The organism is Saccharibacillus sp. CPCC 101409 (assembly GCF_030518235.1).
GTDB lineage: Bacteria > Bacillota > Bacilli > Paenibacillales > Paenibacillaceae > Saccharibacillus.
The window spans coordinates 57,672-115,342 of record NZ_JAULSA010000014.1 but is presented as its reverse complement, the minus strand read 5'-3'; the positions used below and the strand labels follow the sequence as shown (position 1 = coordinate 115,342).

Below are 57,671 nucleotides of genomic sequence, written 5' to 3'. Positions count from 1 at the left end.
GACTCTGCCGGAAAACGGGCGCGGCACCGTGCCCGTTCGCGGGCGTATTCTTCAGCCCGGCGTGCTGGGCAAATCCGCCGATATCTCGGTTCGAACCGGCGGGCGGACGCTGCGGGTTCAAGGAGAACTGGAAGCGAGATTCCCTGGGACGGACAGCGTATTCTTCGGAGAAACCCGTTCGGAGTGGATTGCGGGCGCGGGAAGAGCGACAATCCACCTGTTCAAGAACGATAACCAGCTCCAGCTGCGCATGGCCGGACAGGACCGGGCGCCGTTCTGGCTGCCGTTTCCAAAGCTGGGTCCGCCGTTCAGCGACCGCTTCGGCGAAGTAAAACCGTCGGATGTTAGGCTGCTGCGGCGCGGCGAAGCCGCCGTGCTCGAAGCGGACTACGGGCTTCATGAGCCTTACGAAGTGCGGCTGACGCTGATCGCCGAGCTGAGCCGAGGCGGCGTGCTGAATTATCGTCATCGTATCGTCAATCTGTCCGGCGCGCCTCTGCCGGATGACCTTCGGCTCAAGCAGCTGGTGCCGGTCTCGGTCGGCGAAGCGTTGCTGCCTTACGACGGCGCGTTCCTCGATCTTCGGACGGGAGCGAACACTTTTGGCATTAAATACTGGGATACGAAGCGGCTGAGCGAAAACTGGATGTTTTTCCGCTCGCCGGAAGGCTGCAGCGGCCTGGTCTGGCCGCGCGAGCTGTACCCGGTACGCGACCGTTACCGGTACGCGTTCCTTCAGCCGGTCGGCGGGCTGGCGCCGGGCGACGCGGCGGACACGCTGCCGCTGATCTTCCAGGCAGGCACTTCGGCGGATTGGCGCAGGTTCCGCGCGTTCGCTCTGGGCCGCGAGGAGCTGTCTCCGCAGGCGGCGTTCCCTTACGCGCCGCGTATCGGAGCGGGTCCCGGCGAACCGAAGGGTGGCGACGAAGCCCGGCGGCCGGCGCTGATCGCCGACCATATGACCGGAGTGCTGAACGGCGGGAATCCGTTTCTGCCTGCCGCTTTTACCGCCGAGCTGGCCGAAGTCAAAGAATTGAATCTGAACGGCAGCCTGCGGATCGCCGCGGACCGCGGCACTGTCGTGCCGGCCCTGCTGGCGGCGGAACCGGCGCAGGAACTTCGCCGGGTGTCGGCGGAGCTGACCTTGTCGGAACGTCCCGAAGCGGATATCGTCCGCTTCGATTTCGATATGGACGCTTACGCATTCAAGCGCTCGTCGCTCGTGTTCCCGCTGGCGGACGCGGCCGACCGGCCGGTGCGCACCTTCACCGAGACCGAGCACGGCATGACCGTGCTGGCCGCCGAGAACGGCCCGCTGACGATCCGGTCCTGTCCGGAATACGGACCGTCCTTGTTCTCGCTGCGCTACCGCGGCCGCGAGTGGCTGGACTCCTCGTTCCCGCAGGCGGGACCGAGATCGTTCTGGAATCCGTGGTTCGGCGGAATCGCCGGAACGCCGGCGGGACTTACGCCGCGCACGATCGCCGAAGAAACGATCGACGGCGCATTCGCCGAGCTGCGCGACAGCCTCGGCAATCTCTGGACAGGCATCCGCGTCGGCGTGGATATCCGTCAAAACAAGAAGTTCCAAGGATTGCGCTTCCATCATTACTTCCTGCTGCTGCCGGGCGCGCCGGTGATGGCACATACGGTGCTGGTCGAACAGTCGGGCGGCCTTCCGCTGAAAGAGCCGTTCTTCTCCAGCGACGTCAGCTACTCCGCTTCGGATAGTTTGGGGGAAAGCCGTTTCGTCGTCCGCGACGCCGCCGGAGAAGCCGTGGTCTACAAAGCCGGACGCTACGATATCGGCAGTTCTTTCGAAGGGATGCTGCGGGTCGAATCGGCGGAGCGGCCGGAACGGCTGATCGTCGCTCCGGGACATCTTGGCGGAGATCGGCAGTTTGTCGAACTGGACAATGCGCTGTCGATCGTCGGATGGGTCGACCGCTTCGACGGACGCAGCGGCGCGCGCAGCTTTACCCGTCCGCATTTTCATATTCTGACCGACCTCGATCCGGACGACGCTGCGTTGGACAATCTGCGCGGAATCGTGTTCGACCCGGACCAAGCGCAGATTTAAGGTAAAGGTCTTTGAACGGCCGATTTCATCCCGAGGAGGACAATCATCCATGAAAATCATCGACGCCCATATCCACTATTCGGATATCGAAAGTTTCCGCCAGACCGCGGACGAAGTGTCGCTGCTCAGCTATACGCCCGAGGGGCTGGAAGACGAATTCCGGCGCGCGAACGTGGTGGCCGCCGTCGGCATGGGCGTAACGGAGACCGCCCCGGGCGGATTCCCGGACAACGCCGCCGCCAATCCGATGGGGCTCGACCTGAACGGAGGCACGCTGGACAGCCTGCCCGCAAACGTATTCGAGTGCGCCGGCATCAATCCGCATACGCTGCGGAAGCCGGGCCAGCTCGAAGCGCTGGAAATCTCGCTTCGGCATCCGAAAACGGTCGGCATCAAGCTGTATGCGGGCTACTACCATTTTGCGGTCAACGATCCGATCTACGATCCTGTATACGAGCTCGCGTCCACCTACAAGCTGCCGGTCGTGATCCACGGCGGCCTGACGTATTCGGACCGCGGCCTGCTGAAATACTCGCATCCGCTGTCGATGGAAGAAGCGCTGCTGGCCCACCGCGATCTTACGTTTATGATCTGCCACCTCGGCGATCCCTGGGTCATGGACACGGCCGCGATGCTGGAGAAGAATCCGAATCTGTACGCGGACCTGTCCGGCTGGATCGTCGGCGACGACAACAAGATCACCCGCCTGCTGACCGAACAGACGTATGTCGAGCATTTCAAGCGCGCGATCGTCTTCGCCGAGCGCTACGACAAACTGGTCTTCGGCACCGACTGGCCCCTGATCCCGATTGATTCGTATATCCGCTTCGTCAAACACCTGATTCCGGAGAAATACTGGCATCATGTGTTTTATCAAAACGCGCTGGATGTGTTTCCGAAGTTGAAGGACGCGATCGGGGAGCTTTGAACGGTACGGTAAGCGGATAGACCGATAAGCGGTATCGAAAAATTAAAGAACCTCCAACTCCGTTTTCTGTTCGGAGGATGGAGGTTCTTTGGCGCGTTCGAATACTTCAACTTCCAAGACAATCAGACGCCCACTTCCGCCAGCGTAATGCGCAGAACCGGAGTTCGGCCGTCCCGCGCGCTGCCCGGAATCTCTTCGACGCTTTCGACGATATCCTGGCCGACCGGAACGATCACCGGGGAGATGGTCGGATAACCGGCCGCTTTAATCGCTTCCATATCGAATTCGAGCAGCACCTGGCCTTCTTCGACGATATCGCCGGTAGCGACATGCGCTTTAAAGCCGCTGCCTTTCAGTCCGACGGTGTCGATGCCGACATGCACCAGAATCTGCACGCCCGTCGGATGTTCCAGAATGACCGCGTGCTTGCTCTTGTCGATCACATGCGCCACCGTGCCGTCGAACGGCGCGTAGACTTTGCCTTCGCTCGGTTCGATCGCGATGCCGTCGCCCATCTGCTTCTCGGCGAACGCCGGGTCCGGCACGGCGCTCAGCAGCACGGCTTCCCCTTTGATCGGCGAAGGCAGGTCGAGCACGTTGATGCCGCCGCGATGGGCCGACGCCGTTGCGGAGGATGCCGATACCGCGGCGGGACGATCCACAATGTCGTTTCCGGAAGCCGGAATCGGACTCTGCGCATTTTCCACCTTTTTCACGTCGCGGTCCGCCAGATCTTCTTCGACAGCTTCTCCGCTTGCGATCTGCTTGCGCGTCGCGATCTTGCCGTAGACAAGCGTGCCGACAAACGGAACGACCAGCGCGATCGCCATGCCGATAAAGAAGATCCCCCAGTCGCCGACGTTAATCGCCAGGAAGCCCGGCAGGCCGCCGACGCCGACGGCGAACGCTCTGACGTCGTTCATCGTCAGCAGGACACCGCCGATGGCCGAACCCAGCATGCCCATGAACAGCGGATACTTGTAACGGACATTGACGCCGAATACAGCCGGTTCGGTAACGCCGAGGAAGGCGGTTACGGAAGTCGTGGCCGACAGGCTTTTCATTTTCTGCGAGCGGATTACGAACATCATCGACAGCGCCGCGGCGCCCTGCGCGATGTTGGACAGCGCCAGCATCGGCCAGAGGAACGTGCTGTGACCGGCGGCGTCCGAGTTGATCAGCTGCAGGTCGACGGCGAGGAACGTATGGTGCATGCCCGTGATAACGAGCGGCGCGTACAATCCGCCGTACAGCAGACCGCCGAGCCACGGCACCGTCGCGAACAGCCAGACCACGCCTTCCGTCAGCCAGTTGCCCAGCGTGAACGTAACCGGTCCGATCACGATGAACGCCAGGAATCCGGTCACGAGCAGCGCGATCGGAGCGACCAGCAGCAGCTTGAGCGAATCCGGTACTTTCCGGTTCAGCCACTTCTCGATCACGACCAGCACATACGCCGCGACGAGCATCGGCAGCACCTGTCCCTGATAGCCGACCGCGTTGATATGCAGACCGAACAGGTTCCAGGTCGGCACCGTTCCTTCGTTCAGCGCGTTGGCGTATTCGTAAGCGCTCATCAGGCCCGGATTGACGAGAATCAAGCCGAGCACAACGCCGAGCAGCGGACTGCCGCCGAATCTCGTTGCCGCCGACCAGCCGACCAGCGCAGGCAGGAAGGTGAACGCGGTGCTGGCGATCGTGTTGACGATGGCCGCGAAATCCGCCCACTGCGGATACGCTTCGACAAGCGAGCGTTCGGCGAAGAAGATTCCGCCCCCGGTCAGCAGATTGTTGATGCCGAGCAGCAGGCCGGCCGTAACGAGCGCCGGCAGCAGCGGGATAAAGATATCGGACAGTGTTTTGATAAACTGCTGCACCGGACTCTTATGCTTGATTGCCGCCGCTTTCACATCTTCCTTGGACGCCCGCTGGCCTCCGGTAATCGCTATCATTTCCTCATAAGCCTTGTCGACGATTCCCGGGCCGATAATGACCTGGAACTGCCCCTGTGTGGAAAAATAGCCTTTAGCCAGTTCATTGTCGTCCAGCGCCTGCTTATCGACCCTGCTTTCGTCCACGAGCGAGAAACGAAGCCGCGTTACGCAGTGAGTCGCGACTTCGATATTGTCTTTGCCGCCTATGGCTTCGACAATTTTCTCGACGTCCTCTCTTTTTACCGACATCTGTTCATCTCCGTTCTTTTTCTGTAAAATACCGGGGCAAACCCTGTATAGACAAACATCCAATCCCTCCTATACATACCACAACAAAAAACTTAGCAAACATTTTATCCTTACTTTTCCCCGTTTGTTTCTGCGTCAAAAAAGCGAAAAGCCGGATCTCCTCGATGCTTCGAGAAAACCGGCCTTCCGCTTTTTCGTGTTGGATATTTATTCATTCGCTTACAAGCCGCCCTCAGGCGTGGAACTGCCGCCCATCGCGCACGGCTTCCACATAGCCCGAGCGCACCGTGAAATCGCCGAAATGTTCGCCGTCCAAACGTTCTTTGGCGTAGCGGCCGATAATCGGTTTCAGCGAGTTCAGAATTTCTTCTTCGCCGATATTTTCCCGGTACAGCTTGTTCAATCTTGCTCCGTCGTGCGCGCCACCCAGATACATATTGTACTTGCCAGGTCCTTTGCCGATAAACGCCAGTTCCGCCAGCATCGGGCGCGCGCAGCCGTTCGGGCAGCCGGTCATGCGGATCACGATTTCTTTCTCGCGCAGCCCCGCTTCCTCCAGGATCGGCTCGATCTTGTCGATCAGGCCCGGCAGGTAGCGTTCGGACTCCGCCATCGCCAGCCCGCAGGTCGGCAGCGCCACGCAGGCCATCGAGCTGCGGCGCAGCGCCGAATAGTGCGCCCCGTCGGTCAGGTTGTACTGCTTGATCAGGCGGTCGATTCTGCGCTTCTTCTGTCCACTCACGTTGCCGATCACCAGGTTCTGGTTGGCCGTCAGCCGGAAGTCGCCGTCGTGCTCCTTCGCGATCTCGCGCAGGCCCGTCATCAGCGGATAACCGTCGAAGTCGGCGATGCGGCCGTTCTGGATAAACAGCGTATGGTGCCATTTGCCGTTACTGCCTTTGATCCAGCCGTAGCGGTCGCCGTTATGCTCGAACGAGAACTGCCGCGCCGGCGCAAGTTCCCAGCCGAGACGCTCGCGCAGCTCGCCGAGCAGCCAGTCGAGGCCGCGGTCGTCGATCGTATACTTGAAGCGGGCGTGCTTGCGCACCGCGCGGTCGCCGTAATCGCGCTGGATCGTCACGATTTTTTCCGCCAGATCGATCACCTGCTCCGGGGTTACAAAACCGATCAGCTTGCCGAGCTGCGGATACGTTTTGTTATCGCCGTGCGACATGCCCATGCCGCCGCCGACCGTCACGTTGAATCCGGCCAGCGCGCCGTTTTCCAAGATCGCGATCAAGCCCAGATCCTGCGAGAACACGTCGATATCGTTGGACGGAGGCACCGCGATCCCGATCTTGAATTTGCGCGGCAGATACACCGGCCCGTAGATCGGTTCCTGTTCGGTATCCAGGTCGCGGCTGTCCACTACTTTTTCTTCGTCCAGCCAGATTTCGTGGTAAGCGCGCGTTCTCGGGTCCAGATGGCGGCTGAGACGGTCTGCCCACTCGTACACCTGGCCGTGCACCTCGGACTGGTACGGATTCGGGTTGCACATGACGTTGCGGTTCACGTCTCCGCAGGCCGCCAGCGTGCTGAGCAGCGCTTCGTTGACTTCTTTGATCGTATTTTTGAGATTCCATTTGAGCACGCCGTGCAGTTGAAAAGACTGGCGCGTCGTCAGCCGGATCGTGTCGTTGCCGTATTTGTGCGAAATGCGGTCCATCATCAGCCACTGCTCGGGCGTCACCACGCCGCCGGCGGCGCGGACGCGCAGCATGAACTGGTACGCCGGCTCCAGCTTCGATTTGCTGCGCTCGCCCCGCAGATCGCGGTCGTCCTGCATATAGCTGCCGTGATGCTTCATCAGCCGGTTGTCGTCTTCCGGAATCGAGCCGGTCAGCGGGTCTTTGAGCGTCTCGACCAGGCTGCCGCGCAGGTAGCCGCTGTTTCGTTTGATATCCTCCACATCGCTGTGGGGACGGTCGTGCGGCGGATACTTTTTCCACTCTGTTTCTTGCGTCATACTCAAGCGTCCCCTTCCCCGATTGGCCTTAGTATACGTCGCGCTGGTAGCGCTTCTCGCGCTGCAGATTCAGTACATACTCGGAAGCGTCTTCCGGGCTGAGCCCGCCTTCCTGCGCCAGAATCGTTTCCAGCGCAAGATGTACATCGTGCGCCATATTTTTCTCGTCGCCGCAGACGTACAGCGCGGCTCCGTTTGCGATCCATTCGTACAGTTCTTTGCTTTTCTCCAGCATCCGGTGCTGGACATACACTTTCTCTTCGGTATCGCGCGAGAATGCCACGTCCATCTTCGTCAGCACGCCGTCCTTGATCCAGCGCTGCCATTCCGTCTGGTACAGGAAGTCGGTCGAGAAATGCTGATCCCCGAAAAAGAGCCAGCTTTTCCCTTCCGCCCCGGTTTCTTCGCGCTCGGCGAGGAACGAGCGGAACGGCGCGACGCCGGTGCCCGGCCCGATCATAATGATCGGCGTATCCGGATTCTCCGGCAGTTTGAAGTTCGGGTTGTGCTGCACGAAGACCGGCAGGCTGTCGCCCGGCTCCAGCCGTTCGGCCATCTGCACCGAGCAGACGCCGTAGCGGTCGCGTCCGCCGCAGGCGTAGCGCACGGTGCGCACCGTCAGGTGCACTTCGTCCGGCGTCGCCTGCGGACTGCTTGCGATCGAATACAAACGCGGCGGCAGCTTGCGCAGGATGCCGGTCACTTCGATCGCGCTTCTGCCTTTGAATCCGTAGTCTCTCAGCAGGTCGAGCAGATCGTGATCGCCGAGATAAGCCCGCAGCTTCTCCGCGCTGTCCGGCGCTGTGAGCGCGGCGAGTTCTTCGCTGCCGACGAGCTTCGCCGCATGTTCGAGCAGCGGCTTCGTCAGTACGGTGATCTCGTAGTAATAGTGCAGCGCTTCGCGCAGCGCAGCCGAATCGTACTTGCCGGTCGGCACGATTTCGTCCGGATTCCAGTCCATCTCCGCGATAATCTCGTCCACCAGACGCGGATGGTTCTCCGGGTATACGCCCAGGCTGTCGCCCGGTTCGTACGTCAGCCCCGAACCTTCGAGCGACAGTTCGAGATGCCGCGTCTCGCGGGCCGAACCCCGGCCGTTCAGGTTCAGATTCTCCAGCACTTCCGCCCGGAAAGGATTGCTGCGCGAGTAGTCCGATACCGGGTCCGCGCTCAGCGGAGCCGAGTCTTCGGACGCCGGCTGCGAAGCGCCGGCCGAACCGCTCAGCGCTTCGGTCACCGCCGCCATCCATTCGCCGGCCGTTTCGTCGAAATCGACGTCGCAGTCGGCGCGATCCGCAAACCGAGAAGCACCCAGTTCTTCAAGCCGCTTGTCGAAGTCTTTGCCCGTCTGGCAGAAAAACTCGTACGACGTATCGCCGAGCGCCAGCACGGAATAGCGCAGGCCGTCGAGCTTGGGCGCGCGTTTGCCGTGCAGGAACTCGTGAAACGCAATCGCGTTGTCCGGCGGATCGCCTTCTCCGTGCGTGCTGACCACGATCAGCAGATTTTGCAGCTTCTTCAGATTGTTCGGCTTGAAATCGGCCATCGACAGCACATCGGCTTTGACATTGAGATCTTCGAGCCGCTTGGCCAGCTTCTTCGCCAGCCCGCTGCCGTTGCCGGTCTGCGAGCCGAACAGCACGGTGGCTTCTCTCGGCGCTTCGGATTGGACCGCCGCGGCGGCGGAAGCGCCGGGTACGGAAGCAGGCGCGGGTTCGGCGGCCGGAGCGCTTCCCGCGCTTGCCGAAATTCCGCTCCCCTGCGCCGTTTCGGACGCCGGAAGAGCCGACAGATAACCGCTCAGCCAAACGCGCTGATAACCGTTCAAACCGGGCAGAAGCCGGTTGAGCAGTTCGGTTTGTTGTTCGTTAAAAGGACTGTTCGTTGCATTCAATTCCAAAATTCCCACCTCGCACGGCATTAGGTCGACGTCAAACGTCGTCGTTGGTCGTTTGCTTGTTTATTGATTTCTTATTAATTCCCAGTTCAACGATCAGAATTATTTTTTGCTCTCTTGACCGTATCATACCCCCTAAAAGGGGTCAATTCGATTCCTTTTATGAAATCTATCAGGAATTCTGATAATTGGTTAACAAAAAAATATTTACAAACATACGTTCCCGTTATTATAATAAAGATGACCCACCATTTCAGGCCGAGAAGATTGAGTTCTTCGACGCGAAAAGGAGAAGATTGCAGATGACCACGCAGTGGCTGCCTTATCTTGTCATGGACGGAAATGCGGAGGAAGCGATCGACTTTTATGCAAACGCGCTTCAAGGAAAAGTATTTGCAAAGATGACGTTCGGCGAAATCCCCGATGGACCGGACGGGCCTTTTCCCGAGGAAGTCGGCTCGCTTATCTCTTATGCGCTCGTGGTGTCCGGCAAATGCGAGCTGATACTGGCGGACCGTTATCCCGGCAGCCCGTACCGGACCGGCAACAATGTTACCGTATGCGTCTCGACGGACGATATCGATCATGCGCGCAGCGTGTTCGCCGCGCTGTCCGAAGGCGGCGCCGTCGTTATGCCTCTTACTCCGACTTTCTTCAGCCCGGCTTTCGGCCAGTTGACCGACCGGTTCGGCGTTACGTTCCAGATCAGCACGACCCCGCCGGAAGCCTGAGGCGTTTCGCCGAGGCCGACTTGTATTTTTGCGGAGCCTTTGTCCGTTTACGGATACAAGGCTCTTTGTTTATTTCTATTCCTTTCCTTAAGCTTCATACGACTTGAAAATCTGCAAGAGAATTGACAGTTTGTGTCGAAAAAAATCGTCGAAATACGTCAAAACTATTCATTTAGCAGGCGTTTTTCTCGATAATAAAGTGAAGAAAATGAGCTGCATATCCAGGGAGGGGCTTCAAACTTCGAAGGAAGCAAATTTGAAGACATCCTCTAACAGCGGAGGAAATTATGATCAAGATACGGACCTTTCTCGCTCTGATCTTCGTATCGTTCGTTGTCCTGCTCAGCGCATCGCTGGGTTCGCTCATGAGCAGCCGCTCGACAAAGGCGATCGAAAAAGAAATCGGGGTATCGCTCGCCGGAACCGCCTATCAGATGTCGGACAAACTGGACAACTTTATGTGGTCCCGTTCCGGCGAAATCAAATTGTTGAGCGAATTGGGGCCGCTGAAGCGCGCGGACGACCCGGCCAAGATCCAGAATCTGCTGAACCAGACGAAAGCGGGATTCCCTTCGTTCTCCTGGATCGGGTTTACGAACATGCGCGGCGATGTAATCGCCGGCACGGACGGCATTCTGGTCGGCAAAAATATCGCGGAACGGCCGGTATTCAAAGAAGGCGTACAGGGGAACTTCGTCGGCGACGTGCACGAAGCGCTCCTGCTCGCCAAGCTGCTGCCCAATCCGAGCGGGGAACCGCTGCAGTTCGTCGACTTCGGCGTGGCCGTCGAAAACGACAACGGGCAAAAAGTCGGCGTATTGGCCGCCCACCTCAGCTGGGAATGGGCGAAGGAAGTCGAGCGCACCCTGCTCCAGCCGCAGATCGACCACAACCAGAACTTCGAGCTGTTTATCGTCAGCCGGAAAGACAATACCGTACTGCTCGGTCGGGGCGGCTTTGCCGGCAAGAAGCTCGACCTGGGCAGCATCGCCAGCGCGCAAAGCGGCGAGAATTCCTGGAAGCTCGAAACATGGCCCGACGGCAAACGCTATCTGACCGGCTACGCTTACGGAGACGGTTATATGGACTATCCCGGCCTGGGCTGGACCGTGCTGGTCCGCCAGCCCGAATCCGTCGCGTTCGCTCCGGTCAAAGATATCCAAAAAGACATCGTATGGGCCGGACTGTTGGCTTCGATCGTGTTTGCCGTGATCGGCCTGCTGAGCGCGCAGCTGATCTCGCATCCGATCCGCAAGCTGACCGCCGCCGCCGACCGGATTCGCCGGGGCGCAGCGCCCGAGATTCCGCAGCACCGCGTTTTCAAAGACATCTCCAGCCTGACCCGCTCGCTCGGCAGCCTGCTCGATTCGCTGCTGCGAACGGAGAATGCGCTGGGGGACATGCGCACCGCCGCCCACTGCGACCAGCTTACCGGCCTGCCGAATCGGCTGGCGCTCGAACAGTATCTGGAACAGACGATCGAAGGCATGGACCCGTGCCTGGAAACGCTCAGCTTTATGTATCTCGATCTGGACGGCTTCAAGAAAGTCAACGATACGCTGGGGCATCACGTCGGGGACGTTCTGCTGCAAAAAGCGGCCCGGCGGCTGCAATCTGTCACGCGTCCGGGCGGCATCACGGTGCGGCTCGGCGGCGACGAATTCCTGCTGATCGCGCGCTCGCCGCTGAACCGCGCTCTTACGGACGCGCAAAGTCTGGCCGCCGATGTACTGAAGCAGCTCAACAGTCCGTTTGTGGTCGGCATGAACCAGCTGTCGCTCGGATGCAGCATCGGCGTCGCGTTCTATTCGGAGCACAGCAGCAGCATTACCGAAGTGATTCAGACCGCCGACGAATGCTTATATCTGTCCAAGCAGGCGGGCAAGAACCGGGTCACGTTTCATAAACACGATAAGCCGGCGGGCTGATCCCCCGGTTATCTTCGCAGAAAGCCCCGGAGCGTCCATAGGAACGCGCCGGGGCTTTTTCATGACTTTTAAAGTCCGTCCTGCTTTACTCCGCCCGCGCGTTCCTGCCAGCAGACGGAATATCCGCCTCGCCGCGAAAATGCCGCCGGACCGTATCGTAAGCCGCTTTCGGCCGCCGGTAACCGTCCACCAGCCCTTTGCTGTTGCGGGTGCAGCCGCGGCTGAGCAGCCATCCGTTGTCTTCCGAAACCCTACAATCGCCGAACTGCCAGACCAGCACGCCGGACAGCGATTCGTCGGCCAGATAGGCGCTCAGATTGTCGTCCAGAATATCGCACTGGCGCTCTTCGGAACCTTTGACCCGCTCCCGGCTGCGAAAGCCGTAATAGCCGTCCGCGCCGAACTCGCTGATGATCATCGGCCTGCCCGCTCCTCCGAGCCGGTCCGCCCAGCCTCTCGCCCGCCGCATCAGCTCGCCGGGATCTTCGTCGGTGTACCAGCCCGGATACAAGTTGAACGATACGATATCCGCGAGATCGAGACAGAGGTCGCGCTCGCGGTTGTGCGTGGCAAACGTTCTCGGACGCGACGGATCGAGGCTGCGGATCAGCTCCAGTTCTTCTTTGTAAATCTCTCTGCCGTACTCCGTATCGCTGGCGCATTCGTTCAGAACCGCCCAGATCACGATCGACGGACGGTTGCCGTGCTGCTCCACCATTTCCCGCGTCACGTCTTCGCTTTGCTTTCTGAAGTTCGGATTGCGCATCTGCTCTTCCGACAGTCCGCGCGCGTGATTCTCTTCCCAGACCAGTAACCCGAACTCGTCGCACAGATCCAGAAAGCGCTCGTCGTTGGGATAATGGCTGGTGCGAACGGTGTTGCAGCCCAGATCGCGGATCAGTTCGATATCGTGCAGCATTTCGGAAAAAGACAGCGCCGCTCCCGAACGGGCGTGGTCTTCGTGCCGGTTGACGCCTTTGAACACGACTCTGCGTCCGTTCAGACGAATCTCCTCGCCCGCCGTCTCGATGCGCCGAAAGCCGATACGGTCGATCCAATCGTCGCCCGCTCTTTCCTGTTCGCGAATCAGTTCGGCCCGGATCGTATACAGCGCCGGCCGCTCGGGACTCCACTCTTCGGCGGTATCGTAAATCTCCGTCCGCTCCACAACCGAGCTTTGTCCCGGCTCGATCCGGCATTCTTCGCGCGCCGTATGCAGACCGTCCAGACCGAGCCGCAGTCCGACCGCCGCGGCATGTTCCCCGATATTGCGCACGACCGCGCGCCAGCGGCCGCTCCAGGTTCCGTTTGCCCATTCCGGGCGGAAAGAAACCCGTTCGATAAACACGTCTTCGATTTCTTCGAGCACGACCGGACGGATCGGACCGCCGTACGTGTAATAGTCGTTCGGAATATGCAGCGCCGAGTGCTCGCCGAACGAGTTGTCCGCATACAGCGCAATCTCGTGTTCGCCCGGCTCCACATCCCGGATCACCGCCTCGAATGCCGTATACGCGTTATAGTGATGCGCGATGGGCCGCCCGTCGAAATAAACGTCCGCCGTATGGCTGACGCCTTTGAACTCCAGCCGGAGATTCGTACGACGGTTTACGTTGATCGTTCGCCGGTACAGACCGGTTCCGCGGTACGTGCCGAGATCCGGATGCGTTTCCCAGCAGCCCGGCACCGGCAGACGGTATTCGAATTGTTGCGGCATTTCGCCTGCCCGGCCGACGGGCTGAAAATCCCACAACCCGTCCAGTTCCCGGACCGGCCGGATCGCGTGCGTGTCGAATAAACGAATCATCGAATTTGTCCCTCCATTATTCATCTGGCATGTCTGTTTCGGTTTGGCCTATTTTATTCGCTTGTGCTCGATTGTCCCTACAGCCTTTACTTTATAAGCTTTCCGGCGCAGGTTCCATGGCGGTTCCCGTTCATTCCATGTCAAAAAAGATCCGCAGACAACTTGGTTTTCGTCTTTGCCGCCTTTATACTGATCGATAGAAAAGCTGATCCAAAAAAGGAGGCGATCCCATGAACCGGCTGCACGATCTGGCGGTCAAGATTCGCTGGGCTTCGGACAAACAGGCTCCCGCCGACTGGTCGGATATCCGGCGCACGACGACGGTGCACAGCCTGTACTGGGTTCGCGAAGGCGGCGGAAGTTTCGAATCGAAGCACGGGCGCTATTCTGTCGAGCCCGGCCGGTTGTTTTATCTGGAGCCGGGGCTGGATATGAATATGCGCGCGGAACATGAAGCGGGGATGGACATGGCGATGATCCTGTTCGACTGCGTGCAGATCTCCGGCGCGGCCGGCTGCTGGAACGAACCGGAAACGGTCGTCCGGCTGGAGCTGCCTCATCTGTTTCCGTTGGGCGGAGAATCTTCCGTGATGCTAGACGCCGGCCTGAGCCGCGTCGTCGAACTCTGGTCGCAGGGAACGCCGGGGCGCGAAGCGGAAGCCAACGCCGAGCTGCTCGGCCTGATCGCGCGGCTGCATATCTATCTTGCGGCCGAAGAGAACGGCGGACCGCGCGCGGTATTCGAGCAGGCCCTGAGCTTGATCGGGCGCCGCTTTGCCGAACCGCTGACCGCCGAGAAGCTGGCCGGCGAGCTCCATGTATCGGTCTCGTATCTGCGCAAGATCTTTGTGCGCTACGCCGGGCTAACGCCGAAGCTGTTTCTGTCGCGGCTCCGCCTCCGGCACGCCGAGCGTTATTTGCTGTATACGGATCTGACGCTCAGGGCGATCGCTTCCTCCTGCGGATACGGCGACGAATTCCATTTCAGCCGGACGTTCAAGAAAGCGACGGGCGTCCCGCCTTCGGAATTTCGCCGGCGCGGCCGGGAGCCGATGCGCTGAGCGGCCCGGCATGCGAGGCGACCGGAAAGCTTACGGAAAAATATCGGCAAACGCAAAAAAAACAGCCGGACTTCATACGCATTCGCGTAAAAAGTTCGGCTGTCCGTTTTGCAAACGGCTTTACTTCAAGGCCGAATCCGGAACGGGGAACCAGAAATATTCGCTCTGCCCGCCGCCGGTGCTTGCGCAGCCGTCCAGACGATAGAGTTTACCCGGACCTCCCCGCTTCTGCGGAAGCGGTTCGACCGCTATCCGCTCGCAGGTATCGATCTGTTTGTCCGGCCGGCCGTAAGCGTCCAGGCTGTTATCGTGTACATAACGGATTTCTTTCCCGTCGTAATTGAGATTGTCGAAGATCGGATCTCCTTCTATCGTGTACCCTACCCGCTGAACGGAATCGGGCTGTCCGGTTTCGATATGCTGAACAAAGTCCTGCCAGGTATCCAGATTGGCGACGGTTCCCCGCAGACTGCTGACAATGTCCCCGTTCTGCTCGGCCTGCTCCGAATCGTAGACGATGCCTCCGATCTTTTCCCGTAAAGCCCGATTCGATTCCGCGTTCACGGTATAGCCGGTACTCATATCGGACGTTTCCATCAGCATGCCCGGGCCGTTCTCGTAGTCGATCCACGCATATAATTCTTTGACTTCGCCGTCCAGCGGGAATCGGACCCGGTAATCCGGCGACGATACTTCCAGTTCGCCCGACAACCGGTCCGCGGTTCGGAAAGCGTCGCGGAACGCTTCCAGATCCTCCGGCTGCTTCAGCACGCCCAAAGCCCGCGGTTCCTCGAACGGAATCCAGCGCTCGACGACCACTTCGTCTCCGACCCGGTCCGCCGGTTCGACAGGCTGCGTACCCGGGCCCGGCTCCGATACGTTCTGCGTGTTCGATTCGCGCTGCGGTTCGACCGCGGAAAGCGGTGCTGCGGTATCCGGCTGCGAATTCGGTTGGGACGAGCAGGCCGTCAGCGTCAAGCCGAGCAGCAAAGCGCAGCCGGCGGCGATCTTTTTACTCATTACGCATTCCCCCTTTATTACCTGGTCCATGCCAAAGGTAAGGTACGATTTCCAGACGTTTCCGCCTGCTAAAGGGTTGCAATGAATATGAAAAATCCGGCTTTATCTGAAAAAGTGTCCCGCTTTGCGGTACAACGTCTGCTGCCAGAGCGGACTGGATTGGATCATTTCGTGCATATTTTCAATATCGACCGTTCGTCCCGCGGCGTTGCGCAGCAGGATCGTCCGTCCGCGGTATTCCGCGTGATAGCCGAACCAGGAGCGGACCAGAGGAACGATCTCGTCGCGATACGGGCGCATGGTCAGCAGCTGCACAAAAGTATGATAAGTCAGCGAACAGCCGGTGTCTTCGGCGCGCCGAACGTATTTGGGTTTGATCGCCTGCTCGCATTCCGGGCATCTCTGGTGCATACCCAGCCGGTAATTCGGCGTCTCGAACCGGACCGCGCACTGCGGGCACGAGACGAGCGCCAGATCGCGCCGGGCGTTATCGGGAATATTTACATTCATAAGCTTCTCTTCGCTCCTTTTCTCTATGCTGCGCGCAAGCGGCGCGGGACGCCGCTTCCTGGTTCCCTATTGTACTCTTATTGACGATGCAAAAAAAGCCCCGGCTTCGGCCGGGACTTTGCGTGCGATAATCTTAACCCCAGACTTCGTTCGCGATTTCTTTGATAAAGCGCAGCTTCGCCCACTGCTGTTCTTCGGTGAGGATATTGCCTTCCTCGGTCGAAGCGAATCCGCACTGCGGGCTCAGGCAAAGCTGGTTGATGTCGACGATCTTCGCCGCTTCCGCGATGCGGTCCAGGATCTGCTGCTTGTCTTCCAGCTCGCCGAACTTGGAGCTGACCAGACCTAGCACAACCTGCTGGTTCTTGACGTATTTGAGCGGTTCGAAGCTGCCCGCGCGCTCGCTGTCGTACTCCAGGTAGAATGCGGATACGTCGGAACCGCCGAACAGCACTTCCGCGATCGGATCGTAGCCGCCGCCTTCGCCGGCATACGTCGATTTGAAATTGCCGCGGCAGACGTTCGTCGTAACGGCGAGATCCGCAGGCAGGTTCTCGATCGCCAGGTTATTGACGTACAGGAAACTTTTCGCCATCTCGTCGATATCGACGCCGGCTTCCGCCTGCATAGCGCGGAACTGGCGGTCGCTCATGGCGCCCCAGGTGCAGTCGTCGAGCTGGATATTGCGGCAGCCCGCTTCGTAGAACGCCAGGATCGCGTCGCGGTAAGCGTTGGCCACGTCCGTATACAGCTCCTGCTGATTCGGGTAGAACTCCTGCACCGTCTTGATATTGTCGCCGCGGAACAGTTCGAACAGCAGCTGCGCCGGGGCCGGAATCGTTTGACGGGCCACGACGTCGCCGCCGGCCGCTTCCTTGAGGAACTTGAAGTCTTCAACCATCGGGTGCTTCGCGCCTTCGCCGACTTTGCCGGTCAGCAGCGCCGTTTCCGCGCGGGATTCCACGCCGTGGAACAAATAGCCGCTGTCGGAAGATTTCTTGCTTACGCCGCCGAGTCCCCAGAAGAAATCGAGATGCCACCACGAACGGCGGAATTCGCCGTCGGTCACGCCTTTGAGGCCGACTTCTTTTTGCTTCCGAACGAGCTTGACGATCTCTTCGTCCTCGATCTTGCGCAGCTGCGCCGCGTCGATCTCGCCGGCGGCGAATTTGACGCGCGCGTCCTTGATCGCCTGCGGCCGCAGGAAGCTGCCTACGATATCGTGACGGAACGGAACCGTATCCCGTTGAACGGCTTGTTCAAAAACTGTGCTCATAAATGAAATCCCCCTCGGTTATATTGAAAACTATCATAACGACCCGTTAACGTTCACTCGGGACGTGTACGCTGCCAAACTGCTTGCGCAAACAACTTGTGAAATACTATATCATGCGTATTCCGCGCTTTTGTAACGCCTAAAAGCTATGGCCCGTTATACGTTCAGACTATAGCTGCATCCATCTGCTGTCTATATCGGCGTCCAAACCGGCTTTTACGGCAAAAAAGCGGCGGGCCGATTGCCGCCGCTCCAAATGCCGAGAAATCATTTCGGTAAAATCGAAATCCACAGCCCGAAAATGTGAAAATGTAGCGTTCAATATAGAAGCGTATAAGCAGCTATTTCCGACAAACATTCGTTTTTAAAACAAATAGCGACGCCTATACACTTATTTTGCGACTTTTCCTTCTGTGCAAGGATTTCCCCGCTCAATAATTGTACCTGCGCAGTTATTTCGTCAAATCCTGCATTTCGCTTCGAAATAACTGCATCTGCATCGCTATTTACGATTCCGAGTAAATTTCTGCTTTTGGAACAACCGGAGCGGCGGGCCGATCGCGGCCGCTGCGCCGCTTTTCCGGACCTGCTCAAGTCTCGCCGGCTCCCGAGCGGACTTTCCGACTTATCGACTTATCGACTTCCCGACTTTACGACTTTTCGACTTCCTGACTTTTCGACCTATCAACTTCCCGACTTCCCGCGTCCCCGCGCCGTTTATTTCCGGCGCGGCCAAACTTCGGCCGCCGTCTCGGCGACCAAACGGATCTTGTCCCACTGCTCTTCTTCCGTCAGCAGATTGCCTTCTTCCGACGAAGCGAAGCCGCACTGGGTGCTCAGACACAGCCGGTCGAGCGGAACGAAAGCCGCGGCTTCGGCGATCCGCGCCTTGAGCACGTCTTTGCTCTCCAGCCCGCCGTGCTTGGTCGTCACCAGACCCAGCACGACGAACTGGTCCTGCACGAAGCGAAGCGGCTCGAAGCCGCCCGCCCGCTCGTTGTCGTATTCCAGGAAGAAAGCGTCGACCCGGCAGCCGCCGAACAGCGCCTCGGCCACCGGTTCGTAGCCGCCGGAAGCGAACCAGGTCGAATGGAAATTGCCGCGGCACACATGCAGCGCGATCGTCATATCGCCCGGCCGGCCTTCGATCGATTCGTTGATCAGCCGGACATAGTCGGCCGCGAGCTTGTCGGGGTCGGTGCCCTGACTGCGCATCTGCGTGCGGTGCAGCAGGCTGCACAGCGTGCCCCAGGACGTGTCGTCGAGCTGGAGATAGCGGCAGCCCGCGTCATAGAAAGCTTGAATCGCGTCCCGGTACACCGCTATAATATCGGCGTACAATTCTTCTTCGTCGGCGTATACGCCGCCGCCGTTATAACGCTGCACGAAGTGGAACAGCGAAGGCGACGGAATCGTCATCTTCGGCACGGCTTCCGGCGCCGACTCGGCGGCCAGCCGCTTGAGCGAGCGGAAATGTTCCAGCATCGGATGATCGCCGAACACGATCCGGTCCGCGATACGGAACGTCTCCGCGCGCTGCTTGGCATCGGCGCGTCCGGCGAGCGCGTTCAGGTCGATCTTCTCCGTGCCCTCGACGCCGAGAAAGAAGTCGAGATGCCACCACGAGCGGCGGAATTCGCCGTCGGTCACGACGCGAAGCCCCGCTTGTTTTTGTTTCTCCACGAGCCCGGCGATCTCCGCCGTCTCGATCTCGTAGAGTCCCCCGTCCGTCAGCTGCCGGGCGCGATGCAGCCGCCGCGCCTCGATCAGTTCCGGAGGACGCAGAAAGCTGCCCACGATATCGCAGCGAAATGGCGGGGCGTCTCTGTTGGTGCCGGTCACTGGACTTTGCATGCGTTCCTCCCGATTTCCTTAGAAAATTTGGACTGCGTTCGCCGCCCGTCAGAACAAAAACTGGTTTGCGTCGAAATACGTTCTTGCGACCAAGTCGTTCAGCAGTTCGATATAAGCCGACGCGATGGGACTCGGCCGGCGGTCTTTGTGCGCGATCCAGCCGATCGTAAACAGCTCGCCCGTCTCGACCGGCACCGACGTCAGCCGGCCGCCGCCAAGCCCGGAAGCGAGAATGCCCGTGCCGACCGTGTAGCCGTTCGTGCCGGCGAGCAGGTTGAGCAGCGTCGCCCGGTCGTTGACTTTCACATTGCGGTTCATCTCCGACAGATTCAGCATCTCTTCGGAGAAGTGCAGCGAGCTGTTCTCGCCCTGGTCGAACGTCATGTACGGATAAGCCGGCAGGTCGTCCACCCTGACGATCTCCCGGCCCGCGAGCGGATGCGAAGCGCCGATAAAGATATGCGGCTGCGTATTGAACAGCGGCGTAAACTTGAGGCTGCCGTCGCTGAACAGTTTGTTCATGACGCGCGCGTTGCGGTCGCACAGATACAGGATGCCCAGATCGCTGCGCATCGTGCGCACGTCCTCGATAATATCGAAGGTTTGCGTTTCCCGCAGCGAAAAAGTATAGGCGTCCTGATCGCTTTGCTCCATCAGCGCCGCGAACGCTTCCGAAGCGAACGCATAGTGCTGGGTGGACACGGAAAAATGCACCGTGCTGCGCGTCTTGTTCTTGTAGCGGCTTTCCAGCAGTTCCGCCTGTTCGACGATCTGCCGGGCGTAGGCCATAAACTCCACGCCGTCCGCCGACAGGGTAATGCCCCGGTTGGTCCGGTCGAAAATGGTAATGCCCAGCTCGTGTTCGAGATCCTTGATCGCGTTGGACAGGCTCGGCTGCGAGATAAACAGGCGTTTGGCCGCCTCGTTGATCGAGCCGCAGCCGGCCACTTCGATCGCGTACCTGAGCTGCTGTAAAGTCAATGCCTTTTCCCCGCTTTCCCGGGCGAGGGCTGCCGGCTCGAAGCCGGTTTGCCGGCCGCCTTCAGCTTACGCCGTATTTTTTGTCCCACGATCCCTGCTGTTTGCGTATAAACACGATCTGTCCGATATGATAAGCGTTGTGGATCGTCAGATGCGTCAGATCGCCGGTCCATTTCTCCAAACGCGCGTCGTCGGCCTGCTCCAGCGCTTCGATCCAGGCGGCCATCGTGTCGTCGTACGTGGTGAGCGCCGCGCTCCAGATGGCATTTTCCCCTTCGCCGATATCGAAGGTGTCGTCGTTGCTGCCTTCGAATGAAGAAACTTTTTCATTGTTGAACTGCTTTAAATATCGTTCATTGTAAAAATTCAAGTGCCGGACGATCTCGTGCACGCTGTTCATTTCTTCGTTGCTTTTCCAATCGGCCTGTTTCTGCGTCAGTCCTTTGACCGAAGCCGCAAGCGACGTGAACCAGCCGCTTTCGTTCCGGCACGCTTGCAGCTGCTTGAGCAAAATTTCTTTATTCGTCATGAAGATTCCCCCGTTCGTTCGGCCAGCTCCAGATGGTAATCGCCGACCGCGCCTTTTTCGTAGAGATTGTCCAGCGACGTCGAATAATTGTGGATATCGGCCTGCGCGTCGAAGCCCGCTTCGGGAATTCGGACGCGAAACGTCCCCCGGTACAGGAGCGTCGCCACATCGTGATAGTCCTCGTGCGTAACTTTGAAATCGAAAGCGAACGCGCGCCTCGGCTGTCCGCCCGGAGCCGGCGCTTCGAATTCGCGAAAGTCCGAAACGTCGAATTTGCGTCCGTCGATCCATACTTCGGTGTTCATGGGCTCGCCTCTTTTCGATCGGTTCAAATATGTAGAAAGCAGTTTTACTATAAAGGATTTGCGCCAAGGATGCCAGAACTTTAATGGAGAAGAGCATCCGGCGAAAGGAGAAACGAAATGAATTTGAAAACCGAAACGATCACAAAAAACTCTCCCTCGCTCCCTGCGATCCGTTCCCTGTACGAAAGCGCGTTTCCGCCGAACGAAAAAGCGCCGCTGGCGATTCTTCTGCATAAAGCGCGCAAAGATTTCGTCGATTTCCTCGCTTTTTACGATGGAGACGTCCAGGCGGGATTCGCTTATCTGGTCGCGGAGCGCGATCTGGTATTTCTGATGTATCTCGCCGTCGAGCCGTCCCTGCGCTCGAAAGGCTACGGCAGCCGGATTCTGCGCGAGCTGCGGCAGCTCTATCCGGGCAGCCGGATCGTGCTGAATATCGAGGCGCAGGAACCGGGAGCTTCCAACGCCGCCGAACGCCGCCGGAGAAAAGCGTTCTACGTGCGCAACGGCTATTCGGGCAGCGGCCTGCTGGTCAAAGAGTTCGGCGTGCTGTACGAAGCGCTGGTGCAGGGCGGAAGCGTGGGACGCGAAGAATTTCTGCGCCTGTACGACCGTTTTATGGGTTTCCCGTTCTCGCTGTTGACGCGGCCCAAAATCTATCCTTACACGGATCAATAACGGCCGACAACCGGATAACGACCAAAAAACCTTCGGCCGATTGGATCGGACCGAAGGTTTTTCCGTACGCGATGACGCTTGTGTTTACTATACCGCGTTTATTCTTCGACAAGCGCCGGACGGACTCCGCTCGACTGGCGGATCAGGAACAAGAACATCCCGCTCAGTACCAGGACGCCGCCGACAAGCTGGATCCAGGTCAGATGCTCGCCGAGCAGCCACACGGCCAGCAGCGAAGCGCCGACCGGCTCGCCGAGAATGCTCATCGAAATGGTCGTGGCGTTAATGTAATTCAGCAGCCAGTTGTTGATGATATGCGACATCGTCGGCACCACCGCCAGCAGCGCGAACACGCCCCATTCCCTGGCCGGATAAGCGAAGAATTCCTGGGCGGTCGCAATATTGAAGATCGTCAGGAATACCGCGGCGGACAGGAATACGCAGAAACTGTAGATCCAGTGCGAAACTTTCTTGACCGCGTTTTGTCCGATAAACAAATACCCGACGACCGCGATCACGCACAGAAACGAAAGAATATCGCCGCGGATCGCCTGCGCGCTGAGACCGAAGTCTCCCCAGCCGATCATCATCACGCCGAAGGTCGCGACGGCCAGCGCGAAGATCGCTGCACGCGTCGTGCGCTCCCGGAAGAAGACAAAGCCGCCGAGCAGCGAAACGAGCGGCTGGAGCGCCAGGATAATCGTCGAGCTGGCTACCGTGGTCAGCTTGAGCGATTCGAACCAGAGCGCAAAGTGCAGCGCCAGGAACAATCCCGAGAAGATGAGCAGCCGCGCTTCTTTGCGCCCGATCCGCTTGAACTCCGCGCGTTTGACCCAGACGATCGGCAGCATGCAGACGCAGGCGAACCACATCCGGTACATGCTCAGCACCGAAGCCGGCGCGTTCGACCATTTGACGAAAATGGCCGAGAAAGAAATCGCCACGATCGAGATCGCAAGCGGAATGGCAATGGACTTTTTCATTTCGAAGCGCTGCGCTTCTCCTGCTCGCGCAGTTCGATCCGGCGGATCTTGCCCGAAGCGGTCTTCGGCAGATCGGACACGAACTCGATCTTGCGCGGATACTTGTACGGAGCGGTCCACTCCTTGACGCGGGTTTGCAGTTCCTTGATCAGCTCCGGCGTGCCTTCCGCGTCTTCGCGCAGCACGATAAACGCTTTGACGATGCTGCCGCGGATCTCGTCCGGACTTGCGACGGCGGCGCATTCCTTAACGGCCGGATGCTTCATCAGCGCTTCTTCGACTTCGAACGGCCCGATCGTGTAGCCCGAGCTGATAATGATATCGTCGCCGCGGCCTTCGAACCAGAAGTAGCCGTCTTCGTCGAGGCTTGCGCGGTCGCCGGTGATGAAGTATTCGCCGCGCATCGACTGTACTTTGCGCTCCGGATCTTTGAAGTATTCGCGGAACAGCGCCGGCAGCTCTTCGTGCACGGCGATATTGCCCACTTCCCCGGCCGGAACCGGCGCGCCTTCGTCGTCGACGACGAGCGCCAGGCCGTCGGCCATCGACTTGCCCATCGCGCCGAGACGGATCTCCGAGCCGACCAGGTTGCCGATCAGCAACGTACTCTCCGTTTGGCCGTAGCCGTCGCGGATCGTCAGGTTGTGATGCTTGCGGAATTCGTTGATGACTTCCTGATTGAGCGGTTCGCCGGCCGAAACCGCGCTGCGCAGATTGGAGAGGTCGTATTCGTCCAGCCCGTGCGACTTCGCCATCAGACGGTATTCGGTCGGGGTACAGCAGAGCACGCCGACTTTGTAGTCCTGAAGCAGGTGCAGATACCGCTTCGGTTCGAACGCTCCGCTGTAGAAAAAGCCGGTCGCTCCGCTGCCCAGCACGGACAGGAACGGGCTCCAGATCCATTTCTGCCAGCCCGGAGCCGCCGTCGCCCAGACCGTATCGTTCTCGCGGATATCCAGCCACGAAGACGTAATGCGCAGATGCGCGAAGCCCCAGCCGTGCGTATGCACGACGCCTTTCGGGTTGCCGGTCGTGCCCGACGTATAAGCCAGGATCGCCATATCGTCGCGGAACGTTTTCACCGTTTCGAACGTGTCCGGCTGCCCTTCCATCAGCGCGTTCAGGTTCGTCCAGCCTTCGGCCGACGACAGATCGCCGGCTTCTTTGGCGACGATGCGGTGGGCCAGCGCGGGCAGTTCGTCTTCGATCCGGTCCACTTCGCCCGTCACGGACGGCCAGGAGATGACCGCGCGCGCTTCCGAGTGGCGCAGACGATACGACAGGTCTTTGGCCCGCAGCATTTCCGAAGACGGAATAATCACCAGCCCGAGCTTCAGGCAGGCCAGGTAAATCACATAAGCGATAATGCGGCGCGGCACCGTAACCAGCACTTTGTCGCCTTTTTCCAGACCCTGCTTCGCCAGTCCGCCCGCCAGGCGGTTCGCCTGCTTCAGCAGTTCGCCGTACGAGATCTCCGCCCGCTCGTCTTCTTCCCCGAGCCATTTGAGCGCGATCTTGTCCGGCGCGTGACGCTCCATTTCTTCCGTCAGGTTATAGCGTTCGGGCGCCACCCATTCGCTGTATTTCATCCGATTCTTCTCCTTTTGATAAACATAGTCGTGAAACGAACACTGATAAGCGGCGATCCGCTCTTAGGAGTGAGTGGCTATTATTATAGCATGTGTTAGGACCTGGTGTTAAGTGACGGGTGTCATGTACGCCGATCGAGAACGATTACATTTCAAATTAAAACGTTTGCAATTTTTGCTATACTTTGTGACATCGTTCACAACATTAAATTTCAAATCTGTTTTAATAGAGGGGTAAACCAATTCCGATGGAGGCGAACAACATGAGTTTTGACGGCGCGGTAATCGAACGGCAGGGCGCAACGTTTGCGGTGGTGGCGGTGAAGCTGCATGTGCTCGGATTCTCCGGCACCTGCGAAGAAGCGGCGGCCAAGTACGAGCCCTGCTTCCCGGATATGCCGATCGTTCTGATGTCGCAGGACGCGGACGGCGTACCGAAATACTGCGGCGATTCGGATTGCGTAGCTTATCTTTCCGAACTCGGCGCGGCATCCATTCCCTGGCAGACGTATACTTCCGTTCCTCAAAAGGAACTCGCGCTCCGGTAAATACCGGGCGCTTTTTTTATTTCCCGCCGGATCAAGCGCAAACAGCCCGGCCGCGTCCATGGGGCGCGCCGGGCTGCTGCTGCGAAGCCGCTATTGCGAAGCGGGCAGGGTAACCGTGACTTTGGTCCACTCTCCCGGCCGACCGGTTATCGAGATGCCGTACGGTTCCCCGTACTGAATCCGAATCCGCTCCTGGACGTTGCGCAGGCCGTAGCCTTTGGACTGCTTGACCAGGATTTCTTCTTCCATGCCGGGCTCGATGCCCGGGCCGTTGTCTTCGACCGTGAACGCAAGCACGCCGCGCGCGCTGTCGATATGTCCCCCGATCTTCAGCCGTCCCCGTCCGCTTCTTTTCTGGTCGATGCCGTGTTCGATCGCATTCTCGACGATCGGCTGGAGCACCAGCTTGATCATCTCCATCTCCCGGATTTCGTCGTCGATCTCGTATTCCGCGTCGAAATTGTAGTCGTGCATAATCAGCTGCATCTCCAGATAGGACTCGGTGTTCAGCAGTTCGTCCTTGACCGGGATCCGGTCGCGGCCGCGGTTCAGCGTCGTGCGGTAGAACGAAGACAGGATGCCGGCTACCCGGCTGATCTCTTCTTCGCCCGCTTCGACCGCTTTCCAGTTGATAACCGACAACGAGTTATACAAGAAATGCGGATTGATCTGCGCCTGGAGCGCCCGCAGTTCCGCTTCGCGCTGCGTAATCGTGCTTTTGTACCCTTCTTCGATCAGCCGGTTGAGACTGGCGAGCATCTTGACGAAGCGGTATTCCAGTTCCCCGATCTCGTCGCCGGCCCGCACTTTCAAATCGACGGCAAGCATTCCTTCTTCGACCAGCTTCATTTTGCGGTTCAACCGCTGAATCCTTCTGACGAAGATGCGGCTGAACAGCGAAATAATCAGCAGCAGCACGGCCAGGCCGATCCCTTCGATAACGAGCGTCGTGCGCACGATCCGCCACGGACTGACGGTCAGCGCGTCGGCCGGCACGATCAGCGAAAGGGTCCAGTCCGCTTCCCGCATCCCGCGGTTCAACCGGACGTCGGCGGGCCGTTCGCGCAGTACGGACAGATCCGCTCCGTTTGCGCGCTTCGGCTTCTCCGCCCGGTACACCACGTTGTCCTGCCGGTCGGTAATCGCGATCTCCGCTCCGTCGATTCCCTCCAGATTTAGCGAATCCGGCAGGAAACCCGGCACCAGTTCCACAACCACCAGATTCCTTTTGTCCACATGCAGGTCCCCGAATATGCGCCGCACGCCGAATACCCGGCCGTTTTCGATATGCCATTCGGTATCCAGCGTCTCCATTGCTTCGCGGTACCAGTCTTCGTTCTCCACCAGGGAGATCGGACGGATCGAATTCACGCGCTCGGTCAGATTGTTCTCGGTATAGATGACGATCCGCTCGATGTCGCTGTTCAGGAATGAAGCCGTGTTGAGCAGCGGGTCCACCGTTTCTTTCAAATCGGCGTACATGGCGTAATAACTTTCGTAATCCTCGTTGAAAATATGCGAAAAGTTCGGGTTGTAGCTAATCAGCTCGATCGCGGAGTTGAAGCGCTGGAGCTTGTAGCTTAAACTGTCGTCGATCTTGTTCAGGTTGTCCTGCAGCACCGCTTCGGCCTGCCGGAGCTGGAGCTTCTCGGACTGCTGATAGGAGTAGACGCCGAGGATCGCAAACGGAACCAGCACGACCGCGAGGTACGAAATAAACAGTTTGTGCCGCAGCTTCATCGAACCGATCCTGCTTTTAAGCAGCTGTATTCCCGGCATTCCTTTGCGGACACCGCGGCTTTTCGCATGCAGCGTCATCGGCGCACCTCTCTCCTATTCCTTCACCGCCCCGAGCACGATCCCGCTGACGAAATACTTTTGCAGAAACGGATAAATCAGCAGAATCGGCACCATGGATACCATGACCTTGGCGGAGTTGAGCAGCTGGCTGGACATATTGGTCAACCGCCGGATTTCTTCGGGGTCGGTCGTATTCATAATCGAGTTTACACTGATAATCAGCTGTTGGATATACGTTTGCAGCGGCCAGTTTTCTTTGTGCTGCATCAGGATCATTCCGTCGAAGAACGCGTTCCAGTGTCCCACGATCGAGAACAGCGTGACGGTCGCAAGCGACGGCAGCGAGATGGGCAGGAATACGACGAACAGCGTTTTCCAAGGTCCCGCTCCGTCGATATTGGCCGCTTCCTCCAGTTCTTTGGGAATGCCGCGGAAAAAGTTCATCAGCAGGATGACGTTGAAGATCGGCACGGCCGTCGGCAGCACCAGCGCCCAGATCGTATCCAGCATGCCGAGCGAATAGATGGTCATATACCACGGAATCAGGCCGCCGCTGAACAGCATGCAGAAGATCACGAACCACATGTACACGCTGCGCCCCGGAAACAGCCTGGACGGTTTGGACAGCGGATAAGCCATCAGCACGGTAATAATAAAGTTGATTGCCCCGCCGAGCAGCACCCGTTTGATCGACACGCCGAAAGAAACAAAGAAGTCGCGGTCGCTGAGGATGGACTCGTAGGCGCTCAGATTGAATTCGACGGGCCAGAAAAAGACCTGTCCGGACATCGCCGGTATCTTGCCGCTGAACGAGATTGCCAGCGTATTGATAATCGGCGCGATCGAAACAAAAGCGACCAGGCTCAAAATCGCGTAAATCGTCCAATCGACAAACCGGTTCGTTCCGCGGATCATACGAATTCACTTCCTTTAAAAGATTCGATAATTGGCGAAACGGGCGGCAAGCGAGTACGAAACGGCGATCAGCAGGAAGCTGACCACGGATTTGAGCAGGCCCACGGCTGTCGCTAGACCGTATTGAACTTCCTGGAGGCCGGCGCGGTACACATACGTATCGATAATATCGCCCGACTGGTACACGATCGGATTGTACAAATTGAGAATCTGCTCGAAGCCGGCGTTGAGCACGTTGCCCAGGCTCAGCGTCGCCAGCAGGATAATCGTCGGCAGCAGTCCCGGAATCGTGATATAGATCAGCCGCTGGAACCGGTTCGCCCCGTCGATCGCCGCCGCTTCGTACAGATGCGGATTGATCCCGGTCAGGGCGGCGATATAAATGATGGTGTTAAATCCGAATTCTTTCCATACGTCGCTTGCGACCAGCACGCCCCGGAACCAGGAATTGCTTTGCAGGAAGAGGATCGGCTCTCCGCCCAGCAGTTGCACGATCTGGTTGACGATTCCTTCCAGGCTGAGCATATTGATCAGGATGCCCGACAGAATGACCCACGACATAAAATGCGGCAGATACACGACCGTCTGGACGATCCGCTTGAATTTGAGATGGATGACTTCGTGCAGCAGCAGGGCGAATACAAACGGGACCACCATGCCGAACACGATTTTGAGCGAAGCGATAATCATCGTATTGACGAAGATAAGCCGGCTGTCCGGCAGCGCGAACATATACTCGAAGTTTTCCCAGCCCACCCATTGCGAGCGGAAAATCCCGAGCGTCGGCTGAAAGTCCTGGAATGCAATCACGATCCCGAACATCGGGACGACGCTGAACAAAAGCAGCAGGACAATGCCGGGAAGCAGCATCAGATGATAATGACGGATAAAAGCCCAGTTTCTCATTGCATCTACCGGTTCTTCACGGCTTCGGCGACTTCTTTGGAAACCGCGTCGCCGCCGATCGATTTCCAGGTGGTCACGAACTTGTCGAACTCGTCCAGCGGCGAAGTGCCGGTGATAATCTTCAGGAACGTTTCGTTCTCCAGCTTGTCCAGGTTCGAGCCGCGTTTGAGCATCGTGTCGGTGTTGCCGTAGAAGACCGGTTCGACTTTGTTCAGCTCTTTGGCTCCGGTTACGGCCGCGGCGGTATAATAAGCCAGCGAATCCGCGTAAGCGGCGGCATCCTGCTTCGGATTCTCTGCGTTCTTCAGCACCGATTCCACACGCGGCAGAATCCGTTCCGGCAGGCCGCTCGTATCTTTGTCTTTCAGTACTTTTTCGTAGATCGGAATGTCTCTCGCCAGGGAATCCTGGTAATCCAATTGAAGATTCAGCGGATAGTTCAGCCAGCCTACGCCCAGGCCTTTGTACAATTCCTGCGCGGCCGGATCGAGCAGGCGGATGCCTTCGTATTCCGTATTCAGGATTTTGATCACGGCTTCCGGATTCTTCATCTCTTTGTTGACCACAAGGAACGAACCGGACGGCACGGACGGCACGATGTTGCGTTTGCCCGCATCGTCGAGCGGCACGGCCAGCGGCACCCAATCGGCGTTCGGATCGGTCTTGACCGCGTCGGACATCGCCCAGCCGGCGAACCAGGGCGCGAACAGGATGCCCGCGCGTCCGCTCGATACCAGGCCGGCGTTGTCTTCCCATTTGCGGGTCAGGAATTCTTTGTCGATCAGGCCGGCCGCGTACATGTCGCGCAGCACGCCGAGCGCCTGCTTGGTTTCCGGCGTGGTGGACCCGTATACGATATTGCCGCTCTCATCCTGGAACCAGCTTTTCGGATACGAGTGATACGCGTTGAACACCGGGTCGAAAGTGAAAAATCCGCCGTCGCCGACCACCGTCGTATCCCCGAGCAGGCCGAGCGTATCGGCTTTTCCGTTGCCGTCCGGGTCCTGCTCGACGAAAGCCTGCACGACGCTTTTGACGTCGTCCATCGTTTTCGGCGTTTCGAGTTTCAACTTGTCAAGCCAGTCTTTGCGAATCCACAGCAGCTGGTAGTTGCCGTCGATATTCGTGTTGGGGAGCGCGTACAATTTCCCGTCGATCCGGCCGGTGTTGAGCACGCGGTCGTCGGTATAAGAAGCGTAATATTCTTTAATCAGCGGGGAAGCGTACTTGTCGTAAACGTCCGTCAGGTCGGCGAGCATATTCGCTTTGGCCAGACGCTGGAACTGCTGCTCGTCCACGACCATTACATCGGGAATCTTGTTGCTGACGATCGCCAGCGTGACTTTCTGGTTGTAGGCGTCCAGATCCTCGATCGAGAAATCGTAGTTGATATCCACATTGAGCCGGTCTTCCACATATTTCAGGTATTGATTGTTTTCCAGCGTATCGCCGCCGGGCAGATTGTTGCCGGATACGCCCTGCCGTCCGAGCGTAAGCGACACGGTGTCCTCGTACTTCGCGAACGGACCGTCGTCCGCCGGCGCGTTCGCCGGAGTGGTCTGCGCGGAATCGGTTCCTTCTTTGTCGGTGCCGGCCGCCGGGCTTCCGCCGCCGCTGCATGCCGCTGTGCCGAGCAGCACTCCCGAACAAAGCAAAGCCAGCCATTTCTTTCTGTTCATGCTGTACCCTCCCCTTATCGATTAGGTTGCATAACGATCATAACAGCCGAATGTAAGCGCTCTCCATCCCAAATATTTAGGATTCGAATCGAAATTTTACGAACTTATTTCCCGGTACTTCGCAGGCGTGACCCCGTAATACTGACGGAACGACTGAATAAAATAATTCGCGCTCCGGTAGCCCATTTTCCCGCCGATATCGACCACTTTCATATGGGTATGCTTGAGCAGCTCGGCCGCTTTCTCCAGCCGGGTCTGCGTAATATAGCGAATCAGGCTTTGACCGGTTTCTTTTTTGAACAAATAGCTCAAATAACTCGGCGACAAATACACCTGCTCGGCGATTCCTTCGAGAGACAGGTCCTGGTCGTAATGTTCCTGCACCAGCTGCCGGATGCGCTCGATGGTCCGGTGCGCGGAGTCGGGTTTGGCGGGGGAGCTGCCGTAATCGGCCGAATCGGCAGGCTCGGCGGGTTCCATGTTTGCCATCGTATCGAACAATTCAAACATCAGGGTTTTGAGGTCGTTAAGAGAAGAAGAGCGGGAGATCCGTTCCAGATAATCGCGGATAACGGGCAGCGCGTTTTTGCGTTCGCGGGACAGCATTTTATTCATGATATCCGAGCACAGAAATTTGATGTACAGGCTGGAAGTGCGCTCTTTCGTTTTCAGGGAGGCAAACAGCAGTTCAAGCCCGTATTTGGCGCCGCGAATATCGCGGTAGTTCAAATACTGGTCAATCTTCTCGAGGATCACATCCAGTTCGACTTCGCCGACGGACGTTTCGGTAAAATGTTCTTCGGCAAACAAGACGCCGTGATCGTCGAGAAAAAACTTGAATTCGAGCAGACGCTCCAGGTCGGCGTAAACCTCGTGCACATGCTCCCACCCTTCCGAGGGAGCGCCCACGATCACGCTCGCTTCCCGACCGAATCGCTCCAACAGACTCGAACGAAGGCTTTCGGCCAGCGTTCTCAGCGCGGCTTTCGGCAGCGGAGCGGACTGGCGGACAAACAGCAGGCTTTGATTCTCGTTCAGATTCAAATAATCGAACGGAAGATCAAGCCTGTCGCGCAGCATGGAGAAGACTTCGTCGTTGTGGAGATCGAAGAACGGCCCTGCGCAGTCCGCCAGCAGCAGATGGACAAACTCCGCGCCGGAAGCAAAAGCCCGCGCCACGCGCGAAGATTCGCGGCCGGGCGGCCCGGTCCCGTTGACGGCGTCCAGCAGCATTTTCTCGCGTTCGTACGCCATCCCCCGCCGATAGCCTTCCAGCAGTTCCCGTTCCCGCTCGCGATCGGCTTCTTTCTTCTCGCACGTCTGCACCGCCTGCCGCACCGCGGCCAGAAATTCCGGCACCTGGATCGGCTTCAGCAGATAGTTGGACACGTTGGTGCGGATCGCTCTTCGGGCATATTCGAATTCGTTAAACGCGCTGTACAGGATCAGTTCGATCTCCGGCTTCTCGCGCTTGAGCGCTTCGGCCAGCTCCAGACCGTCCATAAAAGGCATCTTGATATCCGTAATCACGATATCCACCCGCCGGTTCCGTACGATAGCCAGAGCGGCTTCGCCGTTTTCGGCGGTCAAAGTTTCCAGTTCCAGCTCGCTTCTGCGGATCAGGTTCCGCATGCCTTCGCGTTCGATGCGCTCGTCGTCGACGATCAGGATACAATGCATGGAAGGTCTCCTTTCCGACCCGCAAAAGCGCAAAAAGGGCTTCGCCTTCTCCCCGGGGAGAACCCGCCCTTCCTGCGCCCTGCCGATCTGTCGTTTGTTCGTTAGACGCCTAACCGCTTATAAGCTGCGGAATGCGACGGTGCCCGTATTTACGCTGCGGTTGGCGCGAAACGCGGATTCCGCCTCGCCGAACTCTTCGCCCCACTGGAGCGTATACCTGAACTCGTAGAATCCGCCCAGCGTCGCTTTGAAATTCGTTTCCCAGTAGTTCGTCAGCGCCCAGGCGTACAGCGAAGGACGCTCTTCTTCGGTCTGCTGGCCGTGGACCTTACGCTGTCCGAATTCCAGCGGCCCGGTCTGGATCAGCGGCGTATCCGGCGTGGCAAGGGCCAATCCGCCGCCTTCGCCGACCAGCGCCAGCCCGTCCTGGATACAATAGAAGTCCGTCAGCGTGCCCGGAATCTGGTCGATGCCCGGACGTACTCCCGCTCCCGCTTTGTCGAGCCAGAGCCGGCCGCCGTCACCGGCTGCGAACGGCAGGGAAATATACACATTCTCCGGTTCCCAAACGCTGTTCTTGTGCATGCGCACGGCTGCGTCGACGCGCGGCTGTCCGCCGAATACTTTTAGAAACAAGGAATAGTGGCTCATGCCTTCGGTCAGGTATGTCAATTCCACCACCGCGTACAAAGAACCGTTCGCGATTTCTTTGACCCCGACCAGCGTTCCCGCGGAGCGGCGCACGTTCATGCCTTTGCGGTTGCGGCCCATGATTCGGCGGACCGTCATCTGGTCGCCGTGCTCGGGCTGCGTCACTTCGTACACCGGCGTGAACGCTCCGTGCTCCTGCCCGAAATCGATCATTTCCCTGGACGTCCGCTTGTCGATCCAGGACACGATGCCTTCTCCCCGCCGCCAGGCGATGCGCACATGTTCGGACTCGATGCCGTTTGCCGTAACGAAGATTCCGTTTCCGCTCTCGTCTTCAACGGGCGCAATCAGGTCCCGGATATCGTGCACGCGGTCGGCGCCGATCAAGCAGGTACTGCTGGTCGTGCGGCCGGCCGCCGGTTTCGAAGCGCCGCGGATCGTATAACTTTTCTCTTCGCCCGCTTCAAGTTCCGCGACGATCGCGATCTGGTAGCCCCGGCTGACCCGCTCCTGCTGATGCGGCACGATCTGTCCGGTCCGTTCTTCCACGACTTCCAGGCCGCCGCGGAAATAATCCGCTTCCCACTGCTCTTCCAGATAGAAAAAAGCCAGGTCTTTCACCGGGTAATCGAACGAATTCAGCACTTTGTAAGTGAAATCCCGTCCGGCCCGCAGCAGAGCGTCGCCGCGTCCTTCCAGCACTTTGTCGAGCGCCCGGTACGCCAGGCGGCTCGCGCCGGCGGCATACGCTTCTTTGCGGACCGCCAGTTCCTGCACCATCGGGTGCCACGGCTCGGAGATCGAAGAATGATAGCCCCAGGTATGCTCGGCGTACATCATCAGCTGCTGCTCCGCTTCCTTGATTTCTTCGGGCGCGATACTGCCCCGATCCGCATCGAGCCGCTTGACTAGCGACAGGGTGCGCTGCGCGCCCCGGAAGATCTGCGTGTGCATGGCGGTGGAGGCCACGCCGTCCGACCACCAGTCCGGCCAATCGCCTTTGTAAACCGGGATCTCGACGTCCTGCTGCCGCAGCATATCGAAGTAGCGGTTCAGCGTCGTCATCTCGATCTCGACCGTATCGCCGTGCTTGGCGTTCCATTCCTTGATAAAGCTCATCACGCGCCCGTTCGGCGCCGCGTTGTCACGCAGCAGCCCCATTACGTTGACCAGCACGAAATCGTACGGATAGCCTTCCTTGTCGAGCTGTTCCAGATAGCGCGCGATCCGCGTCTCCGCCATCGTCCAGTGGTCTTCGGCGATGCCCCAGACGTAGTTCTCGTCCCGGATGGTATAAGACAGCATCCCGTCGAGATTGATGCCCAGGTCGTTGCCCATCATGTAATGCTCGCCGCTCCAGACCAGCAGCCGGCTGCCGCCGGGCGTTTCCCAGTAAAACGGAAACTGCTTGCGCCCGATCGCATACATCCCGTGATGCGTATGGATACTGCTCAGCAGATTCTCGATCCCCGCGTCGGCCAGCGCCTGCGAATAGCCCCAGCTGTAGCCGTTGACGTCCGCCGTCATCGCCGAGCGCACTTTGAGCCCGAGCAGTTCGGCGAATTTCCCGGCTCTGGACGCCATTTCCCGCAGCAGCTCGTATCCGGCCAGCTCCGTCATGTTCAAGTACGTGCCCGACAGCTCGATATCGCCCCGCCGCAGCGCGTCCTCGAAGCGTTTCTTTTCTGCGTCGGTCGCGCCTTTCAGAAACTGCTCGACGGCCCAGAACGTTTCGCACGTCCATTTGAAGCCTTCCCATTCGGGATGTTCTTCGGTGCGCGACGCTTCGCAAATCGCTACAGCCTGCCTGATAAAGTCGACGTGATACTGCTCGATCTTCTCCTGCCGTTCCGTATACCCGATATCGGTGTGAGAATGATGGATCACATAAATCTTCCACTTGCTTCTTCCGGTTTGCATCGCGACTTTCCTCCAATTCAATGGATAGGATGATTGGTTATCGGCCGTACGTGTCGTTCACCCGGCTATAGATGCCCCGCAGCGTGCCGAGCAGCGTATCGGAGCTGACTTCGATATTGGCGGCAAGCCCCGCGGCCGCCGCTTCCGCTTCGAAAGCAGGCGCAAACAAATGCGCGCTTTTGGAGATCTGGCCGCCCAGTACGACGACTTCGGGCCGGAATTTCAGCAGCGAAGGCGTCAGGATAAGCGCCATTCGCCGGCCGAACCGTTCGAACAACAGCCGCGCTTTTTCCTCGCCCGACTCCGCAAGGCCGGCGAGTTCCCGTACATCGAGACGCCGCGCGTCCAGACCGAGTTCTTCGGCCAACGCCAGAACGCCTCTGCGGGATATGTAATCGTCGGCGATGCCGTTTTCATACGGAACGGTGTACAGCCAGCCTTCGTCCGGCGCATCTTCCCGATGCTTGACCAGCCGACCCTGTTCCAGAAAGCAGGAGCCCAGGCCGGTCCCGATCGTCAGGCAGACCGCTCTGCGCGCGCTTTCCGCCGCTCCGCCGGCAGCGGATTCCCCAAGGCCGAACAGCGCCGCGTCGTTCTCGAACACGATGCGAAAGCGCGGCGCAAGCCGGGCTTTCGTCCGCTCGTTCGCGCGCAGCTCCCGCTCCAGCAGTTCTCCTACCGCAAGCCCGTACAGGGCGTCGAACTTGCCCAGCCCGCGGATGCGGCTGACGCCCGCTTCATAGTCGAACGGTCCGGGAAAAGCGAGGCCGAGGCCGTCGGCGGCGGCATCGGGCCCGGCTTTGTCCAGCGTGTCGACGAAGATCCCGGCGAAGCGTGCGATGATATCGTCCGCCGCCAGATCGGCCCGGGATTCGTAATACCCGATCGTATCTTCGCGAACCGCTCCGCCGACAACCGCGGCCGCTTTGATCTGCGTTCCTCCGACATCGAAAGCGACAATCAATGACGATGACATCTGCGGCGCCTCCTTTTTGCATGGGACCGATTTGAATAAAACCCAAAGTTACGCGCGAACATAAGCTTTGATCGTGCCCACCGCTTTGCCTTCGCTCGGACCGCTCGGACGAACGGTATAGGACGCGACGGAAGCCGGCACGATAAACGTCTCGGCGTACCGGACGACAAACGGCTCGAACGCGCTGTCCGGACTTTCCACGGTGATTTCTTCGCCTTCGATCAGATTGAGCATGTGAACGCTTCCATTCTGTTCGTGCATCGTGGCTTCGGAGAACCAGTGCCGCCGCGTCTCGATAAACTCAAGCGCGTGCAGTCCCGTTTTTTCTTCCGACCAGCCTTCGCCTTCCGCCACGGGTTCGATGACGTTTACGCATTCCTCCCGCACTTTCTCCGTCGTCCGGTCCCAGCGAATCACGTTGGCTCCGTGCTCCACATGCACCGGGCGCGGCCTGCCATCCAGCCCCAGGCGGTCCCAATCCCACAGTTTGAAAGTGAAAATATAAGGCGTCGCGCTGATCTCCAGCACCATGCAGCCGGCCGAAGAACAGTGCACCGTACCGGCGGGAATCAGGAAATGGTCGTGTTTGTTCGCCGGGTAAGCCTCGATATACCGTTCCGCCGGGAACGTGTAACCGCCTTCCTGCGCCCTGCGCAGATCGTCCAGCATGTCTTCGGGAACGGTTTCTTCGCGAAGCCCCAGATAGACTTTCGCTTCGGGATCGGCTTCCAGGATGTAATAGCTCTCGTCCTGGGTATACGTCATGCCGAAGCGGTCGCGCATATATTCGGTCGTCGGATGGACCTGCAAACTCAGATTCTGGCCGCCGATCGTGTCCAGGAAGTCGAAGCGGATCGGAAACTCGGCGCCGAACCGCGCATAGACTTTCTCGCCGAGCAGCGGGATCGACCGGAAAAACACCAGGTTGATCGCCGGCAGCTCCAATCGGACTTCCCCGTAGCGGAAATACAGGCTGTTCTCCTCCGGCACGCCGTCGAATCCCCACGCATACGGATGCTCCCGCTTCGGCAGCCCGATATGTTCTTCCAGCCAGCGGCCTCCCCATACACCGGGATCGAAGTAAGGCACCAGGCGAAACGGCCGCTTGGAAGTCTGGGTCATGCCGTCAAGCAGCGCCCGGCCGGTGACCATGTTCGGCGAGTCGGCAGCGACCGTATCCAGATAGTAATCAACCTTGTCCAGCAGTCTTTTTTTCAACCGGTCCGCCATGCGCCATTCGAAAAAGAAGCCCCGTTTGTACAGCCGCAGGATATCGCTTTCCGGATGCTGCGCGCGCCAACTGCCGATTTCTCCGCTGCGGTAGCGCTGCTGGATCTCCCATCTCGTCAGGTCGGCGTATACGAGTATGTCGCCCTGCGCGATCAGCGAAGCCCCGAACCCTACTACAAACACAACGCCTTCCTTTACCTCCTGTACGTTTTGACGCAGAGCTTCAAGTTTCTCCGGTTCGTAAAATTCCGCGATATCGAAAGCGGACATATACCCGAATACGCGGTCGTCCGTCAGATAACGTCCGATTTTCCGATCCGTCTGTTCGGGAGTCAGCGCGGCGTCCTCGGCCTGCACGATCGTGATCGATCCTGCAGGCTCGAACGCGCGCCGCAGTCCGGCGACGATCTCGCTCTGCCGGACTCCCGGGTAACATTCCAGCACCACAACGGTTGCGTTTCGCTGCAACCGACCGACGGACAAAGACAGTTCCCGGCTTATTTGTTCGTATCCCGTCCAGGCTTCGTCATCTCGTCCCCGAATGGCGATAAAAGGTTCTTTATCGTAGCCTGGTGACATTGAATTCAACAGCTCCTTTACGTTGGTTTATCACAATATAACACAAATTAACACAAACGAACATATAAATGCGCAGATAGACAAAAAAATTAGGGCGCGCCTTAAAACTCCGAGAAGGAAGTTTTGAGGCGTACCCTAAACGATATGGAGTTCCACTCCGCTTTCTTCGATGACCGCGCGATTCTCGCGGCTTAGCCCCTGGTCGGTAACCAGCATGTTTATATCCTGCAGGGAAGCCACCGGCGACAGGAAACGCTGGCCGAACTTCGAGGAATCGAGCAGCATCACGACTTTGCGGGCGGAGCGGATCATCATTTTCTTCACCTGGGTATCCAGCAGATTGGGATCGGTGAATCCCGCTTCCGGCGTGAAACCGAGCGCGGACAGAAACAGCGTATCGGCATGGTAGCGGGCAAAAAAGTTCTCGGCTTCCGGACCGACGAGCGTGCCCGACTTCTCCCGCAGGATGCCCCCGCTGCTGATCAGGGTACGCCTGGCATTGGCATAAGGACGAAACAGGTTGAAGGTATCCATGCCGTTGGTCAGCAGCGTCAGTTCTTCGACATGATCCAGATGCTCGGCCATGCGCGAGACGGTCGTCCCGTTCTCCAGCGCGACGGTGTCTCCGCTGCGGACGAAATGCCGGGCGGCGTAAGCGGCCAGACGGCCTTTGATCGCCCGGTTGCTCGCTTCTTTGTCCGGGATTGCCGGTTCTTTGCGTTCGATCTGCGTTTGTTCGCCCTGATAAACGGCTCCGCCGTGGGAACGCCGGATTACGTTCTCGCGCTGAAGCATATTCAGGTCGCGGCGGATGGTCATCTCGGACACGCCGAAGCGCAGGCTAAGTTCTTTGAGTGTAGCGGCTCCTTTATCGGCCAGATAGGCGATAAGTTCTTGTTTTCGTTGCAGCGGCAGCATGTACGGGCACCTCGCTTTTTTCTTATTCTAACATAAACGAACAGAAAAAAGCGGTCTTGTTGGACCGCTTCTGGAGTGTTGGGTAAGTCCTGTTCGTTAAACAGCCTATAAAGGCTGCGAGAGAAATTCGTTCCGGTCGCGTGTTGAAATTGGGAAGAGGGATTAGATTTATGCGGAATCTTCCCAATTTCAAAGGCGAACACTCTCGTTCCTTCACTGAATTTCTCTCTCCGCTTATTGGCTTTTTATTAAACCGAACTTTCTTGACACCCAAGCAGCCTGTCAATTCCGCTTTTTTCTCAAAGGCGGCGGGAAGACTGCTTTCGCTTACTCACTTTGCTCCAGCTTCAAGGACTGCAAACTCAACCTCAACGGCTGCTGTTTCAATGACTAAAGATTGAGCGGTTACAGCTCAAGCAAATACTGAATATCGCTCGCTTCGGTCGGGTAGGCGAACAGGGTGTCGCTCAATTGTTCGGCTTTGAGGCCGTGGCGCATGGCGATGGTGAAGTAATTGATCAGGTGTTCGGCTTCGCCGTTCAGCACGTGCGCGCCGAGGATGGTGCCGTCGGATGCGTCCAGGATCACTTTTGCCATACTTGGACGGTCGTTAGAACGTTTATAGGTGTACCAGTCCGACATGTCGGAGAAATTGACTTTGATGTTCTTTCCGCTCTCCCGCGCCTGCTGTTCGGTCATGCCGACGGAGGCGAGCATGGGATACGTGAATACGATCGAAGGCGTCGCGGTATAGTTGGGCGTCGCGCTTCCTTCTTTGAGCAGATTGGCGGCTACGGCTTTGGCTTCCAGACCGGCGATCGGGGTCAGCGGAAGGCCGGGGGAACCGGAGACGTCGCCCGCGGCGTAAACGTCGGGGTTGCTGAGACTGCGCAGATGGTCGTCGACTTTGATACCTTTTTTATCCGCGTCCACGCCGCCTTTTTGCAAATCCAGTTCGTCGATATTCGGAACCCGTCCCGCGCCGTGCACGGCGGCTCCGCATTCGATCCGCAGCGGACGGCCGTTTTCTTCGACTTCCAGCACATAGCCGTTTCCGGTCCGGGCGATACTTTTCGTTTCCGTGTTCAGATGAAAAATAACGCCGGTCTCCTTCAAAGCTTCCGTCAGCGCCTCGACCAGATCGGGATCGAAGTTCTTGAGCGGTTTGTCGTTGTTATGGACCAGATGCACTTCGGAGCCGGCTTCGGCCGCGATATGCGCGAACTCGTACGAGATATAGCCTCCGCCGATCAATACGATCTTCTCCGGCAGAATCTCCAGGTCCAGAAAGTCGTCGCTGCGCAGCAGCAGTTCTTCGCCCTGAATCGACAGCGGAGCCGGTTTGGCGCCGGTCGCGATCAGGACTTTGCCGCCGGTCAGGGTATGCTCGCCCACTTGAATGCTTTGTCTGCCCGCGAACGAAGCCGTTCCGTGAAAATAGCGGATGTCTTCTTTCTCGAACTTCTCCTCCGTCGATTCCGGAATGCCGCGTGTAAACGTATTCTTAAAAGCCATCAGTTCGGCCCAATCGATTGCATTCTCGCTTTTGATTCCTTTGCCTTTGAGGTTCCGGCTGCGCGCGATGATCTCGGCCGCTCCGGCCAGCACGCGCTTGGGGTCGCAGCCGCGCTGCGAACAGGTACCGCCGAACGGACGCGGGTCGACGATCGCCACGCTCCAGCCTTCTTTGCGGCAGGCGCTGGCGACGCTTTGTCCCGCGCTGCCGGTCCCGAGTACGATCAGATCGAAATTCAAGTCGGTATTGTTGGATGTCATCTGGGATTCCCCGCTCTCTTATGCAGTATATAGAAGCACGCAGAACGTTCCGTTTGCCGGGCCGCCTGCTTACGTGTTCTATTACCCGCTTCGGCGGGCTGCTAATAAGCGGCTTATGTAACCTGAATCCCACACGGACGAAACTCAAATTCAAGTCCAGGTTCAGGTCAAATCCAGTCTAATGCAAAAATCCACTTCGTTTTATAGACAGAGACGATAAATCGAAAACAAAGCGCGAAAATCCATCTTATTCCCGGTTCGAAGGCCGAAAAAGCGCCGAAAACAAAAATATAGTGGATATTGGCACCAGATCGCTATTTTTAGGGAGCAGAGCGGAGAACGAAGTGGATATTTGCAGTTTATTTGGTTTAGAGCGGTTGGAGATGCGTTTCGGCAAATTTGAAGACGCATTCCGTAGTACGGTTTCAACGAGTTCGCTCTGCGTAATAGGGTTTCAATCGATTTTATCTGTGTAACAGGGTTTCACTGGATTTCGCTTCGCTATTTTTCGGTTATTTTTTGATTTTATTATTGTGAATTTTTCATGTGTTGAATTTATTTTTTTTAGAAAGATAAGCTTGTAAAAAAAGCCCTGTCCGCTGCCGCGGGCAAGGCTTCTCCATTCCCAACTTCAATCACCGATTGGCTCAAAGCGAAATCTTGGTCAGCGTAAAGCTTCCGTCTTTCGAGAAATCGCGGTACGGGCTCGGCACGATCTCGTCCACCGCGCGCAGTTCTTCGTCCGTCAGCTCGATATCCAGCGCTTTCAGATTGTCTTCGAGCTGCCGCTCGTTGCGGATGCCGACGATCGGGATCATGTCGCCTCTGCGCATCAGCCAGGCCAGCGAGAATTGGCTCAGCGCCACTCCCCTGGCTTCCGCCAACTGCGCGAGCCGTTCCACCGTTTCCAGTCTGGCCCGGTTCGCCGGCTTGTCCAGATCGAGCGCTTCTCCGCGCGAGTTCTGCGGCAGCGGCTGTCCCTGGCGGTATTTGCCGGACAGCCAGCCGCCGGCGAGCGGCGAGTACGCCAGCGTCGCGATGCCGTGGCGTTCGGCGGCCGGGATAATCTCCTGCTCGCTGTATCGCTCCAACAAACTGTAGTTGAGCTGGTTGGTGACGAACCGTTCCAGATTCATCTTCTCGCTTGTCCAGAGCGATTCGATCATGCGCCACGCTTCGAAGTTCGAGCAGCCGATGTAGCGGACTTTGCCCTGCCGGACCAGATCGTCGAGCGCCCGCAGCGTTTCGTCGATCGGCGTATTCGGATCGGGACGATGCACCTGATACAGATCGATATAATCGGTGCCGAGGTGCTTGAGACTGGCTTCGACCTGGCGCATGATACGGTGCCGGCTCGCCCCTTCCCCATTAGGTCCTTCCGCCGTGCGGACTTTGAACTTGGTGGCGAGAACGACCTGTTCGCGCTTGTGTTTCACGGCTTTGCCGATGATTTCTTCGCTCGTCCCTTTGCCGTATGTATCCGCCGTATCGAGGAAAGTAATGCCCGCGTCCAGAATCCGATCCAGAATCGCAAGCGAGCTTTTCTCGTCCATATCCCAATCGCCGTACGTCATCGTGCCGAGACATAAACGCGAGACTTGAAGTCCGGCTCTGCCAAGATAAACGTGTTCCATGCCGCTATCACTCTCCCGAAGTCGTTTTATGAAGCCGCTTTATCTATTCAATCCTACCGCTTCCCGCACATGCTGCCAACCTTCGCTGTCGCGAATTTCCGTTTCCGCGCCGTCCCCGTTAATCCAAACGATCCGTTCGGGCGCTTTATCGAGGCTTTTTCCGCTGACGACCAGCTTGTGCCCGCCACCGAGTTCGTATTGACGAATATAGAGTCCGGAGCCAATGTCTTCAAAAGGATAGTCGCGGAACGTGTCCCAGCTTAACGCGGCGCCGGACGATGCAACCGCTTTCGTTGTTACCGCCGAAGAAAGGGTCGACTCCGTTTCCGGCGGCGCGTCTGATTCTTCTTGGTCGCAGGCGGACAAAACGAGTACCGTTCCGAGCAGCAGCCCGGCGAACGGGATAGATTTGCAATTGGCTCTGCGGCCGGTCCGGGACTCCGTACGAATCATCTTCATTGCCATCCGCTCCTTTTCCATCATCGTTTTCTGCCGGTCGTTAACGCTTCAGTATAAAACGCGGCGGCGCTCCCGCCGACTGTTCCGCTTCGAAGTAAGCCAGGCTGCTGCCGCAGACGATGATCGACGGCATGCCGGCTCCATATACAAGGCGAACGGCTTCATCCAATCCCAGCGAGCGCCCGTCGATCCCTTCCAAATAAGACAAACAGTAGACGGACTCCGCCGCTCCGAGTTTCTTCAACTGCCCGATAATCCATGTCGCATGTACGTCGTGCTTGTTTAATTCGTTCCTATATTCTTCGATCAGGATGTCGGCATAGTTATGGGAAAAGCGGCTCATCGCCGCTTTGCGTTTATTGGGAGAACCCAGTTCGAACAGCAGACGCTCCCGTATTCTTTTGCGGCAAAATTGCCGGACAAACCGTTCTTCGATTGCGGTGTCCACTATTTTCGCCGTCCGATATACAGCAAGTGCGACGACGTTCCCAGAATATACGGGCTTTCCGATACCTGGATCACCCGCCGCATCACGGCTGCAAACTCTTCTTCGCCGCGGCCGCGCCAGTAGTCCCACTGCTCGGCGTCCATCGAACCGGCCAAGCTGGCGGAGGCGATCAGTTTGACGCTTTCGAAGCCCTGCTCTTCCATAAACGGCCGGATATCGTCGATATCGAAATAATAAGCGCCGGTAAAACGTCCTTCGTCTTCATGCTCGAACGCGCCGGTATCCAGCATTTTATCCAATCCGGCGGCGGTATGATTCGGTTTCCAGTTCAGCGGCCGCTCCAGCGACGTGCGCAGAAAAGCCGTTCTCGGCATAAAAGCGACGAATACGATTCCGCCCGGCTTCGTTACCCGATGCAGCTCGCCCACCGCCTGACGGCGATCGCGCTCCTCCTGCAAATGATACAGCGGACCGAGCATCAGCGCGGCGTCGAAATTCTCGTCCGGCAGACCGCTCAAGTCCCGCGCGTCCAGCGCATGGAAACCGTCGAATCGCTCCCGCACGCCTTCTTCTTCCGCTTTGCGCTCCGCCGTTTCCACCAGGCGGGGCGTGAGGTCGGCCAGCGTAACCCGGTAGCCGGCCTTCGCCAGCTCGACGGAATACTTGCCGGGTCCCGCGCCGTTATCGAGGATTCGTCCGCTTTCCGGCAGATTGCCGCGAATATGGTGCATGTTCACGAGATATTCCAGCGGTTCGCGGTCGAGCCGGCCCCATTCGTCGTATGCGCTGTAGTAGTCGATTAACTGCTTCATCTGCTCGTCCTCCTCCGCCTGAAACAGCTGCTATTGCATGATTATAAACCGATTATATCCTAAAAGCTGGAGAGTGGATAGTTTAGTACACAAACCGCCGCTGCGCCCAGAAGCTGAACACGAAGATCGAAGCCTCGGTCAGGAGTTTGGCGATCACGAGCGGGATAATCAAGGTTTCGTTATAAAAGTAAAGCAGGCCGTAATTCATCATCAGCACCAACGCGACGAGCGAAAAATACTTGGGCAGCGAGCGCCGGATTTTGGAGGACTCTGTGCCGCCGAAGACGTATTTGCGGTTGACCGAGTAGTTGAACACGGAGCTGCACAGCCGGGCGAGCACAACCGACAGGAACAGATTGTTCGTCAAAGCCTGGAACACAAACAGCAGGGTAAAATCGATCAGCGCCGAAGCGGCGGAAGAAGCGCCAAAAGTCAGAATCGGCAGGTAAATCCGGAACGAATCGATCAGCGGGCGGAAGTGCGACGACTTGTTTTCTTCCAGATACACCGTCTCGATAAACACTTCGCTGATCGGATACCCTTCCCTGCGCGCCGTCAGCAGCATATTCATCTCGTACTCGAACCGGTCGCCGGGAATACTGCACAGCCAGTCCAGCATGGAATACGAGAAGCCGCGCAGCCCGGTCTGGGTATCGTGCACTTTGCTGCCGGTCGCGACGGCGAACACGCCGCGGGTGACACTGTTGCCGAAGCGGCTGCGCAGCGGCACTTTTCCGCTGAATTTGCGGCTGCCGAGCACGATTCCGGCTTCCTGCCGGTTGCGGATCGCCAGCACGACCCGCTGGATATCGCGCGGCAGATGCTGGCCGTCGCTGTCCGCGCAGACGATCGGTTCGAATACGCCGGACTGCTTGATATGGCGGAAGCCCGTTTTGAGCGCGCGGCCTTTGCCCAGATTGACTTCGTGCGTCAGCACGGTGCATCCGTACGCTTCGGCCGTTTCGAACAAGCCCCGGTAAGCCGGTCCGCTGCCGTCGTCCACGACGACGATCGGTCCGAGGCCGTATTTTTGCAGCTCGACGATCAGGTTCAGCAGACGCACGTCGGGTTCGTAGGAAGGAATCAGAATAGTCATGGCTTAATCCCCCTCGCCGACGTACAGAATATCGCTGACGCCGCGTTCTTTGTTTTCGCCCTGCGGATTGTTGACGACCCGGCCCATAAAATACATCGTCGAGGAGCCGCCGCCGTCGAGATTGTACGCTTCGGTCGCACCGAGGTCTTTCATCACGTTCGCGAGTTCGGTCAGCGTCATGCCGCGGCTGTCGCTCGAACGGCCGTCGACGACGACGAATACGTAATGATTGGCGGAGATCATCCCGATCGCCGTTCGCGGATTGGCGTCCTGGATCGAACGGTTGCCGAAGTTTTTGTTGATGCTCACGCTGCTGAAGTCGCCGGCGATCTCGCCGCCCTGCACCAGGATCGGGCCGAAAGACAGCGTATTGAGCGCGCCGTCGGCCAGCAGCTCGGAAGAGGAAACTTCCGTTTCATCGTAGGTCTTCATCGTGCCGTCGCTCATCAGCGCCATGGCGTCGCGGGTCGGCTCGTCGCGGTACAGCGTACCGTTGCGAATAATGACGCCGTCGTCGCGGAAGCCGTAGTAATCGCCGTTGATTGCGAGAATCGCGCCCGCGTTCGAAGCGATATCCGACGTGGTGTCGGTAATGTTGGTACCGAAGCTGTTATTCGCCAGCGCCGACTTCAAATCGGTCGCGTTCTGGAGCACGACATCGGCGACGTAGTACGTGACCTGGTCCGAACCGGAGCCGGTCACGACCTGTTTGATATTAATATCCACATCGTCGCTGCTGTAGCTCCAATCGTCGGACGTGGCGTTCGCTTCGGCCGCGGCGGTTTGCACGTCCACGGTGCTTGTCGTCGCGCTGTCCGCCACCGCTACCTGCACATGCGGGATCAGGTAGCGGTTCGCCAGGCTGTACAGGATCGACCCGACCGCCAGCAGCACGACCAGAACGATAATCAGCCACCTGCGCTTGAATGTATGTTTGCGTTTAATCGGTTCGTCGGCTCTCATCATGGAAGCTCACCTCTTCGTGTTCGTTAGTTTGGGTTGAGTTGGTTTCGATGAGCTTATGATAAGAGCGGCGGCTTAAATGAATCTGAAATGAAAAAATTGGTGAAGATCGGCAGGGACTGCGGTTTTCTATGATATAATTTTTTTATTCACATAAAAGCGAGCGACGAAGAACGTCCTCTCCGGCAAATTGTCGGGAGGACGTTTTTTGCGTTCATTTTTAAAGGAGGAGTCTTGATGAACAATCGCAATTCCGCCCAGCCAGTCGAATTCGAAGCGGCGCATGCTCTTTATTTGCGTCGGCATCTGGAAGCGCGCTCCGGCGAGCGGCGGGGAAGACTGGAGCGCGGACACCGGTATGCGGAGAAACTTTTTTTGGAAAAGGTCTGGTGGCCGCTGCTCGGCAGTCTCGACCATCTGCATCCGGAGTATGAGATCCACGATTGGAACCGCCGCTCGCAGTTTCTCGACTTCGCTTTCCTGCCGGAGAACGGCGGAAAGATCGGCATCGAATGCGACGGCTTCCAGAGTCATATCAAAGACATGGATCGCGAGCGCTTTTCTTACGCGCTTAACCGCGATTCGTTCTTAACCGGAATAGGTTGGAAAATGCTGCACTTCGCGTTCGACGATATCGAGCGGCGCCCCGAAGTATGCCGGATGCTGCTGCAGTTAAGTTTGGGTCCGTTCGCTGCGGGGCCGTTCAGCCGGCCGGATCATCCGGAACTTTCTCCGGAGGAGAAAGACGTGCTGCTTACCGCCTGGCATCTGGGACGGGCCATCCGGCCAATCGATCTTCGGCAGAAGTACGGATTCTGCCATCGCAAATCCCGCAAAATACTGACGACTCTCGCTGAGCAGAGACTTCTTCGTGCGGTCCCGGGCGGCAAGGGCTCTTATGTATGCAAATATGAGACTGTCGGAAGCTTTCCTGAATTCCTTCTGCGCTAGGGCGTGTTTTCAAACTTCGAAGGGAGCAGATTTGGCTGGATTTTCGTTCGATACAAGGAACTTTTCTGAAGGCGTGCCGGGGCACGTCAAGGGAAAGTGACGCGGCGTTGAATGAAACGCACACGCTTTAAGTGCGATTCCAAAAATGTGAGCAAAAAGTCAACATTCCACGGCAAAGTCGCTCGACTTCCCAAAAATGCTGACGTTTGATCAACAATTCTTCCCGTGCCGGCGCATCATCGGCTTTGAGGAAAAGATTTGTTGACTTTACGTCAGCATTTGAAGGGAAACCCGTATTTTGTTTGTAAAATGTGAGCATGAAGTCAGCATTTTATAGAGTAGTCGCTCCCGGCAAGACGATCGCTGCGAATATTTATTCCGTCAGCGGGAAATTGTGCGCTAATTCTCCAGCCACTTCCCCATAAACCGCAGCAGTCTCCGTTCCCCTTCTTCATCCCCGTTCTCCCGGCAGTAATCGAGGAACGATCCCGCGAACAGCGCGGCGTAAACATCGACGATCCGGCGCTGCTCGGCGTCGAGTCCCATCGCCCGGCACAGCTCGTCCGCGTAGAACAGCCGATGCTCGCCGATATCGCACACAATCGCCGTCTGCGTCAGCGCGATCGCATACAGCGAATCGCCGTAGCACACAACGTCGAAGTCGATCACGCCGCGCAGTTCGCCTTTTTCCACAATCACGTTCTTGATCGTCAGATCGTCCAGAAAACAAACAGGTTCGATCGTATCGAAGTAAGAGGTCAAAGCTTCAAGCCTTCGATCCAGACGTTCCAATACGTCCGTACCCGCCACTTCGCCGCTTTGCTGGAAATTCGTTTCCCTGTCGCTGCGGATCAGCTCCGACCAGGAATGGAACGGCCCTTTGTCTCCGATCGGCACCCAGCCGTAACCCATACCGCGCGGAAGCCGGGAAGCTTTGCGCTGGAACGAAGCGATCCGCTCGGCGACCGCCGTCATCTGCTCCTGCGTCATATCGGGCAGCTCGTCGCGCAGATCGCGGCCCGGAATCTCTTCCAGAATCATATAGGCAAAAGGATAATCCCCGCCGTCGAAGTCGAACGCCAGAATCCGCGGAACCGGAATGCCCAGCTCGCGCAGGTCCGTCATATTGTCGCCCGTTCCGCGCATAACTTTCAGGTCGGCATTGGTGCGGACGATGATCGAACGCCCGGCAGACGAAGCTCGGTACACGACATTTCGATGACCGAAAGTCATACGCTCGAACACGGACGGATCGCTGCCGAGCGTTTGGGCTGCCAGACTGCGGATTATGCGTTCGTGTTCTTGATTCGTTGAATTGGATTCGCTCATTTTGAGTTGGCTTCTCCTTTTCCGCCTATCGGATATCCGATCTCCTCCAGGTCTTCTTCAAGTTCTGCCAGGCTCAGCTCGTCGGTGAACAATCCCAGCAGCTCGGACGTCAACGGCTCCAAAGCAAAAATTCTCGCTACCGCCCGCGGATCGAGCTCGGTCTCGTAATACTCGGCGGCCCATTGACAATAATAAGCCGCTTCCCCCGTCAGCACGCGCAGCAGCCGGCAGTCCTGCTCCGTGTAAAGCTTATCGGCCGACCAGCCCGGCGATTCCGGCAGATTCCAGAGGCAGAACGTCGTTTCATCTCCCATAAAAGCGGGCTCCCGCAAAAATTCGCTTACCTCGGCGGGAACGGCATCCACCCCGATCGCGGAGCTGCCTAACTCTGCACGCTCGCGGTCGAAACCTTTGATCGTCAAACGGTCCTGCGCAAACTGCGCAAAATAATGACTGCCTTCCCCGTCGCGCAGCGATGCCATTTCTTCCTCCTCATACCATTTGGCATTATAGGAGTAGTACCGGTAATCCCACTCGGGCGACAGCATCGCATCCAGCATAGCGGCCGCCCGGAAAATTCGGCTGCATTCCTGCGCGGAAGGAAGATTCTTCATGCATTCCGCAGCGTGTCCCGTCATACAGAGTTCCTCCTTATCACAGCAAAATGCGTTCCGCTTCCTCCACAACCCGCCGCACGATGGCTCCGGCCGGATGGCCGTCCGTAAGCATTCTCGTTCCCTGCCCCGCCCAAAGCGCCATATGCTCGGCGTCGTTTTGCCGGGCGGCGGCATTGCGAATTTCTCTGGTCAGCGTGTTTTGCGTCGGGAAAGGCAGCGGATCGAGGCCGGTGTCGGTCCAGCGCCGGATAAATGCGTTGGCGATCCCTCTGGCCGGACGTCCCGAAAACGCATCGGTGAGCACCGTGCTTTCTTCCGTGCTGCCGAGCAGCGCCTGTTTGTACGCCGGGTGCGCGCCGGATTCCAGCGAAGTCAGGAAGCGGGTGCCCATCTGGACGCCCGACGCGCCCAGCGCCAGCGACGCGGCAAGTCCTCTTCCGTCCATGATGCCGCCCGCCGCGATAACCGGGATGCCTACGGCGTCGACGATCTGCGGAACGAGCGCCATTGTGCCGACGTTTGCGCCCATGCGCCGGTTCGCCGTATCGAATGTGCCGCGGTGCCCGCCCGCTTCGCTGCCCTGCGCGGCGATAGCGTCGCAGCCCGCTCGTTCCGCCAGAATCGCTTCGTTTACCGTCGTCGCCGTCGCAATGATTTTCATGCCCGCCTTTTTCGCCCGCTGCATATAAGGTTCGGCCAGCAGACCGAAGGTCAGGCTGAGGATCGGGACCTTCTCTTCCAGGAGCACAGCGAACTGTTCTTCGAACAGATCGGGCGTAGCAATGTCGCTTCGCTCGGGATGCGGAATCTCCAACGAATCGCATACGCCGCTTAGCGCTTCGTTCACCACCTCGAAACGGGTAAGGTCGTCCGGTCCCGCGCGCGCAAAGAGATTGACGGCAAAAGGCGCTTCGGTACTCTCCCGGATCTCCCGCACGGCGCTGCGTATTTCTTCGGGCTTGAGGTAAGCGGCGCCCAGCGTGCCCAATCCCCCCGCCGCGGAAACGGCCGATACGAGCGGCGCCATATCGGGAATGCCCGCCATAGGCGCAAGGACGATCGGGTGACGAATACCGATAAGATCGCAAAGCGCGGTGTGGATTGAAATAGACACTGACAGCCCTCCTCTGCGTTACTTCCTATCCTTCCTAATTCCCATATTGATTTTGTTTTTCCAAGTCCGGTCTGAGCATTTCCGCTTCCCATCCCATTTCCTCCAGCACACCGATGCCGTCCGTGAATTCCACACGTTTCTCCCCGTCCCATCCATGCCGAAGCGCATACAGAACGAACAGCCGAATCTGTCCCGGAAAATGCAGATTCCAGCGAGCGGTTTGTCCGTTCTTCCTATCGGGCAGATCGATTCCCGTCATCAGCGGAGAACCTCCGATTACATCGTCCCAGGTATAGAAATGGAACACGCAGGCGTCGTTTCTTCGATCCGGCAGCGAAATTTTCAGGGAAACCCGGCTGGTGCCGGAATCGTATTTCTGCGCCAGGGTATAAATAAACTTCCGGTCGTCGACTACGATTTTCCGGTTTTTTTTGTGCATGGCATTCTCCTTTTTGGATCAATAGGACCCGGAAGGTTAGCTACCGGAATGTCTTAACAAGCCTTCAAGTCTTTGAAGTCATCGATATAATAACCGTCGCTATCCGCATAATCTTCGAATTCTTGATAAATTTCCCGAAGCGTCGGACTGGGCTCGCCGCAGTTGTCAAGCAGCCACTGACGCATTGCGCAAAGATCCCTAGCATCTTCATCCCATACAAAATCGATAACCCCCGACTCTTTTGCGGCACTGTCCGGCACATAGATTGCCCACTCGGAGTGCACATAATGTGCGAAGCCGTATGTACATGCCCGAAGCAGCCGCTGCAAATCGTCTTCCACTAAAAAGTTTCTCCACCGGATATAATGATGAAAATAACAAACGGTTTTTGACAGCCTTAAACTGATGCCACACGGTCCTTCAATTTCCCAAACTCCGCTAAAAGAGCTGAATTCCACTGTCCATAATCTGCCCCGATCTTCAGGGTTATAAGGAAGCAAATACTCAATAAAAGCTTTGACATCCGGCGGCGTTCCGGCGTTCAATGTCTGGATAAACCGATAGATTTCATTCTCTTCCAATTTGTGTGCAAACAAAGCGGAAAAATCTCTCCCCATACCCGCCAACCTTTCACGTTAAAGATTGAGAAGCGTCGTAATCCGTTCGATACATCCCGCTTCAACTGCCCGCTTGCAGTTCAATCCCGCACTCCGCGGCGATTCGCTCTACAACATCGTCCGGCGTCATCTCGTCCGTGTGCAGGTGCATCCCGAACGCTTCGGCGGACAAAGCCTCCAAACAGCGGTCGATCTGCTGCGCGGGCCAGGAATCGCTTCCGTCTCCCCGGCCTTTCAGACGCTGCAGCAGCGTTTCACGCCGGGCCAGCAGCGCGAAGTGGCGCACTTCCACGCCTTCCGCCCGCAGCGCGCCGACAATTTCGCGAAAATACTGCGGTTTTACCAGCGTCATCGGCACGATCACAACGCCCGGATGTTCCCGCTCAATCATGCCAAGCATCGACAGGTTCGTTTCGCGCCACAGCGGATAATCCTGAAAATCGCTTTTGTGCACACTGACGGGGCTGTTCTTGCGAATAAAGTACCCGACTTCTTCGGGATCGTAAACGAACGACCCCGGAATCCGCCGGTGCAGCTCGTAAGCCGTGGTCGTTTTGCCCGTGCCGAATGCTCCGTTAATCCATACGATCATTGCGGCGGCCCGGCTAACCTGCGGCCGCCGATCCCAATCTCGCTGCGCGTTTTACGCTTGACCATTCTCTAATACCTCCTGAATAAACCGGCTTTTCGCGCGCGTACAAGCTTCTCGGTCATCGCGGAACCGCTCCGCAAGCTCCCGCATTAGATGCAGATGGCATCGGCGGCGGTCGTTCTCGACTTTGACGAAGAAGCGCCGCCAGTCGTGGCTGTCCAATTCGGAGGGAACGTAGTGCCGGCTTTCACCGCTCAGGCGCGCGGCCACCGTTTCCTTCGCCCATACCGGCCAAGCGGAATGTTCGCCGGTTGTCATGCGCGCTTGCTCCTTCGCCGTCCATTATTTTAAAAGCTTCTGCTCCAGCTGCTGCTGAATATCGAAGTCTTCGATTGAAATCAGCGGCTTTTTGCCCTGGTTGCCCTTCTTCTCGCGCACCTGTCCTTCGCTGTCCGTGCGCTTGCTCGTATAGTCTCCGGTAAGCAGATTGAAGTCGTCTTCGTCGGCTTCCTCAGGCAGCTCGTTTCCTGTAAAGTATACGCCCCGGGTGATGCCGATCAATACCCAATCTTCGTTCTGGTAGCGGAAGCGGAACGTATTGTACCAACGGTCGGCGCTGCCGCCGTAGTGCCGGATCACGACGGCTCCCCGCTCGATTGCGACGCTGCGAAACGGATCGCCCCATACGCCGCCTTCGTCCGCGCTCAGCACGACGCGTTCGGCAATCTCGGACAGGCGATAAGCGCCCTTGCCGTCGCCGAACGCCAGCAGCAGCGAACGCGGCAGCGGCTCTCCGTCTTCGCCGTCCTGCTCGATGACCAGCGCAAGGTCGGGAATCCCGTCCTTGTTCAAGTCCCCTTCGGTCCGCGCCAATCCGCCGTTCGGCTGCAGCAGCGCATGCCAGCCCGCCGGAATCAGCCGGGCTTCGGCGACCGCTTTCGGCCTGGCGGACGCAGAGGCGGCCTGAGGCGGAGCAGCCGAGGAAGCGGATGCCGTCGCGAGAGCGGAATTTTCTCCGCAGGCGGTAATCAGGCCCGCAAGCAGCAGGCTGGATACGCACAACTTTGTTCGATTCATCTCGTTCATTCCTCCCATTCTTTTTACTTGCCTAAAATATCTCTCAGTTTGTTGGCCGCTTCGATCTCGATCTCATAGCCCACGGACGTATTCGGCACCTTGAGCAGCAGCCCTTTCATCTCGCGGTCCGAACCCAGCGACAGCTCGTAAGACTGTTCCCGCGTCGAGAAATCCATCCGGTACTCCGCGGTATAATTCATATCGCCTTTTAACTCTACTGCGCCGGCGGCCGCCTGTTCAAAAGCCTCGACCACCTCGGCGTCCGCGGACGAGAAATCTTCGCAGGGCGACTGATCCGCCAGCTCGGTCAAACAGTTTAGCGTTACCGTTTTGGATTCTTTCGCCTGTTTCTGCCCGGCTCCGCAGCCGGACAGGAGTACGGCGAGCAGGATCGGGATGATCCATCGTTTTCGCATCGTCGGCCTCCTTTGAGAAATTTCGTTATTTTTCAACATTTACCCTTCGACCATTCCGTAAAAACGGATCTCGTCTTCCGGCGTATCGGCGATTAGCACATCCGAACGCTCCGCCGCCTCATACAGGATCGTGCCTTTTTCCAACTTGTTAGCCATTCCGTTCTCAAATCCCTCACCGTTTGCGCTCTGCCGGAGCACTTCCGCCGCCGGTTCGCCGCGCGTCAGTTCGAGTTCATCGACCCAATCCACACCGGCCATATAAACGGTCCCCTGATACATAAACAAACTTGCGCCGGGATTCGATTCAAGAAGATCGGAAGCGGTGGGATTGCTCGTCGATACCGATTGAGTCTGGCGTTCCTGCGCGGGCGCGCAGGCAGTCGTCAGCATACAAAGCATCAATCCGACCGCGAGAAAAATTCGTTTGACCGGCATAGAGTCGGCACTCCTTTCGTATCGCCCGATTTGTTTACTCTATAAACGCGCAGTCGAGCGAAAAAGTTCGTCCGTTTTTAGGCCGTGTACGCAAACTCAGCGACGTGCATCTTTATCTGCTTCCTTCGGAGTTTGCGTACACGCCCTATTCCCGCCAGTACAGGCTAATCCCGTTCAGACCTTTTTCCCGTCCCAGTAATCGATCAGCTGCCGCCAGCTGCTTCGGGACACCGGTCCCAGAAAAGGCACGAAGTCTTCCAGTTGTACACTGCCGCTGCTTAGAATTACATTCTGCAAATCTTCCAGAAAACCGACGATCGCCAGTTCTTTCGTTTCCTGATCGCCTTCCGTTTGGAGAGTTTCCACCGTTTCGAAGATCGCTTCGAATTCCTCGGTTCGCTCCTGGCTGTACAGATCGAATACATGTTTCGCGAAATCCGCCAGTTCGATATACGGCAGCCGCTTATCTTCGGGCTCGTAATTGTCTTCGATATAACGCTCCAGTCTTTTTCGATAGGAAGGACAGGCTTCGAGAAACAGATCCATCACCTGATGGCTGCGGATCATGAATTCACCTCTTTTTCATAAAAAACCAGCGGCGTAAAAGAGCGGACCTGCATTTCGTGAATCAGCGGCGCGTCTTCGGGACCGGCCAACTGCAAAGTCACAGACATTCTCCAATCCCCTCCTGCGCTATCGTTATAGGTTTATTCCAGCGTCAGCATCAGCACCGTTTCCGGACCGACTTCCCGCAGATTGCGATGCAGCACCCGAGTCGCTTCCAGCATCGGGCCGCCCATATCGGTACTTTGCGTATCGTTAAAATCGTTGTAGAAACAGCCCAGCTCAACCGGGTCGAAGTTGTCGGGATTCAGCATCTCCAGATACTCGCGCTTATGTTCTTCCGTCAGCAGCAGACAGAGCGAATACCGCCAGCCGGACAATCGGGCTGCCAGTTCGCCGAATGCCGATTCCTCCAGATCGATCTGCTGCTCGAACAAGTATTCCAGCAGCGTCGAATAGACATAACCCGAGCCGTCGTAGTCGGATAATCTCCTGGAATGGCTTTCAACAAAAGCGCCGAACTCCGCAAATCCCTCGGCCTCGACGTCCGCGTGTCGTTCAAGCTCATCCAGCCGGTCAACCGGCAGCAGTCTAAACTCGGCAAACAAAGACATTCCGATCACCCTTCCTTTTCGATAGATTGCGGCGGCTCCGCCGGGCGATAGGCCTGCTGCTCGATCCAGGCGCCGAAGCTCAGTACGTACTGGCGCGAACCCGTCAGCACGACGCGCGCATACTGCGGCGACAGAACTTCGTAGTAGAATCTTCGGTCCGGTCCCGAGTAGACGTTATTGTATTGGTCGACAAGACGATCGCGCAACGGGTCCAGCCCGCCTTCGCCGGGAATCGGGATATTGAACGCGATCAGGGTTTCTTCGAAGCTGTCCGGCTGTATCGAATGTTCGGAAAAAGCGGTGATCGGATTCCGGAAGCCGACCAGATGACGCACGTCGTCCGGCGTAAAGCGCCATTGACCGCCTACTTTGGAGCCCGACAGCTCACCGGATTTCAGGTAGTTGCGGATCGTCCGGGTCGTGACCCGAAGCTGCTTGGCCAGATCCTCGATCGTCCAGTATGTATTCATTGAAATTCCCCGTCTCTATGCAAATAGTGTGAGTCGCGTACTTTGCCGCATCGCGGCTGTGGGACGTATAGATTACGAGCTTGCCTCCGGCCGCTTCGAGCAGGGTCCGGAAGATATCGTCGGCCGAAGCCTGATCGATACTGCTCGTGCATTCGTCCAGCAGATACACGTCCGCGCCCTGGAGCAGCATGCGGGCGACGGCAACCCGCTGCTTCTCGCCGCCCGACAGATTCGCCCCGTTTTCTGTCAGCGGAGCGTCCCAGCTTCTGGACCGCAGAATCGGCGCAAGCACCGCGGATTTTTCCAGCTTTTCTTTTTCCCCGTTCGTCAGCGCCCGGCCCCATCCGATATTTTCTTCCAGGCTTTTGGATAAAATAGTCATCTGCTGCGAAGCGTAGGCGATTCGGGACCGAAGAGAACGTTTGGCGATCTTGTCGATTGGAATATCGTTAATGCGTATTCCCCGCCCGTTCCGGAAACCGAGCAGCAGCTTCAACAAAGACGACTTGCCAGAGCCCGACGGGCCTTGTAAATGAACAACCTGTCCGGCGCAAAGCCGGGCGTTGATCCGATAGGACATCGTTTTCCCATCCAGCTCGAACATCGGATTTTCCAGCGTAATCTCGCCGATCCGCCCGACTTCAATCGCCCCGTCCGCTTCACGCTGCGCGTCCAGTTCGCTCGCGACGAAGTCCAGACTGGTTTCCAGCGTTTTGAGATTGAGGTTGATCCGCGTCAGACCGCCCAGCGCGTCGAAAAAAAGCGGCAGGATCAGGCCCACGATCACGATGCTGCCGATCGGCAGCCACTGGCGCGCAATCGCATACGTAATCGTCAGGTACAGCATATTTTGAAACAGCCGGTTGATAAAGTCGACGATCGAGCTCGTTCCCTGCGCAAACCGGTTCGTTCCCGCCAGCGTCCGGTACATCTTTCCGATTCCCGGTACCAGCAGACGCTCCAGCACCTCGTACTGCGGCAGCTGTTTGACCGCATCGGCATTCGACAGAGTCGATACCAGGTCTTTGTTGGCGGTGGCACTTTGTTCCTGCATCGACTCCATTTTACTCTTCAATCGGCGGTTAATAAACCGGAAGCCGAAGAAGTTGACCGGAATCAGCAGCAGCAAAGCCAGAAAAACCAGGACGTGCACGGAAAAAGCCAGCACCAGCACAACCGACAGGACCAGCAGCGCCCGGATCAGCTCCCCTAAGCCGGAAACCAGAAACAGATACAGATTGTCGACAGCCCCGAACATCCGGTTGATGAGATAGGTCGGCTCCCTCTTGATATAGGAATCGTACGTCATCCCGTGCATCCTGCGCAGAAGCGAGGATAAATGCTGCGTGTTGAACCGGGCCGCGTAGTTTTCCCGATAAACCAGCAGCGCGAACTGCATAACGAACGACAGCGTCATGGCACCGATCACGATGCCGAATGCGGATACGCTCATCCCCTCCGCCGTGTTCGACAGCAGTTGGACGAGCACCGGCGTGATCGTGGCGGTAATCGAAGTGAGCGTGACCAGGACAAGCGTGATCGCGACAAACTTTTTATTGTTCAGCAGCAGATTTTTCAGAAACGAATTTTTCATGCATAGCCGCCTCCTTTTAATTGAAAGTAGCTTATTTTTCATAATAACTCAACTTTAATATGAAAATAGATGAAATTTCGAGGTATTTTTGTGAATAAAAAAGAAAATAAAAGAAGCCCAATCCAGAGATTGAGCTTCTTTCTTATTCGATATCGCATCGCCAGTACGCTGCCGGTCATCTTCCTGTCTTGATCGCGGGACCGGACAGTTCGAGCAGCAGCTCGTTCATGCCGTTCATGATATACGGAAGCGTCGTCTCCACAAGCGGCCCGGTTGAGTCGTCGTCCCCGATCGTCAACCATTCGTAAGCGGCGCTGTAGATCGCAGCTCCCGTTATAGCCGCAGCCATCTTGGCGCGCCGCCGATTGGCCGGAGCGATATCTTCCGTTCGCAGTAGAATGGTCTCGATGGTTTCCTGAAGCATGCTTTTCATCTTCCGGTCCACCAGCGTCGCGATCGACTTGGAGTCCATCCGGCACGTCCGATAAAAATCGACGGTGTATCGGTAAGTCGCCAGAATCAACAGTTCGCACACTTCGTCCGTAAACTGCCGCGCTTCTCTCGCTTGTTCGGGCATCGTTTCGAGAAAAGCCTGCTCCGTGATCTCGTCCAGCAGCGCATATTTGTCTTCGTAATGGGAATAAAACGTAGCGCGATTGATGACTGCCTGCCGCGCGATGTCTTTGATGGTGATCGATTCAAAGCCTTTGCTCCGCAGCAGCGTTCTGAACGATTCCCGGATCAGCCGGCGGGTTCGCAGCACTCTCGGATCTTCCCGATTCATCTTCTTGGCTCCTTTTCTAAACCTCAAATCCCGGAATGTGTCGTTTATCCGACTTATCCGTTACTTTGTCGATTGCTCTCGTCATCGCTAACGTACTATGATTTTATCGAACAAATGTCGTTTAGGCAATTGTAAATGGCTGCATCCATGCAGATCAACGAAAGGAAAGATCGCCTCATGAACAAGAAAACTCACCGGCTGTTGATTGTCGGAGCGGGGGTTATTGGAAGTGTTTACGCGCTTCGACTGCTCCAATCCGGAGCGGATATCACCCTGCTTGCGCGCGGGGAACGGCTGAACGATCTTCGGCGGCACGGGCTTCGGTATAACGAAAATGGAGACGTCAAGCAGGTCCCGGTCCAAACGATCGGGAAACTGGAACCAAGCGACAGGTACGATTATATTCTGGTCCCGGTGCGATACGATCAGGCCGAGTCCGCGCTTGCCGATCTTAGGCGCAACGACAGTCCGACGATCGTGACCCTGACCAATACCGTTGGCTACGACGCCTGGACGCAAATCGTCGGCGACCGGCTGCTTCCGGGCTTCCCGGGCGCCGGGGGCGATATCAAGAACGGCGTGCTGCATGCCCGATTCGGTTCCGATCCGCAGCAGGGAACCTATATCGGGGAAATCAGCGGACAGATCACCGAACGAGTGCGGGAACTTGCCGGAATCTTCGAAACGGCGGGCCTGCACGTCAATATCGAGACCGATATCCTGGCATTTCACGTCTCGCATACCGCGCTGGCCGCCGTAAAC

Annotated in this window: 53 protein-coding genes (2 of these 53 cut by a window edge); 9 read left to right on the top strand and 44 right to left on the bottom strand. The window is 57.6% G+C overall.

Translation table 11 applies throughout. From position 1 onward, the window contains the following. Together QWJ34_RS22455 and QWJ34_RS22450 are read left to right on the top strand one after the other, a co-directional pair. Positions 1–2,080: the 3' portion of a GNAT family N-acetyltransferase gene (locus QWJ34_RS22455; protein ID WP_302731336.1), read on the top strand. It extends 1,148 nt beyond the left edge of the window; the window shows 2,080 of its 3,228 coding nt (coding positions 1,149–3,228); its start codon lies off the left edge, out of view; the stop codon is at positions 2,078–2,080. A gap of 49 nt (positions 2,081–2,129) precedes the next feature. After that, positions 2,130–3,008, top strand: coding sequence for an amidohydrolase family protein (locus tag QWJ34_RS22450; RefSeq protein ID WP_302731335.1), 879 nt, complete (start codon positions 2,130–2,132; stop codon positions 3,006–3,008). A gap of 122 nt (positions 3,009–3,130) precedes the next feature. Here the strand turns inward: QWJ34_RS22450 and treP are convergent, their stop codons facing one another. From treP to QWJ34_RS22435, 3 genes are all read right to left on the bottom strand, one after another. After that, on the bottom strand, positions 3,131–5,191 hold the full coding sequence (gene treP / locus QWJ34_RS22445; protein WP_302731334.1) for a PTS system trehalose-specific EIIBC component: 2,061 nt from the start codon (positions 5,189–5,191) through the stop codon (positions 3,131–3,133). Positions 5,192–5,423: 232 nt separating this feature from the next. Next, positions 5,424–7,157, bottom strand: coding sequence for an assimilatory sulfite reductase (NADPH) hemoprotein subunit (gene cysI / locus QWJ34_RS22440; RefSeq protein WP_302731333.1), 1,734 nt, complete (start codon positions 7,155–7,157; stop codon positions 5,424–5,426). 28 nt (positions 7,158–7,185) lie between these two features. After that, the gene (locus QWJ34_RS22435; RefSeq protein ID WP_302731332.1) at positions 7,186–9,057 is read right to left on the bottom strand and encodes an assimilatory sulfite reductase (NADPH) flavoprotein subunit; all 1,872 of its coding nucleotides are present in this window, start codon (positions 9,055–9,057) and stop codon (positions 7,186–7,188) included. Positions 9,058–9,356: 299 nt separating this feature from the next. Here QWJ34_RS22435 and QWJ34_RS22430 point away from each other — a divergent pair, with 299 nt between their 5' ends. Beyond that, on the top strand, positions 9,357–9,785 hold the full coding sequence (locus tag QWJ34_RS22430; protein ID WP_302731331.1) for a VOC family protein: 429 nt from the start codon (positions 9,357–9,359) through the stop codon (positions 9,783–9,785). A gap of 287 nt (positions 9,786–10,072) precedes the next feature. Further along, positions 10,073–11,713 (top strand): sensor domain-containing diguanylate cyclase, encoded by a 1,641-nt coding sequence (locus tag QWJ34_RS22425; RefSeq protein WP_302731330.1) that lies wholly within the window; start codon positions 10,073–10,075, stop codon positions 11,711–11,713. Positions 11,714–11,798: 85 nt separating this feature from the next. Here QWJ34_RS22425 and QWJ34_RS22420 read toward each other — a convergent pair whose 3' ends face one another. After that, the gene (locus QWJ34_RS22420; RefSeq protein WP_302731329.1) at positions 11,799–13,520 is read right to left on the bottom strand and encodes a glycoside hydrolase family 2 protein; all 1,722 of its coding nucleotides are present in this window, start codon (positions 13,518–13,520) and stop codon (positions 11,799–11,801) included. Between the two features lie 230 nt (positions 13,521–13,750). Between QWJ34_RS22420 and QWJ34_RS22415 the strand changes: the two genes are divergently transcribed. After that, the gene (locus QWJ34_RS22415; RefSeq protein WP_302731328.1) at positions 13,751–14,581 is read left to right on the top strand and encodes a helix-turn-helix transcriptional regulator; all 831 of its coding nucleotides are present in this window, start codon (positions 13,751–13,753) and stop codon (positions 14,579–14,581) included. A 120-nt stretch (positions 14,582–14,701) separates the two neighbouring features. Here QWJ34_RS22415 and QWJ34_RS22410 read toward each other — a convergent pair whose 3' ends face one another. The 7 genes from QWJ34_RS22410 to QWJ34_RS22380 all read right to left on the bottom strand — a co-directional run bounded on the left by QWJ34_RS22410 (position 14,702) and on the right by QWJ34_RS22380 (position 21,056). Beyond that, a complete protein-coding gene (locus QWJ34_RS22410; RefSeq protein WP_302731327.1) occupies positions 14,702–15,601 on the bottom strand; it encodes a DUF4362 domain-containing protein in 900 nt (299 codons plus the stop codon). A gap of 102 nt (positions 15,602–15,703) precedes the next feature. Then, positions 15,704–16,111: a hypothetical protein gene (locus QWJ34_RS22405; RefSeq protein WP_302731326.1), complete on the bottom strand. Its 408-nt coding sequence runs from the start codon at positions 16,109–16,111 to the stop codon at positions 15,704–15,706. Positions 16,112–16,244: 133 nt separating this feature from the next. Further along, entirely contained in the window at positions 16,245–17,387 is a 1,143-nt protein-coding gene (locus tag QWJ34_RS22400; protein ID WP_302731325.1) for a 5-methyltetrahydropteroyltriglutamate--homocysteine S-methyltransferase, read from the bottom strand. A 717-nt stretch (positions 17,388–18,104) separates the two neighbouring features. After that, on the bottom strand, positions 18,105–19,241 hold the full coding sequence (locus QWJ34_RS22395) for a 5-methyltetrahydropteroyltriglutamate--homocysteine S-methyltransferase (RefSeq protein WP_302731324.1): 1,137 nt from the start codon (positions 19,239–19,241) through the stop codon (positions 18,105–18,107). 48 nt (positions 19,242–19,289) lie between these two features. Beyond that, the gene (locus tag QWJ34_RS22390; protein WP_302731323.1) at positions 19,290–20,222 is read right to left on the bottom strand and encodes a LysR family transcriptional regulator; all 933 of its coding nucleotides are present in this window, start codon (positions 20,220–20,222) and stop codon (positions 19,290–19,292) included. 61 nt (positions 20,223–20,283) lie between these two features. After that, a complete protein-coding gene (locus tag QWJ34_RS22385; RefSeq protein WP_302731322.1) occupies positions 20,284–20,751 on the bottom strand; it encodes a DinB family protein in 468 nt (155 codons plus the stop codon). Next, positions 20,748–21,056, bottom strand: a complete 309-nt coding sequence (locus QWJ34_RS22380; protein ID WP_302731321.1) for a DUF3219 family protein — start codon at positions 21,054–21,056, stop codon at positions 20,748–20,750. Before QWJ34_RS22380 ends, QWJ34_RS22385 begins: the two co-directional genes overlap by 4 nt. A gap of 117 nt (positions 21,057–21,173) precedes the next feature. Between QWJ34_RS22380 and QWJ34_RS22375 the strand changes: the two genes are divergently transcribed. Then, positions 21,174–21,734, top strand: coding sequence for a GNAT family N-acetyltransferase (locus tag QWJ34_RS22375; protein WP_302731320.1), 561 nt, complete (start codon positions 21,174–21,176; stop codon positions 21,732–21,734). Positions 21,735–21,832: 98 nt separating this feature from the next. On the opposite strand, the gene QWJ34_RS22370 is transcribed toward QWJ34_RS22375, so the two are convergent. Beyond that, complete coding sequence (locus QWJ34_RS22370) at positions 21,833–22,717, bottom strand: DMT family transporter (RefSeq protein ID WP_302731319.1); 885 nt, start codon at positions 22,715–22,717, stop codon at positions 21,833–21,835. Continuing rightward, positions 22,714–24,306: an acetate--CoA ligase gene (locus QWJ34_RS22365; protein WP_302731318.1), complete on the bottom strand. Its 1,593-nt coding sequence runs from the start codon at positions 24,304–24,306 to the stop codon at positions 22,714–22,716. The genes QWJ34_RS22370 and QWJ34_RS22365 overlap by 4 nt, the downstream gene beginning before the upstream one ends. A 263-nt stretch (positions 24,307–24,569) precedes the next feature. Between QWJ34_RS22365 and QWJ34_RS22360 the strand changes: the two genes are divergently transcribed. Continuing rightward, positions 24,570–24,854, top strand: coding sequence for a hypothetical protein (locus tag QWJ34_RS22360; protein WP_302731314.1), 285 nt, complete (start codon positions 24,570–24,572; stop codon positions 24,852–24,854). A gap of 90 nt (positions 24,855–24,944) precedes the next feature. On the opposite strand, the gene QWJ34_RS22355 is transcribed toward QWJ34_RS22360, so the two are convergent. The 16 genes from QWJ34_RS22355 to QWJ34_RS22280 all read right to left on the bottom strand — a co-directional run bounded on the left by QWJ34_RS22355 (position 24,945) and on the right by QWJ34_RS22280 (position 45,299). Further along, positions 24,945–26,672 carry a sensor histidine kinase gene (locus tag QWJ34_RS22355; RefSeq protein WP_302731312.1) on the bottom strand — a complete coding sequence of 576 codons (1,728 nt, stop codon included), beginning with the start codon at positions 26,670–26,672 and terminating at the stop codon, positions 24,945–24,947. Positions 26,673–26,687: 15 nt separating this feature from the next. After that, positions 26,688–27,569 carry a carbohydrate ABC transporter permease gene (locus tag QWJ34_RS22350; RefSeq protein ID WP_302731311.1) on the bottom strand — a complete coding sequence of 294 codons (882 nt, stop codon included), beginning with the start codon at positions 27,567–27,569 and terminating at the stop codon, positions 26,688–26,690. 15 nt (positions 27,570–27,584) lie between these two features. Further along, positions 27,585–28,475, bottom strand: a complete 891-nt coding sequence (locus tag QWJ34_RS22345) for an ABC transporter permease (protein WP_302731310.1) — start codon at positions 28,473–28,475, stop codon at positions 27,585–27,587. Positions 28,476–28,480: 5 nt separating this feature from the next. Further along, positions 28,481–30,154 carry an extracellular solute-binding protein gene (locus tag QWJ34_RS22340; protein WP_302731309.1) on the bottom strand — a complete coding sequence of 558 codons (1,674 nt, stop codon included), beginning with the start codon at positions 30,152–30,154 and terminating at the stop codon, positions 28,481–28,483. A 96-nt stretch (positions 30,155–30,250) separates the two neighbouring features. After that, on the bottom strand, positions 30,251–31,834 hold the full coding sequence (locus QWJ34_RS22335; protein ID WP_302731308.1) for a response regulator transcription factor: 1,584 nt from the start codon (positions 31,832–31,834) through the stop codon (positions 30,251–30,253). Positions 31,835–31,951: 117 nt separating this feature from the next. Continuing rightward, the gene (locus tag QWJ34_RS22330) at positions 31,952–34,405 is read right to left on the bottom strand and encodes a glycoside hydrolase family 38 N-terminal domain-containing protein (protein ID WP_302731307.1); all 2,454 of its coding nucleotides are present in this window, start codon (positions 34,403–34,405) and stop codon (positions 31,952–31,954) included. A gap of 37 nt (positions 34,406–34,442) precedes the next feature. After that, positions 34,443–35,381, bottom strand: coding sequence for an ROK family protein (locus QWJ34_RS22325; RefSeq protein ID WP_302731306.1), 939 nt, complete (start codon positions 35,379–35,381; stop codon positions 34,443–34,445). A 48-nt stretch (positions 35,382–35,429) separates the two neighbouring features. Then, entirely contained in the window at positions 35,430–37,190 is a 1,761-nt protein-coding gene (locus QWJ34_RS22320) for a class I mannose-6-phosphate isomerase (protein ID WP_302731304.1), read from the bottom strand. Between the two features lie 135 nt (positions 37,191–37,325). Beyond that, the gene (locus QWJ34_RS22315) at positions 37,326–38,108 is read right to left on the bottom strand and encodes a DeoR/GlpR family DNA-binding transcription regulator (RefSeq protein WP_302731302.1); all 783 of its coding nucleotides are present in this window, start codon (positions 38,106–38,108) and stop codon (positions 37,326–37,328) included. Positions 38,109–38,513: 405 nt separating this feature from the next. Further along, positions 38,514–39,884, bottom strand: a complete 1,371-nt coding sequence (locus tag QWJ34_RS22310) for a dihydrolipoyl dehydrogenase family protein (RefSeq protein WP_302731300.1) — start codon at positions 39,882–39,884, stop codon at positions 38,514–38,516. Positions 39,885–40,531: 647 nt separating this feature from the next. After that, positions 40,532–41,518 carry an aldo/keto reductase gene (locus tag QWJ34_RS22305; RefSeq protein ID WP_302731298.1) on the bottom strand — a complete coding sequence of 329 codons (987 nt, stop codon included), beginning with the start codon at positions 41,516–41,518 and terminating at the stop codon, positions 40,532–40,534. 39 nt (positions 41,519–41,557) lie between these two features. Then, the gene (locus QWJ34_RS22300; protein ID WP_302731296.1) at positions 41,558–41,977 is read right to left on the bottom strand and encodes a hypothetical protein; all 420 of its coding nucleotides are present in this window, start codon (positions 41,975–41,977) and stop codon (positions 41,558–41,560) included. A 40-nt stretch (positions 41,978–42,017) separates the two neighbouring features. Next, positions 42,018–42,425 carry a hypothetical protein gene (locus tag QWJ34_RS22295; RefSeq protein ID WP_302731294.1) on the bottom strand — a complete coding sequence of 136 codons (408 nt, stop codon included), beginning with the start codon at positions 42,423–42,425 and terminating at the stop codon, positions 42,018–42,020. Next, a complete protein-coding gene (locus tag QWJ34_RS22290; RefSeq protein WP_302731292.1) occupies positions 42,425–43,237 on the bottom strand; it encodes a class I SAM-dependent methyltransferase in 813 nt (270 codons plus the stop codon). The genes QWJ34_RS22295 and QWJ34_RS22290 overlap by 1 nt, the downstream gene beginning before the upstream one ends. 82 nt (positions 43,238–43,319) lie before the next feature. Then, positions 43,320–44,333, bottom strand: a complete 1,014-nt coding sequence (locus QWJ34_RS22285; protein WP_302731290.1) for a bifunctional glycosyltransferase family 2/GtrA family protein — start codon at positions 44,331–44,333, stop codon at positions 43,320–43,322. Between the two features lie 3 nt (positions 44,334–44,336). After that, a complete protein-coding gene (locus QWJ34_RS22280; RefSeq protein WP_302731288.1) occupies positions 44,337–45,299 on the bottom strand; it encodes a phosphodiester glycosidase family protein in 963 nt (320 codons plus the stop codon). Positions 45,300–45,533: 234 nt separating this feature from the next. On the opposite strand from QWJ34_RS22280, the gene QWJ34_RS22275 reads away from it, so the two are divergent. Then, complete coding sequence (locus QWJ34_RS22275) at positions 45,534–46,247, top strand: hypothetical protein (protein WP_302731286.1); 714 nt, start codon at positions 45,534–45,536, stop codon at positions 46,245–46,247. Positions 46,248–46,646: 399 nt separating this feature from the next. Here the strand turns inward: QWJ34_RS22275 and QWJ34_RS22270 are convergent, their stop codons facing one another. The 15 genes from QWJ34_RS22270 to QWJ34_RS22200 form a co-directional block, all read right to left on the bottom strand. After that, on the bottom strand, positions 46,647–47,576 hold the full coding sequence (locus QWJ34_RS22270) for a phosphotransferase family protein (protein WP_302731284.1): 930 nt from the start codon (positions 47,574–47,576) through the stop codon (positions 46,647–46,649). After that, the gene (locus QWJ34_RS22265; protein ID WP_302731283.1) at positions 47,573–48,214 is read right to left on the bottom strand and encodes a hypothetical protein; all 642 of its coding nucleotides are present in this window, start codon (positions 48,212–48,214) and stop codon (positions 47,573–47,575) included. The genes QWJ34_RS22270 and QWJ34_RS22265 overlap by 4 nt, the downstream gene beginning before the upstream one ends. 16 nt (positions 48,215–48,230) lie before the next feature. After that, positions 48,231–49,307 carry an NAD(P)H-dependent flavin oxidoreductase gene (locus tag QWJ34_RS22260; protein ID WP_302731282.1) on the bottom strand — a complete coding sequence of 359 codons (1,077 nt, stop codon included), beginning with the start codon at positions 49,305–49,307 and terminating at the stop codon, positions 48,231–48,233. 34 nt (positions 49,308–49,341) lie between these two features. Then, entirely contained in the window at positions 49,342–49,746 is a 405-nt protein-coding gene (locus QWJ34_RS22255; protein WP_302731281.1) for a hypothetical protein, read from the bottom strand. Between the two features lie 53 nt (positions 49,747–49,799). Further along, on the bottom strand, positions 49,800–50,342 hold the full coding sequence (locus QWJ34_RS22250) for a hypothetical protein (RefSeq protein WP_302731280.1): 543 nt from the start codon (positions 50,340–50,342) through the stop codon (positions 49,800–49,802). 82 nt (positions 50,343–50,424) lie between these two features. After that, a complete protein-coding gene (locus QWJ34_RS22245) occupies positions 50,425–50,955 on the bottom strand; it encodes an AAA family ATPase (RefSeq protein ID WP_302731278.1) in 531 nt (176 codons plus the stop codon). A 51-nt stretch (positions 50,956–51,006) separates the two neighbouring features. Continuing rightward, positions 51,007–51,273 (bottom strand): GrpB family protein, encoded by a 267-nt coding sequence (locus QWJ34_RS22240; protein WP_302731276.1) that lies wholly within the window; start codon positions 51,271–51,273, stop codon positions 51,007–51,009. Between the two features lie 24 nt (positions 51,274–51,297). Next, the gene (locus QWJ34_RS22235) at positions 51,298–52,032 is read right to left on the bottom strand and encodes a hypothetical protein (protein WP_302731274.1); all 735 of its coding nucleotides are present in this window, start codon (positions 52,030–52,032) and stop codon (positions 51,298–51,300) included. Between the two features lie 23 nt (positions 52,033–52,055). Then, entirely contained in the window at positions 52,056–52,448 is a 393-nt protein-coding gene (locus QWJ34_RS22230; protein WP_302731272.1) for a hypothetical protein, read from the bottom strand. Between the two features lie 39 nt (positions 52,449–52,487). Then, positions 52,488–52,883 carry a hypothetical protein gene (locus QWJ34_RS22225; protein ID WP_302731270.1) on the bottom strand — a complete coding sequence of 132 codons (396 nt, stop codon included), beginning with the start codon at positions 52,881–52,883 and terminating at the stop codon, positions 52,488–52,490. A 174-nt stretch (positions 52,884–53,057) separates the two neighbouring features. Next, positions 53,058–53,450 carry a DUF7674 family protein gene (locus tag QWJ34_RS22220; RefSeq protein WP_302731268.1) on the bottom strand — a complete coding sequence of 131 codons (393 nt, stop codon included), beginning with the start codon at positions 53,448–53,450 and terminating at the stop codon, positions 53,058–53,060. Between the two features lie 140 nt (positions 53,451–53,590). Then, positions 53,591–54,061, bottom strand: a complete 471-nt coding sequence (locus QWJ34_RS22215; protein WP_302731266.1) for a hypothetical protein — start codon at positions 54,059–54,061, stop codon at positions 53,591–53,593. A gap of 5 nt (positions 54,062–54,066) precedes the next feature. Continuing rightward, entirely contained in the window at positions 54,067–54,531 is a 465-nt protein-coding gene (locus QWJ34_RS22210; protein WP_302731264.1) for a helix-turn-helix domain-containing protein, read from the bottom strand. After that, entirely contained in the window at positions 54,446–56,125 is a 1,680-nt protein-coding gene (locus tag QWJ34_RS22205) for an ATP-binding cassette domain-containing protein (protein WP_302731262.1), read from the bottom strand. Before QWJ34_RS22205 ends, QWJ34_RS22210 begins: the two co-directional genes overlap by 86 nt. A 175-nt stretch (positions 56,126–56,300) precedes the next feature. Beyond that, positions 56,301–56,909, bottom strand: coding sequence for a TetR family transcriptional regulator (locus QWJ34_RS22200; protein ID WP_302731260.1), 609 nt, complete (start codon positions 56,907–56,909; stop codon positions 56,301–56,303). A 177-nt stretch (positions 56,910–57,086) separates the two neighbouring features. Here QWJ34_RS22200 and QWJ34_RS22195 point away from each other — a divergent pair, with 177 nt between their 5' ends. After that, positions 57,087–57,671, top strand: partial view of a ketopantoate reductase family protein gene (locus tag QWJ34_RS22195; protein WP_302731258.1) — the 5' portion only. 309 nt of this gene lie beyond the right edge of the window; the window shows 585 of its 894 coding nt (coding positions 1–585); its start codon is at positions 57,087–57,089; the stop codon falls past the right edge of the window.

Bases quoted from the DNA above. Each gene is read 5' to 3' on its own strand.
- QWJ34_RS22450 (WP_302731335.1), top strand. From the start codon at position 2,130: ATGAAAATCATCGACGCCCATATCCACTATTCGGATATCGAAAGTTTC.
- treP (WP_302731334.1), bottom strand. From the start codon at position 5,191: ATGTCGGTAAAAAGAGAGGACGTCGAGAAAATTGTCGAAGCCATAGGC.
- cysI (WP_302731333.1), bottom strand. From the start codon at position 7,157: ATGACGCAAGAAACAGAGTGGAAAAAGTATCCGCCGCACGACCGTCCC.
- QWJ34_RS22430 (WP_302731331.1), top strand. From the start codon at position 9,357: ATGACCACGCAGTGGCTGCCTTATCTTGTCATGGACGGAAATGCGGAG.
- QWJ34_RS22425 (WP_302731330.1), top strand. From the start codon at position 10,073: ATGATCAAGATACGGACCTTTCTCGCTCTGATCTTCGTATCGTTCGTT.
- QWJ34_RS22420 (WP_302731329.1), bottom strand. From the start codon at position 13,520: ATGATTCGTTTATTCGACACGCACGCGATCCGGCCGGTCCGGGAACTG.
- QWJ34_RS22415 (WP_302731328.1), top strand. From the start codon at position 13,751: ATGAACCGGCTGCACGATCTGGCGGTCAAGATTCGCTGGGCTTCGGAC.
- QWJ34_RS22410 (WP_302731327.1), bottom strand. From the start codon at position 15,601: ATGAGTAAAAAGATCGCCGCCGGCTGCGCTTTGCTGCTCGGCTTGACG.
- QWJ34_RS22405 (WP_302731326.1), bottom strand. From the start codon at position 16,111: ATGAATGTAAATATTCCCGATAACGCCCGGCGCGATCTGGCGCTCGTC.
- QWJ34_RS22400 (WP_302731325.1), bottom strand. From the start codon at position 17,387: ATGAGCACAGTTTTTGAACAAGCCGTTCAACGGGATACGGTTCCGTTC.
- QWJ34_RS22395 (WP_302731324.1), bottom strand. From the start codon at position 19,241: ATGCAAAGTCCAGTGACCGGCACCAACAGAGACGCCCCGCCATTTCGC.
- QWJ34_RS22385 (WP_302731322.1), bottom strand. From the start codon at position 20,751: ATGACGAATAAAGAAATTTTGCTCAAGCAGCTGCAAGCGTGCCGGAAC.
- QWJ34_RS22380 (WP_302731321.1), bottom strand. From the start codon at position 21,056: ATGAACACCGAAGTATGGATCGACGGACGCAAATTCGACGTTTCGGAC.
- QWJ34_RS22375 (WP_302731320.1), top strand. From the start codon at position 21,174: ATGAATTTGAAAACCGAAACGATCACAAAAAACTCTCCCTCGCTCCCT.
- QWJ34_RS22370 (WP_302731319.1), bottom strand. From the start codon at position 22,717: ATGAAAAAGTCCATTGCCATTCCGCTTGCGATCTCGATCGTGGCGATT.
- QWJ34_RS22365 (WP_302731318.1), bottom strand. From the start codon at position 24,306: ATGAAATACAGCGAATGGGTGGCGCCCGAACGCTATAACCTGACGGAA.
- QWJ34_RS22360 (WP_302731314.1), top strand. From the start codon at position 24,570: ATGAGTTTTGACGGCGCGGTAATCGAACGGCAGGGCGCAACGTTTGCG.
- QWJ34_RS22355 (WP_302731312.1), bottom strand. From the start codon at position 26,672: ATGACGCTGCATGCGAAAAGCCGCGGTGTCCGCAAAGGAATGCCGGGA.
- QWJ34_RS22350 (WP_302731311.1), bottom strand. From the start codon at position 27,569: ATGATCCGCGGAACGAACCGGTTTGTCGATTGGACGATTTACGCGATT.
- QWJ34_RS22345 (WP_302731310.1), bottom strand. From the start codon at position 28,475: ATGAGAAACTGGGCTTTTATCCGTCATTATCATCTGATGCTGCTTCCC.
- QWJ34_RS22340 (WP_302731309.1), bottom strand. From the start codon at position 30,154: ATGAACAGAAAGAAATGGCTGGCTTTGCTTTGTTCGGGAGTGCTGCTC.
- QWJ34_RS22335 (WP_302731308.1), bottom strand. From the start codon at position 31,834: ATGCATTGTATCCTGATCGTCGACGACGAGCGCATCGAACGCGAAGGC.
- QWJ34_RS22330 (WP_302731307.1), bottom strand. From the start codon at position 34,405: ATGCAAACCGGAAGAAGCAAGTGGAAGATTTATGTGATCCATCATTCT.
- QWJ34_RS22325 (WP_302731306.1), bottom strand. From the start codon at position 35,381: ATGTCATCGTCATTGATTGTCGCTTTCGATGTCGGAGGAACGCAGATC.
- QWJ34_RS22320 (WP_302731304.1), bottom strand. From the start codon at position 37,190: ATGTCACCAGGCTACGATAAAGAACCTTTTATCGCCATTCGGGGACGA.
- QWJ34_RS22315 (WP_302731302.1), bottom strand. From the start codon at position 38,108: ATGCTGCCGCTGCAACGAAAACAAGAACTTATCGCCTATCTGGCCGAT.
- QWJ34_RS22310 (WP_302731300.1), bottom strand. From the start codon at position 39,884: ATGACATCCAACAATACCGACTTGAATTTCGATCTGATCGTACTCGGG.
- QWJ34_RS22305 (WP_302731298.1), bottom strand. From the start codon at position 41,518: ATGGAACACGTTTATCTTGGCAGAGCCGGACTTCAAGTCTCGCGTTTA.
- QWJ34_RS22300 (WP_302731296.1), bottom strand. From the start codon at position 41,977: ATGAAGATGATTCGTACGGAGTCCCGGACCGGCCGCAGAGCCAATTGC.
- QWJ34_RS22290 (WP_302731292.1), bottom strand. From the start codon at position 43,237: ATGAAGCAGTTAATCGACTACTACAGCGCATACGACGAATGGGGCCGG.
- QWJ34_RS22285 (WP_302731290.1), bottom strand. From the start codon at position 44,333: ATGACTATTCTGATTCCTTCCTACGAACCCGACGTGCGTCTGCTGAAC.
- QWJ34_RS22280 (WP_302731288.1), bottom strand. From the start codon at position 45,299: ATGATGAGAGCCGACGAACCGATTAAACGCAAACATACATTCAAGCGC.
- QWJ34_RS22275 (WP_302731286.1), top strand. From the start codon at position 45,534: ATGAACAATCGCAATTCCGCCCAGCCAGTCGAATTCGAAGCGGCGCAT.
- QWJ34_RS22270 (WP_302731284.1), bottom strand. From the start codon at position 47,576: ATGAGCGAATCCAATTCAACGAATCAAGAACACGAACGCATAATCCGC.
- QWJ34_RS22265 (WP_302731283.1), bottom strand. From the start codon at position 48,214: ATGACGGGACACGCTGCGGAATGCATGAAGAATCTTCCTTCCGCGCAG.
- QWJ34_RS22255 (WP_302731281.1), bottom strand. From the start codon at position 49,746: ATGCACAAAAAAAACCGGAAAATCGTAGTCGACGACCGGAAGTTTATT.
- QWJ34_RS22245 (WP_302731278.1), bottom strand. From the start codon at position 50,955: ATGATCGTATGGATTAACGGAGCATTCGGCACGGGCAAAACGACCACG.
- QWJ34_RS22240 (WP_302731276.1), bottom strand. From the start codon at position 51,273: ATGACAACCGGCGAACATTCCGCTTGGCCGGTATGGGCGAAGGAAACG.
- QWJ34_RS22235 (WP_302731274.1), bottom strand. From the start codon at position 52,032: ATGAATCGAACAAAGTTGTGCGTATCCAGCCTGCTGCTTGCGGGCCTG.
- QWJ34_RS22230 (WP_302731272.1), bottom strand. From the start codon at position 52,448: ATGCGAAAACGATGGATCATCCCGATCCTGCTCGCCGTACTCCTGTCC.
- QWJ34_RS22225 (WP_302731270.1), bottom strand. From the start codon at position 52,883: ATGCCGGTCAAACGAATTTTTCTCGCGGTCGGATTGATGCTTTGTATG.
- QWJ34_RS22220 (WP_302731268.1), bottom strand. From the start codon at position 53,450: ATGATCCGCAGCCATCAGGTGATGGATCTGTTTCTCGAAGCCTGTCCT.
- QWJ34_RS22215 (WP_302731266.1), bottom strand. From the start codon at position 54,061: ATGTCTTTGTTTGCCGAGTTTAGACTGCTGCCGGTTGACCGGCTGGAT.
- QWJ34_RS22210 (WP_302731264.1), bottom strand. From the start codon at position 54,531: ATGAATACATACTGGACGATCGAGGATCTGGCCAAGCAGCTTCGGGTC.
- QWJ34_RS22205 (WP_302731262.1), bottom strand. From the start codon at position 56,125: ATGAAAAATTCGTTTCTGAAAAATCTGCTGCTGAACAATAAAAAGTTT.
- QWJ34_RS22200 (WP_302731260.1), bottom strand. From the start codon at position 56,909: ATGAATCGGGAAGATCCGAGAGTGCTGCGAACCCGCCGGCTGATCCGG.